The 54,762-nt window shown below is 59.4% G+C and carries 60 protein-coding genes, 1 tRNA gene, 1 pseudogene and 1 riboswitch (2 of these 63 running past the window's edge); of the genes and pseudogenes, 26 read left to right on the top strand and 36 right to left on the bottom strand.

Going from position 1 to position 54,762, the window contains the following annotated elements:
• Window positions 1–1,897: the 5' portion of an alanine--tRNA ligase gene (gene alaS / locus ACZRJ6_RS12520; RefSeq protein WP_463968356.1), read on the bottom strand. The gene continues 722 nt to the left of window position 1, outside the view; 1,897 of the gene's 2,619 nt are visible here — the first part of the coding sequence; it begins with the start codon at window positions 1,895–1,897; the stop codon falls past the left edge of the window.
• 146 nt (window positions 1,898–2,043) lie between these two features.
• The gene (gene ltaE / locus ACZRJ6_RS12515; protein WP_463968355.1) at window positions 2,044–3,048 is read right to left on the bottom strand and encodes a low-specificity L-threonine aldolase; all 1,005 of its coding nucleotides are present in this window, start codon (window positions 3,046–3,048) and stop codon (window positions 2,044–2,046) included.
• Between the two features lie 239 nt (window positions 3,049–3,287).
• Window positions 3,288–3,457: riboswitch (FMN riboswitch) on the top strand.
• A 116-nt stretch (window positions 3,458–3,573) separates the two neighbouring features.
• Between ltaE and ACZRJ6_RS12510 the strand changes: the two genes are divergently transcribed.
• Window positions 3,574–4,083 carry a 6,7-dimethyl-8-ribityllumazine synthase gene (locus ACZRJ6_RS12510; protein WP_463968354.1) on the top strand — a complete coding sequence of 170 codons (510 nt, stop codon included), beginning with the start codon at window positions 3,574–3,576 and terminating at the stop codon, window positions 4,081–4,083.
• 83 nt (window positions 4,084–4,166) lie between these two features.
• On the opposite strand, the gene astE is transcribed toward ACZRJ6_RS12510, so the two are convergent.
• The 17 genes from astE to rpoE form a co-directional block, all read right to left on the bottom strand.
• Window positions 4,167–5,171 carry a succinylglutamate desuccinylase gene (gene astE, locus ACZRJ6_RS12505; protein WP_463968353.1) on the bottom strand — a complete coding sequence of 335 codons (1,005 nt, stop codon included), beginning with the start codon at window positions 5,169–5,171 and terminating at the stop codon, window positions 4,167–4,169.
• Window positions 5,172–5,183: 12 nt separating this feature from the next.
• Window positions 5,184–5,468, bottom strand: coding sequence for a topoisomerase II (locus tag ACZRJ6_RS12500; protein ID WP_463968428.1), 285 nt, complete (start codon window positions 5,466–5,468; stop codon window positions 5,184–5,186).
• A 43-nt stretch (window positions 5,469–5,511) separates the two neighbouring features.
• Window positions 5,512–6,858, bottom strand: coding sequence for an N-succinylarginine dihydrolase (astB, locus tag ACZRJ6_RS12495; protein WP_463968352.1), 1,347 nt, complete (start codon window positions 6,856–6,858; stop codon window positions 5,512–5,514).
• 45 nt (window positions 6,859–6,903) lie between these two features.
• Window positions 6,904–8,373 (bottom strand): succinylglutamate-semialdehyde dehydrogenase, encoded by a 1,470-nt coding sequence (astD, locus tag ACZRJ6_RS12490; protein ID WP_463968427.1) that lies wholly within the window; start codon window positions 8,371–8,373, stop codon window positions 6,904–6,906.
• Window positions 8,370–9,395 carry an arginine N-succinyltransferase gene (gene astA, locus ACZRJ6_RS12485; RefSeq protein WP_463968351.1) on the bottom strand — a complete coding sequence of 342 codons (1,026 nt, stop codon included), beginning with the start codon at window positions 9,393–9,395 and terminating at the stop codon, window positions 8,370–8,372. The genes astD and astA overlap by 4 nt, the downstream gene beginning before the upstream one ends.
• Before the next feature lie 60 nt (window positions 9,396–9,455).
• Window positions 9,456–10,475 (bottom strand): arginine/ornithine succinyltransferase subunit alpha, encoded by a 1,020-nt coding sequence (aruF, locus tag ACZRJ6_RS12480; RefSeq protein ID WP_463968350.1) that lies wholly within the window; start codon window positions 10,473–10,475, stop codon window positions 9,456–9,458.
• Window positions 10,476–10,634: 159 nt separating this feature from the next.
• On the bottom strand, window positions 10,635–11,855 hold the full coding sequence (locus tag ACZRJ6_RS12475) for an aspartate aminotransferase family protein (RefSeq protein WP_463968349.1): 1,221 nt from the start codon (window positions 11,853–11,855) through the stop codon (window positions 10,635–10,637).
• 342 nt (window positions 11,856–12,197) lie between these two features.
• Complete coding sequence (locus ACZRJ6_RS12470) at window positions 12,198–13,178, bottom strand: GlxA family transcriptional regulator (protein WP_463968348.1); 981 nt, start codon at window positions 13,176–13,178, stop codon at window positions 12,198–12,200.
• Between the two features lie 117 nt (window positions 13,179–13,295).
• Window positions 13,296–14,060, bottom strand: a complete 765-nt coding sequence (locus ACZRJ6_RS12465) for an ABC transporter ATP-binding protein (RefSeq protein ID WP_463968347.1) — start codon at window positions 14,058–14,060, stop codon at window positions 13,296–13,298.
• Between the two features lie 27 nt (window positions 14,061–14,087).
• Window positions 14,088–15,200 (bottom strand): succinylglutamate desuccinylase/aspartoacylase family protein, encoded by a 1,113-nt coding sequence (locus ACZRJ6_RS12460; protein ID WP_463968346.1) that lies wholly within the window; start codon window positions 15,198–15,200, stop codon window positions 14,088–14,090.
• A 1-nt stretch (window position 15,201) separates the two neighbouring features.
• On the bottom strand, window positions 15,202–15,900 hold the full coding sequence (locus tag ACZRJ6_RS12455) for an ABC transporter permease (protein WP_463968345.1): 699 nt from the start codon (window positions 15,898–15,900) through the stop codon (window positions 15,202–15,204).
• Window positions 15,897–16,586: an ABC transporter permease gene (locus ACZRJ6_RS12450; RefSeq protein ID WP_463968344.1), complete on the bottom strand. Its 690-nt coding sequence runs from the start codon at window positions 16,584–16,586 to the stop codon at window positions 15,897–15,899. The genes ACZRJ6_RS12455 and ACZRJ6_RS12450 overlap by 4 nt, the downstream gene beginning before the upstream one ends.
• A 91-nt stretch (window positions 16,587–16,677) precedes the next feature.
• Window positions 16,678–17,475, bottom strand: a complete 798-nt coding sequence (locus ACZRJ6_RS12445; RefSeq protein WP_463968343.1) for an ABC transporter substrate-binding protein — start codon at window positions 17,473–17,475, stop codon at window positions 16,678–16,680.
• Window positions 17,476–18,102: 627 nt separating this feature from the next.
• Window positions 18,103–19,539 carry a DegQ family serine endoprotease gene (locus tag ACZRJ6_RS12440; RefSeq protein ID WP_463968342.1) on the bottom strand — a complete coding sequence of 479 codons (1,437 nt, stop codon included), beginning with the start codon at window positions 19,537–19,539 and terminating at the stop codon, window positions 18,103–18,105.
• Between the two features lie 244 nt (window positions 19,540–19,783).
• Window positions 19,784–20,743, bottom strand: coding sequence for a MucB/RseB C-terminal domain-containing protein (locus ACZRJ6_RS12435; RefSeq protein WP_463968341.1), 960 nt, complete (start codon window positions 20,741–20,743; stop codon window positions 19,784–19,786).
• A gap of 16 nt (window positions 20,744–20,759) precedes the next feature.
• On the bottom strand, window positions 20,760–21,347 hold the full coding sequence (locus ACZRJ6_RS12430; RefSeq protein ID WP_149413566.1) for a sigma-E factor negative regulatory protein: 588 nt from the start codon (window positions 21,345–21,347) through the stop codon (window positions 20,760–20,762).
• Window positions 21,348–21,378: 31 nt separating this feature from the next.
• Complete coding sequence (gene rpoE, locus ACZRJ6_RS12425; RefSeq protein ID WP_133099265.1) at window positions 21,379–21,960, bottom strand: RNA polymerase sigma factor RpoE; 582 nt, start codon at window positions 21,958–21,960, stop codon at window positions 21,379–21,381.
• A 470-nt stretch (window positions 21,961–22,430) separates the two neighbouring features.
• Between rpoE and nadB the strand changes: the two genes are divergently transcribed.
• Window positions 22,431–24,047 carry an L-aspartate oxidase gene (gene nadB, locus ACZRJ6_RS12420; protein WP_463968340.1) on the top strand — a complete coding sequence of 539 codons (1,617 nt, stop codon included), beginning with the start codon at window positions 22,431–22,433 and terminating at the stop codon, window positions 24,045–24,047.
• Here nadB and ACZRJ6_RS12415 read toward each other — a convergent pair.
• On the bottom strand, window positions 24,016–24,468 hold the full coding sequence (locus tag ACZRJ6_RS12415; protein ID WP_463968339.1) for a protein YgfX: 453 nt from the start codon (window positions 24,466–24,468) through the stop codon (window positions 24,016–24,018). The two genes, nadB and ACZRJ6_RS12415, sit on opposite strands and share 32 nt — an antisense overlap.
• The gene (locus ACZRJ6_RS12410; RefSeq protein WP_003212000.1) at window positions 24,452–24,706 is read right to left on the bottom strand and encodes an FAD assembly factor SdhE; all 255 of its coding nucleotides are present in this window, start codon (window positions 24,704–24,706) and stop codon (window positions 24,452–24,454) included. The genes ACZRJ6_RS12415 and ACZRJ6_RS12410 overlap by 17 nt, the downstream gene beginning before the upstream one ends.
• 138 nt (window positions 24,707–24,844) lie before the next feature.
• On the opposite strand from ACZRJ6_RS12410, the gene ygfZ reads away from it, so the two are divergent.
• Both ygfZ and ACZRJ6_RS12400 read left to right on the top strand, forming a co-directional pair.
• Window positions 24,845–25,786, top strand: coding sequence for a CAF17-like 4Fe-4S cluster assembly/insertion protein YgfZ (ygfZ, locus tag ACZRJ6_RS12405; protein ID WP_463968338.1), 942 nt, complete (start codon window positions 24,845–24,847; stop codon window positions 25,784–25,786).
• Window positions 25,787–25,822: 36 nt separating this feature from the next.
• Entirely contained in the window at window positions 25,823–26,644 is an 822-nt protein-coding gene (locus tag ACZRJ6_RS12400) for an HDOD domain-containing protein (protein WP_463968337.1), read from the top strand.
• Window positions 26,645–26,708: 64 nt separating this feature from the next.
• Here the strand turns inward: ACZRJ6_RS12400 and ACZRJ6_RS12395 are convergent, their stop codons facing one another.
• Together ACZRJ6_RS12395 and ACZRJ6_RS12390 are read right to left on the bottom strand one after the other, a co-directional pair.
• A complete protein-coding gene (locus tag ACZRJ6_RS12395) occupies window positions 26,709–28,094 on the bottom strand; it encodes a sensor histidine kinase (RefSeq protein ID WP_463968336.1) in 1,386 nt (461 codons plus the stop codon).
• On the bottom strand, window positions 28,087–28,758 hold the full coding sequence (locus ACZRJ6_RS12390) for a response regulator (protein WP_133099271.1): 672 nt from the start codon (window positions 28,756–28,758) through the stop codon (window positions 28,087–28,089). The genes ACZRJ6_RS12395 and ACZRJ6_RS12390 overlap by 8 nt, the downstream gene beginning before the upstream one ends.
• Before the next feature lie 237 nt (window positions 28,759–28,995).
• Here ACZRJ6_RS12390 and ACZRJ6_RS12385 point away from each other — a divergent pair.
• The 5 genes and pseudogenes from ACZRJ6_RS12385 to ACZRJ6_RS12365 form a co-directional block, all read left to right on the top strand.
• Window positions 28,996–29,244, top strand: a pseudogene (locus ACZRJ6_RS12385) (hypothetical protein); the annotation flags it as partial.
• A gap of 49 nt (window positions 29,245–29,293) precedes the next feature.
• Window positions 29,294–30,289: a Bug family tripartite tricarboxylate transporter substrate binding protein gene (locus tag ACZRJ6_RS12380; protein ID WP_371923915.1), complete on the top strand. Its 996-nt coding sequence runs from the start codon at window positions 29,294–29,296 to the stop codon at window positions 30,287–30,289.
• Window positions 30,290–30,349: 60 nt separating this feature from the next.
• Window positions 30,350–30,808: a tripartite tricarboxylate transporter TctB family protein gene (locus ACZRJ6_RS12375; RefSeq protein ID WP_463968335.1), complete on the top strand. Its 459-nt coding sequence runs from the start codon at window positions 30,350–30,352 to the stop codon at window positions 30,806–30,808.
• A 1-nt stretch (window position 30,809) separates the two neighbouring features.
• Complete coding sequence (locus ACZRJ6_RS12370) at window positions 30,810–32,324, top strand: tripartite tricarboxylate transporter permease (RefSeq protein WP_463968334.1); 1,515 nt, start codon at window positions 30,810–30,812, stop codon at window positions 32,322–32,324.
• On the top strand, window positions 32,317–33,354 hold the full coding sequence (locus ACZRJ6_RS12365; protein ID WP_463968333.1) for an AbrB family transcriptional regulator: 1,038 nt from the start codon (window positions 32,317–32,319) through the stop codon (window positions 33,352–33,354). The genes ACZRJ6_RS12370 and ACZRJ6_RS12365 overlap by 8 nt, the downstream gene beginning before the upstream one ends.
• 53 nt (window positions 33,355–33,407) lie before the next feature.
• Here ACZRJ6_RS12365 and ung read toward each other — a convergent pair whose 3' ends face one another.
• On the bottom strand, window positions 33,408–34,100 hold the full coding sequence (gene ung, locus ACZRJ6_RS12360) for a uracil-DNA glycosylase (protein WP_133099277.1): 693 nt from the start codon (window positions 34,098–34,100) through the stop codon (window positions 33,408–33,410).
• A 134-nt stretch (window positions 34,101–34,234) separates the two neighbouring features.
• On the opposite strand from ung, the gene ACZRJ6_RS12355 reads away from it, so the two are divergent.
• Window positions 34,235–35,347: an enoyl-CoA hydratase/isomerase family protein gene (locus ACZRJ6_RS12355; RefSeq protein WP_463968332.1), complete on the top strand. Its 1,113-nt coding sequence runs from the start codon at window positions 34,235–34,237 to the stop codon at window positions 35,345–35,347.
• A 44-nt stretch (window positions 35,348–35,391) separates the two neighbouring features.
• Here ACZRJ6_RS12355 and ACZRJ6_RS12350 read toward each other — a convergent pair whose 3' ends face one another.
• Window positions 35,392–35,826, bottom strand: coding sequence for a DUF3757 domain-containing protein (locus ACZRJ6_RS12350; protein ID WP_463968331.1), 435 nt, complete (start codon window positions 35,824–35,826; stop codon window positions 35,392–35,394).
• Between the two features lie 162 nt (window positions 35,827–35,988).
• Window positions 35,989–36,351: a hypothetical protein gene (locus tag ACZRJ6_RS12345; RefSeq protein WP_463968330.1), complete on the bottom strand. Its 363-nt coding sequence runs from the start codon at window positions 36,349–36,351 to the stop codon at window positions 35,989–35,991.
• A 417-nt stretch (window positions 36,352–36,768) separates the two neighbouring features.
• On the opposite strand from ACZRJ6_RS12345, the gene ACZRJ6_RS12340 reads away from it, so the two are divergent.
• From ACZRJ6_RS12340 to ACZRJ6_RS12320, 5 genes are all read left to right on the top strand, one after another.
• Entirely contained in the window at window positions 36,769–36,981 is a 213-nt protein-coding gene (locus ACZRJ6_RS12340) for a cysteine-rich CWC family protein (protein ID WP_149414311.1), read from the top strand.
• Complete coding sequence (locus tag ACZRJ6_RS12335) at window positions 36,981–37,673, top strand: 16S rRNA pseudouridine(516) synthase (protein WP_463968329.1); 693 nt, start codon at window positions 36,981–36,983, stop codon at window positions 37,671–37,673. Before ACZRJ6_RS12340 ends, ACZRJ6_RS12335 begins: the two co-directional genes overlap by 1 nt.
• Before the next feature lie 306 nt (window positions 37,674–37,979).
• Window positions 37,980–38,864, top strand: a complete 885-nt coding sequence (locus tag ACZRJ6_RS12330) for an alpha/beta fold hydrolase (RefSeq protein ID WP_463968328.1) — start codon at window positions 37,980–37,982, stop codon at window positions 38,862–38,864.
• Window positions 38,848–39,066 carry a hypothetical protein gene (locus ACZRJ6_RS12325; RefSeq protein WP_463968327.1) on the top strand — a complete coding sequence of 73 codons (219 nt, stop codon included), beginning with the start codon at window positions 38,848–38,850 and terminating at the stop codon, window positions 39,064–39,066. The genes ACZRJ6_RS12330 and ACZRJ6_RS12325 overlap by 17 nt, the downstream gene beginning before the upstream one ends.
• Window positions 39,067–39,140, top strand: a tRNA-Gly gene (locus ACZRJ6_RS12320).
• A 179-nt stretch (window positions 39,141–39,319) separates the two neighbouring features.
• Here ACZRJ6_RS12320 and ACZRJ6_RS12315 read toward each other — a convergent pair.
• Window positions 39,320–40,483: an MFS transporter gene (locus ACZRJ6_RS12315; RefSeq protein WP_463968326.1), complete on the bottom strand. Its 1,164-nt coding sequence runs from the start codon at window positions 40,481–40,483 to the stop codon at window positions 39,320–39,322.
• A 95-nt stretch (window positions 40,484–40,578) separates the two neighbouring features.
• Here ACZRJ6_RS12315 and ACZRJ6_RS12310 point away from each other — a divergent pair, with 95 nt between their 5' ends.
• The 5 genes from ACZRJ6_RS12310 to ACZRJ6_RS12290 all read left to right on the top strand — a co-directional run bounded on the left by ACZRJ6_RS12310 (window position 40,579) and on the right by ACZRJ6_RS12290 (window position 43,293).
• Window positions 40,579–41,487, top strand: a complete 909-nt coding sequence (locus tag ACZRJ6_RS12310; protein ID WP_463968325.1) for a LysR family transcriptional regulator — start codon at window positions 40,579–40,581, stop codon at window positions 41,485–41,487.
• 166 nt (window positions 41,488–41,653) lie between these two features.
• Entirely contained in the window at window positions 41,654–41,836 is a 183-nt protein-coding gene (locus ACZRJ6_RS12305; RefSeq protein ID WP_177028570.1) for a type II toxin-antitoxin system HicA family toxin, read from the top strand.
• Between the two features lie 23 nt (window positions 41,837–41,859).
• Window positions 41,860–42,270 (top strand): type II toxin-antitoxin system HicB family antitoxin, encoded by a 411-nt coding sequence (locus tag ACZRJ6_RS12300; RefSeq protein WP_133099288.1) that lies wholly within the window; start codon window positions 41,860–41,862, stop codon window positions 42,268–42,270.
• Between the two features lie 45 nt (window positions 42,271–42,315).
• The gene (locus ACZRJ6_RS12295; RefSeq protein ID WP_463968324.1) at window positions 42,316–42,690 is read left to right on the top strand and encodes a hypothetical protein; all 375 of its coding nucleotides are present in this window, start codon (window positions 42,316–42,318) and stop codon (window positions 42,688–42,690) included.
• Between the two features lie 102 nt (window positions 42,691–42,792).
• Window positions 42,793–43,293, top strand: a complete 501-nt coding sequence (locus tag ACZRJ6_RS12290; RefSeq protein WP_463968323.1) for a methylated-DNA--[protein]-cysteine S-methyltransferase — start codon at window positions 42,793–42,795, stop codon at window positions 43,291–43,293.
• Between the two features lie 17 nt (window positions 43,294–43,310).
• Here ACZRJ6_RS12290 and ACZRJ6_RS12285 read toward each other — a convergent pair whose 3' ends face one another.
• From ACZRJ6_RS12285 to ACZRJ6_RS12260, 6 genes are all read right to left on the bottom strand, one after another.
• Window positions 43,311–44,141 carry a GNAT family N-acetyltransferase gene (locus ACZRJ6_RS12285; RefSeq protein ID WP_463968322.1) on the bottom strand — a complete coding sequence of 277 codons (831 nt, stop codon included), beginning with the start codon at window positions 44,139–44,141 and terminating at the stop codon, window positions 43,311–43,313.
• A 90-nt stretch (window positions 44,142–44,231) separates the two neighbouring features.
• On the bottom strand, window positions 44,232–44,375 hold the full coding sequence (locus ACZRJ6_RS12280; protein ID WP_178114527.1) for a hypothetical protein: 144 nt from the start codon (window positions 44,373–44,375) through the stop codon (window positions 44,232–44,234).
• Between the two features lie 123 nt (window positions 44,376–44,498).
• On the bottom strand, window positions 44,499–45,026 hold the full coding sequence (locus ACZRJ6_RS12275) for a DUF4142 domain-containing protein (RefSeq protein ID WP_463968321.1): 528 nt from the start codon (window positions 45,024–45,026) through the stop codon (window positions 44,499–44,501).
• Between the two features lie 110 nt (window positions 45,027–45,136).
• Entirely contained in the window at window positions 45,137–46,495 is a 1,359-nt protein-coding gene (locus ACZRJ6_RS12270; protein ID WP_463968320.1) for a sensor domain-containing protein, read from the bottom strand.
• Between the two features lie 100 nt (window positions 46,496–46,595).
• Window positions 46,596–47,234 (bottom strand): LysE family translocator, encoded by a 639-nt coding sequence (locus ACZRJ6_RS12265; protein ID WP_463968319.1) that lies wholly within the window; start codon window positions 47,232–47,234, stop codon window positions 46,596–46,598.
• Window positions 47,235–47,300: 66 nt separating this feature from the next.
• Window positions 47,301–48,215, bottom strand: a complete 915-nt coding sequence (locus ACZRJ6_RS12260) for a LysR family transcriptional regulator (RefSeq protein WP_463968318.1) — start codon at window positions 48,213–48,215, stop codon at window positions 47,301–47,303.
• 77 nt (window positions 48,216–48,292) lie between these two features.
• Between ACZRJ6_RS12260 and ACZRJ6_RS12255 the strand changes: the two genes are divergently transcribed.
• Entirely contained in the window at window positions 48,293–48,778 is a 486-nt protein-coding gene (locus ACZRJ6_RS12255; protein WP_133099295.1) for a DMT family transporter, read from the top strand.
• Window positions 48,779–48,829: 51 nt separating this feature from the next.
• On the opposite strand, the gene ACZRJ6_RS12250 is transcribed toward ACZRJ6_RS12255, so the two are convergent.
• A complete protein-coding gene (locus ACZRJ6_RS12250) occupies window positions 48,830–49,504 on the bottom strand; it encodes an NAD-dependent epimerase/dehydratase family protein (protein ID WP_463968317.1) in 675 nt (224 codons plus the stop codon).
• Between the two features lie 221 nt (window positions 49,505–49,725).
• Between ACZRJ6_RS12250 and ACZRJ6_RS12245 the strand changes: the two genes are divergently transcribed.
• Window positions 49,726–49,890 (top strand): hypothetical protein, encoded by a 165-nt coding sequence (locus ACZRJ6_RS12245; RefSeq protein WP_463968316.1) that lies wholly within the window; start codon window positions 49,726–49,728, stop codon window positions 49,888–49,890.
• A 25-nt stretch (window positions 49,891–49,915) separates the two neighbouring features.
• Here ACZRJ6_RS12245 and yiaY read toward each other — a convergent pair whose 3' ends face one another.
• A complete protein-coding gene (yiaY, locus tag ACZRJ6_RS12240) occupies window positions 49,916–51,064 on the bottom strand; it encodes an L-threonine dehydrogenase (RefSeq protein WP_463968315.1) in 1,149 nt (382 codons plus the stop codon).
• A gap of 137 nt (window positions 51,065–51,201) precedes the next feature.
• Between yiaY and ACZRJ6_RS12235 the strand changes: the two genes are divergently transcribed.
• On the top strand, window positions 51,202–52,218 hold the full coding sequence (locus ACZRJ6_RS12235; protein WP_463968314.1) for a DUF4917 family protein: 1,017 nt from the start codon (window positions 51,202–51,204) through the stop codon (window positions 52,216–52,218).
• A 5-nt stretch (window positions 52,219–52,223) separates the two neighbouring features.
• Here the strand turns inward: ACZRJ6_RS12235 and ACZRJ6_RS12230 are convergent, their stop codons facing one another.
• Window positions 52,224–52,766, bottom strand: coding sequence for a helix-turn-helix domain-containing protein (locus tag ACZRJ6_RS12230; RefSeq protein ID WP_463968313.1), 543 nt, complete (start codon window positions 52,764–52,766; stop codon window positions 52,224–52,226).
• Window positions 52,767–52,924: 158 nt separating this feature from the next.
• On the opposite strand from ACZRJ6_RS12230, the gene ACZRJ6_RS12225 reads away from it, so the two are divergent.
• The 3 genes from ACZRJ6_RS12225 to ACZRJ6_RS12215 form a co-directional block, all read left to right on the top strand.
• Window positions 52,925–53,707 (top strand): aldolase, encoded by a 783-nt coding sequence (locus ACZRJ6_RS12225; protein ID WP_463968312.1) that lies wholly within the window; start codon window positions 52,925–52,927, stop codon window positions 53,705–53,707.
• Between the two features lie 25 nt (window positions 53,708–53,732).
• Window positions 53,733–54,620, top strand: a complete 888-nt coding sequence (locus tag ACZRJ6_RS12220) for a dihydrodipicolinate synthase family protein (protein ID WP_463968311.1) — start codon at window positions 53,733–53,735, stop codon at window positions 54,618–54,620.
• Window positions 54,621–54,756: 136 nt separating this feature from the next.
• Window positions 54,757–54,762 carry the beginning of an RNA polymerase sigma factor gene (locus ACZRJ6_RS12215; protein ID WP_463968310.1) on the top strand. The gene runs 534 nt beyond the window's last position, so only the first 6 of its 540 coding nucleotides appear in the window; it begins with the start codon at window positions 54,757–54,759; the stop codon falls past the right edge of the window.

Here is a 54,762-nt window from a genome sequence, read left to right as displayed (position 1 = left end):
TGGCGGTCTCAATGTCGGTTTCTTCGGTTTCAACAGGGGTGTTCTTGCGCACTTCGGCGTTGACGATATCTTCCAGCGTCCTGAGCTGCTCAGGCTTGATCGCTTCAAAGTGGCTGAAGTCAAAACGCAGGCGCTGGCTGTCGACCAACGAGCCTTTCTGCTGTACATGCTCGCCCAGCACTTGGCGCAAGGCCGCGTGCAGCAAGTGAGTGGCCGAGTGGTTCAGCGAGGTGGCGTGACGCACGTCAGCGTCGACCTGAGTCTCCACCGGCGCGCCGACGGTCAGGTTGCCCGAGGCCAACACACCGTGGTGCAGGAACGCGCCGCCGGTCTTGGTGGTGTCGCGCACGTCAAAACGACCGGACGACGCCTTGAGGAAACCGCAGTCGCCAATCTGGCCACCGGACTCGGCGTAGAACGGCGTCTGGTCCAGGACCACCACACCTTCGTCGCCTTCGTTCAGGATGTCGACCGACTGCCCTTCTTTATAGAGGGCAATCACTTTGGCCGAGCCGCCGGTGGCGGTGTAACCGGTGAATTCGGTGGCCACGTCAACCTTGACCAGGGTGTTGTAGTCCAGGCCAAAGGCACTGGCGGAGCGGGCGCGCACGCGCTGGGCTTCCATCTCACGCTCAAAACCGGCTTCATCGACGGTCAGCTCGCGCTCACGGGCAATGTCGGCGGTCAGGTCCATCGGGAAACCGTAGGTGTCGTACAGCTTGAACACCACGTCGCCCGGCACCACGGTGCCTTTGAGCTCAGCCAGGTCCTGTTCCAGGATCTTCAGGCCGTGCTCCAGGGTTTTGGAGAACTGCTCTTCTTCAGCCCTGAGCACGCGCTCGATGTTGGCTTGCTGCTGCTTGAGTTCCGGGAAGGCTTCGCCCATCTCGGCCACCAGCGCGGCAACGATCTTGTAGAAGAAGCTACCGCTGGCGCCCAGCTTGTTACCGTGACGGCAGGCGCGACGGATGATCCGGCGCAGCACATAGCCGCGACCTTCGTTCGACGGCAGCACACCGTCGGCGATCAGGAAGCCGCAAGAACGGATGTGGTCGGACACAACCTTGAGCGAAGACTGGCTGTCGTTGGCGCAACCAATGGCCGCGGCCGAAGCGCTCAGCAGGTTGGTAAACAGGTCGATTTCGTAGTTGGAGTGAACGTGCTGCATCACCGCACTGATCCGCTCCAGGCCCATGCCGGTGTCAACCGACGGAGCTGGCAGCGGATGCAACACGCCATCGGCGGTGCGGTTGAACTGCATGAATACGTTGTTCCAGATTTCGATGTAACGGTCGCCATCTTCTTCCGGCGAGCCGGGTGGGCCGCCCCAGATGTCGGCGCCGTGATCGTAGAAAATCTCGGTGCAAGGACCGCACGGACCGGTATCACCCATGGTCCAGAAGTTGTCGGAGGCGTAAGGCGCGCCCTTGTTGTCGCCGATGCGAATCATGCGCTCGGCCGGCACACCGATTTGCTGGGTCCAGATCTCGTAGGCTTCGTCATCGGTGGCGTAGACAGTGACCCAGAGTTTTTCCTTGGGTAGCTTCAGCACGCCGGTCAGGAAGGTCCAGGCAAAGGTAATGGCGTCACGCTTGAAATAGTCGCCGAAGCTGAAGTTGCCCAGCATCTCGAAAAAAGTGTGATGGCGAGCGGTGTAACCAACGTTCTCCAGGTCACTGTTCTTGCCGCCGGCGCGTACGCACTTCTGGCTGCTGGTGGCGCGGGTGTAGGCGCGCTTTTCCTGGCCCAGGAAGCAGTCCTTGAACTGGTTCATCCCCGCGTTAGTGAACAGCAGGGTGGGGTCATTGCCTGGGATCAAAGAGCTGGAGGCAACACGGGTGTGACCTTGCTCTTCGAAGAAGCGAAGGAAGGCTTCACGGATTTCTGCGCTTTTCATTAGGTTCTTCCACGGAGGCTGCGGCCAAAGGCCAGTGCTAAACGTCATCAGACGGAGCGACGGCAAAGGGCCGCATTATATCGGCCCTTTGCCCGTGGCACAGCGTGTTTATGTGATAGAAACAGTCAATTAGACAGTCTGCACTGTCATTTCCGGGAAAACTCGACAAATGTCGCGACCACCTGCTCGATCTGCGCCCGACTGACGTCCAGGTGCGTGACCATACGCAGGCGAGGAGCGGCGCTCAACTTGATCCCGCGCGTCGCGGCGAAGGCCTTCAACTCCTCGGCCAGGCTACCCACCTGCACGTAGACCATATTGGTCTGCACTGGCTCTACCTCGTACCCGGCCTGGCGCAACCCATCCGCCAGCCATTGGGCGTTGGCATGGTCTTCGGCCAGACGCTGGACTTGATGATCGAGGGCATATAACCCCGCCGCCGCCAACGAACCTGCCTGACGCATGCCGCCACCGACCATTTTTCGCAAACGGCGGGCCTTGGCGATCAGCGCAGTCGAACCACACAACACAGAGCCAATCGGCGCGCCGAGGCCCTTGGACAGGCACACCGACACTGAATCGAAATACTGGGCGATCTCTCGCGCATCGACACCCAGCTTGACCGCCGCGTTGTAGATCCGCGCGCCGTCCAGGTGCAAGGCCAGGCCATGCTCGCGAGTAAACGCCCGCGCGGCAGCCAGGTATTCCATCGGCAATACCTGGCCCTGCATCGTATTTTCCAACGCCAACAGCCGGGTACGCGCGAAGTGGAAGTCATCTGGCTTGATCGCCGCCAACACCTGATCCAGGTCCAGCGAGCCATCGGCCTGGACTTCCAGCGGCTGGGGCTGGATAGAACCCAACACCGCCGCACCGCCGCCTTCGTATTTGTAGGTGTGGGCCTGCTGGCCGACGATATATTCCTCGCCCCGCTCACAATGGGCCATCAACGCCAGCAGGTTGCTCATGGTGCCGGTGGGTACGAACAACGCGGCGGCAAACCCCAGGCGCTTGGCCAGTTCGGCTTCCAGGCGATTGACGGTAGGATCTTCACCGTAGACATCATCACCGCTGACGGCGCTAGCCATCGCGTCGAGCATGCCTGGGGTCGGTTGGGTCACGGTGTCGCTGCGCAGGTCAATCATGGTCATGAAACAAGCCTCGGCGAAGGGACAAAAGTCCCGGCTAACGGGTTGGAATTTGTTTTTTGATTACAGGTTACTGCGGGCATGGAGAGTGAATATCAAGCTAACAGGTCATGAAAAGTGCCAGACAGCCCCAGCTTCCCATTCAATACCAAGCAAAAAAGCCAATAGTGAATATCGAAAATGGAGCCATGCAGTTTCCAGAAATGTATGGTAAAAACTCACCGCCACCAGCGTTCTGGTGGCAACGTTCTCAGGGCGGGGTGTAACTCCCCACCGGCGGTAATTACGCGCAATGCGTATAGCCCGCGAGCGCTTGGCGCCTCGAACTGCCTAGGCAGGACGGCGACAAGGTCAGCAGACCCGGTGTGATCCCGGGGCCGACGGTCATAGTCCGGATGAAGAGAGAACGGGATTGGCGCCTAAGGGCCGTGCGCAGAACGTCCATGCCTTGCATGCTCATTCTGTCCGTACCCTTAAATCCCATTCGATTCATAACGCCCTGTTTTTTTCATAAACAGGAGTCAGAACATGCAACCCACTGCAATTGACAGCAAAAGCAAAAACCACCACGGCGAGCGTGTCGCGTTTATCCAGGCCTGCTGGCACAAGGATATTGTCGATCAGAGCCGTAAAGGTTTCCTCGCCGAAATGATCGCCCAGGGCTACCAGGAATCGGATATCGATTTCTACGAAGTCGGCGGCGCCTTTGAAATGCCCCTGCACGCCAAGCTCCTGGCCAAGTCCGGCCGTTATGCCGGCATTGTCGCGGCGGCCCTGGTGGTGGACGGCGGGATCTATCGTCACGAGTTCGTCGCACAATCGGTGGTCAGCGGCCTGATGCAGGTTCAGTTGGAAACCGAAGTGCCAGTGTTCTCGGTGTCCCTGACCCCGCACCACTTCCACTCGGGTGTTGAACACCACACCTTCTTCTTGGAGCACTTTGTGCACAAGGGCCAGGAAGCGGCGAAGACCTGCGCGGATACGCTGCACAAGATTCGTTCGTTGCGTCGCAATGAACCACGGGCTGTGGCGGTTTAAGGAACACTGTAAACCCCAGTGTCAGAGCTGGGGTTGTGTGGGAGCAAGCCAGCTCCCACATTTGACCGAGTCGACCTCGGGATTTATGCCAGGCCTTTATCCGTCGTCGGCACAATCAATATCCCTGCCCGCAAGCCATTCTTCACCTTCGGGTTGGGGAAGATGATGCGTGCGCCCTCCTCCTCGATCACCCAGCGCGTCTTGGCGATGTCCTCGGCCAGCAGGTAGCCCTTTTTCAGTTCCGAGAAGTTTTCTACATCCGCCGGCAGGTGCAGGATGAAGGCATCGCTGTGCTTGATGATTTCTCGGGCGACACTGAACAGTTGCAGGCCGTCCAGGCTCTCGGTGGTCGGTTCATTGCCTTCGATGATCTGCTTGAGGCGGACTTCCAGGCGGGACACATCCACGCCCTGGTTCTGTCCGAACGGCCGGGCCTTGCCCAGTTCCAGGGTGAAGGACTCGGCGCCCAACTGCTCGTAGGTAAAGGCTGTGAAGGTGATCGACGCCTTGTTCTGCAATAGCACCGCTTGCATGCCGGCGGCACGCAGCCGCGCCAGTTCGCGGCGCGAATGCTGGCGGCCGTCTTTCCACGGGTACAGGGCGAACTGTTCAATCTTCGACCCACGAATGGCGGTGTGCAGGTCGTAATGCAGCCGGCTGCGTCCGGGCTGGCTGAAGAAGTTTCTAGCCAGTTGCTCCAACTCGCCTGCCCGCAGGGCTTCGGGCCCGCTGCTGTGTTCGTGACGACCGTTGAACAGCCGGTTGACGTCTTGTTCGAGGTAACGCTCCCCCCGACGCATGGCTTCGGGGTTGCCGAACAGGAACAAAATTCGCGCCCGAGGCTTCAAGTCACCCCGGGCAATGTCGTTCAGCAACCGGTCGAGCAATTCGATCGGTGCGGTTTCGTTGCCGTGGATGCCGGATGACAGCAACACATCGCTGCCATTGTCCCGGCCTTCGGGCGGCCGCACTTCCAGCGCGCCCTCACTGAGCCAGCGCAATCGCACGCCGTCGACAGTCGTTTGAGTAATCGAAGCCGGTTCACGTCCGGCGAGGGTCAGTTCAAGCAGTTTGCCGAGGGCGAGCATAGAGCGGCGTCCTTAGTGGTTGCAGCCAGGACCATGGACGTGGTCTTCGTCGTCGCCGACGTCGGCTGGTTCCATTTCCAGTTGCAGGCTCATCAGGTTGGTGGCCAGTGGGCGCATCAGCAGGTTGGCGTATTCAACATCGCCTTCCTCCACGTCAACGCCGATCAGCAGTTGGCCACGGCCGTCGTGCTGAATCCAGACTTCCTTGCCCTGCCAGATTACGGCGACACGGGTGCAGGAAGTTTCCAGTTGAGTGCCGTCGGTGTCTTCAAGGATCAGCTTGAGGGTGTCGTTCAGGTTGTCGCTTTTGTCGCTCATGGCTTCGTTCTCATCTGGAGTCTTAATTGATCTGGAAAGGATAAACCGAGCCCAGTTTAAGGATTTGCGTCAGTTCGTCCAATGCCGTGCGGCACTCAAACAGCAATTGCGGATCAGCCAGGTCGGTTTCCCGCAAGGCATCGCGATAGTGCTTGTCGACCCACAGGGTCAGCGTGTCGTACAACGGCGCCGTCATGATAACCCCTGGGTTGACCGCCGCCAGTTCGGTTTCATTCAAGGCCACCCGCAAACGCAGGCACGCCGGGCCACCGCCGTTCTGCATACTCTGCTTGAGGTCGAAGACTTTCACTTCGCGGATCAGGCCTCCGGAGCTGGTCAGGCCTTGCAGATACTGCCAGACACGTTCGTTGCTGCGGCATTCTTCCGGCACGATCAGCAGCATCGAGCCGTCAGCACGAGTCAGCAACTGGCTGTTGAACAGGTAGGAACGCACCGCGTCTTCGACGCTGACCTGGGCGCGGGGCACGCAAATGGACTGGAAGTTGCCGCCACATTTGCCGAGCTTGCCATGCAACTCCGCAAGCATCTGTTCAGTATTGAGGAACGCATCCTCGTGATAGAACAGCACCTCGCCGTTACCCACCGCGATCACGTCATTATGGAACACCCCTGCATCAATCACCGCTGGGTTCTGCTGGGCGAAGACCACGCCGTCATCCCGCAGGCCGTGCAAGCGGGCGACCGCCTGGGAGGCTTCCAGGGTCTGGCGCGCCGGGTACTTTTGCGGCGCCAGGTAGCGGGTGTCGAAGGCACTGCGACCGAACACGAAAAACTCCACGCCGGCCTGGCCATAGTCACGACAGAAACGGGTGTGGTTAGCCGCGCCCTCGTCTCCGAACTGCGCCACGGCCGGCAACGCGGCGTGGTGGGCAAAGTGCTTCTGGTCAGCGAACATTGCCCCAAGCACTCGGCTGGTGGTCGGGTGTTCGATGCTGCGGTGGTATTTGCAGTTAAGGTTGGCAGCGGTGAAATGCACGCGGCCGTCGGCGGTGTCGGCACTTGGGCTGACGGTTGCGGCGTTGGCCACCCACATGCTCGATGCCGAGCAGCTTGCCACCAACAATGGCATGGCTTTCTTGGCCGCTTGCTGGATCACTTGCGCGTCGGTGCCGGCAAAACCGAGGTTGCGCAAGGCGGCCACATCAGGGCGTTCCTGAGGAGCCAGTACGCCTTGGACAAAACCCATCTCCATCAGCGCTTTCATTTTCGCCAGGCCTTGCAGCGCCGCTTCCTTGGGGTTGGAAGACTGCTGGCTATTGCTCTGGGACGCGACGTTGCCGTAGGACAAACCGCCGTAGTTATGGGTCGGCCCCACTAGACCGTCAAAATTGACTTCATAGGATTTCATCGGCGAGGCTCCACGAATATCTGTTTTTATAGGTATCAATATCGATTACGACAACCGCACACCGGGCGTCAGCGTGGCCGGTAACACCAGGCTCGGGGTCTCAAGCGAGGCCACCGGGTACGCGCAATAATCCGCAGCGTAATACGCACTGGCGCGATGGTTGCCCGACGCCCCTACCCCACCAAACGGCGCGCTGCTCGCAGCGCCGGTCAGTTGCTTGTTCCAGTTGACGATCCCGGCACGGCTTTCCAGCCAGAACTGCTGGTAGCGCGCTTCGGAATCCGACAGCAAACCTGCCGCCAACCCATATTGGGTATTGTTGGCCTCGACAATCGCCGCTTCGAAATCAGCGTAGCGGATCACCTGCAACAGCGGACCGAACAGTTCTTCGTCAGCACGCTCGGCCACTTGCGTGACATCAATAATGCCCGGCGTCAGCAATGCGGCCTGACCCTCTGGCTGAGTCATTTCCAGCAGTGCCACTGCGCCATTAGCCAGCAACAGTTCCTGAGCCTCCATCAAGGCCTTGGCCGCGCCCAGGGAAATCACCGAACCCATGAAAGGCGCAGGCTGCTGGTCGAACGCGCCGACTTCGATGGTCGCGCTTACCGACACCAGGCGCGCCAGCAACGCATCGCCCCAGGCACCTTGCGGCACCAACAGGCGACGGGCACAGGTGCAACGCTGGCCGGCAGAGATAAACGCCGACTGGATGATGGTATAGACCGCCGCATCCACGTCAGCCACTTCATCCACCACCAGCGGGTTGTTGCCGCCCATCTCCAGGGCGAGGATCTTGTCCGGGCGCCCGGAGAATTGCTGGTGCAGGTGATTGCCGGTACGGCTGGAACCGGTGAAGAACAAACCGTCGATGCCCGGATTCGCCGCCAGGGCGATCCCGGTTTCCCGCGCGCCTTGCAGCAGGTTCAAGACGCCAGCCGGCAGGCCAGCCTCAATCCAGCACTGCACCGTCAGTTCGGCGACTTTCGGCGTCAGTTCGCTGGGTTTGAACAGCACGGTATTGCCCGCCAGCAAGGCTGGCACGATATGACCGTTAGGCAGGTGACCGGGGAAGTTGTAAGGGCCAAACACCGCCACCACGCCGTGGGGCTTGTGGCGCAACACAGCAGTGGCATCGCCCAATGGGCCGCTCTTCTCGCCGGTACGCTCACGGTAACTCTGCACCGAGATCGCGATTTTGTTGACCATACTGGTGACTTCTGTCGCCGACTCCCACAGCGGCTTGCCGGTTTCCTCACCGATGCAGCGGGCGAGCTCGTCGGCACGATTTTTCAGGCTTGCGGCGAAGGCTTCGAGCACACCGAGGCGCTCGTCCAGGGATCGCTTGGCCCATGCCGGGAACGCCTGGCGCGCGGCCTGCACGGCGGACTCGACCTGCTCGGCGGTGGCGCCATTGCCAGCCCATAGCACTTGCTGGGTCACCGGGTTCAGCGACTCAACGCGCTCACCCTGACCGGCCAGCCAAACACCAGCGATGTATAGCGAATTCATTATTTCGGCTCCCGGGCAGCAGACAACGGTACGGCACGTACTTGATCACCGGCTGTCAGTTGCAGACGCTTGGCGGTCTTTGGATCGACCACCAGGGTGCCCGCCGCCAGCCGTGCCGGTGCAGCGGTGATGCGGCACTCTTCACGTTTGCGGTTATGGATCAGGAACGGCGTGGCGTCGTCACCCGGCGTACCGATGGCCAGCACCAGTGCCTCGCTGTCGCGCACCGCACGGATCTTGCTGGTTTCACATTCCACAGCAGGACCTGCATCGAAGATGTCGACGTAGCCCTGATAGCTGAAACCTTCGCTCTTGAGCATGCTCAGCGCAGGCTCGGTGTCGGTGTGAACCTTGCCGATCACGTTGCGCGCGTCCTCAGAGAGGAAGCAGGTATATACCGGGAACTTGGGCATCAACTCAGCGATAAACGCCTTGTTGCCCACGCCCGTCAGGTAATCGGCCTGGCTGAATTCCATCTTGAAGAAGTGCCGGCCCAGGCTTTCCCAGAACGGCGAACGCCCAGCTTCGTCGGACATGCCGCGCATCTCTGCGATGATCTTGTTGCCAAACAGTTGCGGGAATTCGGCGATAAACAGCATCCGCGCCTTGGCCAACATGCGACCGTTAAGGCCAGTGCGGTAATCGGCCTGGAGGAACAGCGAGCACAACTCAGAGTTGCCGGTCAGGTCGTTGGCCAGGAACAGCGTCGGAATCTCGCGGTAGATGCTCAATTCCTGGGAAGCGCTGACGGTCAGGCCTACACGGAAGTTGTACCAAGGCTCACGCAGGCCAACGGCGCCAGCGATGGCGGAAATCCCCACCACCTGGCCTTCGTCGTTTTCGAGAACGAACAGGTAGTCGGCATCACCGCGCCCGGCTTCGCCGCGAAAGGTCTTTTCAGCCCAGCCAACCCGGTGGGCCAGGCGCTCTTCGTTGGCCGGCAAAGTGGTGAGGCCGGTGCCGGTGCTGCGCGCCAGATCAATCAGGGCCGGTAAATCGCTGCTGCGTACGGGACGAACGATCATGCTATCTCCTCAAACGGGCCGCTGATTCCAGCCACCCGCGAAACTCGCTGCTGTAAGACTTTAAACCGCAACCAGGCGCACGCTGGCACCTTCGCCGACGCCCAGGGCCTCGGCCGTTTCCAGGTCCAGGGTCACTGGTTTTCCTGGCGCGTAGTCCAGTTCCAGCAACACTGCGCGGTAATCCTGCAATTGCGCATTGCTGACCAGGTACTGACGGCCAACACCCTTGACCATCTCAGCGATTTTCACCGGCACCACGCGGCTCTGGGCAATCGAGCGAATGCTCGAGACGCGCGCATGCAGGGTCGGCCCGCCGTCGAAGATGTCGATGTAGTGATCGGTTTCAAAACCTTCGCGCATCAAGATGTCGAAGGTGACCTGCGCCCGTGGGTGCACCTGGCCCATGGCTTCCTGGGCTTCGTCCGGCAGCAGCGGTACGTAGATCGGATAGTGCGGCATCAGTTCGGCGAGGAAGGTGCGGCTTTTCAGCCCGCACAGGCGCTCGGCGGTGGCGTAGTTGAGGCCGAAGAAATTGCGACCTATGGCATCCCAGAACGGCGATTCACCGTTCTCATCGCTATAGCCGACAATTTCGGTCACCACCGAATCGGCGAACCGCTCGGGATGGCTGGCGACGAACAACAGGCGACCACGGGAATTGAGTTCCGACCAGGCCGAACCCACCAATTCCGGCACCACGTAGAAACTGGTCAGCAGGCTGTTGCCAGTCAGGTCGTGGCACTGCGATAGCACGTGGATCTTGTTGTGAATCTTCAGCTCGCGGGAGGCGTGAACGAAGGTTTCATTGCGAAAACTGTAGAACGGTTCCGAGTAGCCGGCCGAGGCGACGATGGCGGAGCAGCCCACCAGCTTGCCGGCGACGGTGTCTTCGAGGACGAAGAAGTAGCTTTCCTCGCCGTTGAAACTGACTTCGGCAGCGAAGGACGCTTCGCTTGCGGCGATCTTGTCGCTCAGGCGTTCGACATCATCCGGCAAGGAGGTGACACCAATCGGGCTGTCCGCAGCCAGACGCTGTACCTCGCCCAGATCAGCCATTTGCGCGGGGCGCATCACCAGCATGGTGTCACTCCTTAATTCCAGAAAATACAAAATAGGGGGCTCAAAACCTCTGCAGGAGCGAGCTTGCTCGCGATGGTCTCAAAAACACCACAGGGCATCAGGTACCCCGCGTTATCGTTAACGACCATCGTGAGCAAGCTCGCTCCTACAGGGGATGAATCAGGCTTGCGTCAGGTTCTTCACAGCACGTTCGAAACGGTCCAGGCCTTCCTGGATATCGGCATCTTCCACCACCAGGCTCGGGGCGAAACGCACCACGTCGGGACCGGCTTGCAGAATCATCAGGCCTTCACGCTCGGCGGCATTGAAGATGTCCTTGGCACGGCCTTTCCAGGCATCGCTCAGCACACAACCGAGCAACAGGCCCAGGCCGCGCACTTGGGTGAAGATGCCGTATTGCTGGCCGATCTGCTCCAGGCGGGAAACGAACAAGTCGTGCTTGGCGTTAACACCGGCCAGCACTTCAGGAGTATTGATCACATCGATCACTGCTTCCGCCACTGCGCACGCCAGCGGGTTACCGCCGTAAGTGGTGCCGTGGGTGCCAACCACCAGGTGCTTGGCCAAGTCTTCGCGAGTCAGCATGGCAGCGATCGGGAAACCGCCGCCCAGGCTCTTGGCGCTGGTAAGAATGTCCGGGGTCACGCCGTAATGCTGGTAGGCGAACAGCTCACCGCTGCGGCCCATGCCAGTCTGCACTTCGTCGAACACCAGCAACGCGTTGTTGGCGTCGCACAGGTCGCGGGCGCCTTGCAGGTAAGCCAGTTCAGCCGGCAATACGCCGCCTTCGCCCTGGATCGGCTCCAGCACCACGGCGCAGGTCTTGTCCGAAACGGCGGCTTTCAGGGCCTCCAGATCGTTGAACGGAACGTGGGTGATACCGATGATTTTCGGACCGAAGCCGTCGGAATACTTCGACTGGCCGCCGACGTTGACGGTGAACAGGGTACGACCGTGAAAGCTGTTCAGGGCCGCGATGATTTCGTATTTTTCGGTACCGAAACGGTCGAACGCCACGCGACGGGCCAGCTTGAAGGCGGCCTCGTTGGCTTCGGCGCCGGAGTTGCAGAAGAACACACGCTCGGCAAAGGTGGCGTCGATCAGCTTGCGGGCCAGGCGCAGGGCCGGCTCATTAGTGAAGACGTTGGACACGTGCCACAGCTTGTTGGCCTGTTCGGTCAATGCACCGACCAGCGCCGGGTGGGCATGGCCCAATACGTTGACCGCGATGCCGCCGGCAAAGTCGATCAGCTCTCGGCCCGCCTGGTCCCACACACGGGAACCTGCGCCACGCACGGGGATAAAAGCGGCAGGTGCGTAGTTGGGAACCATGACCTGGTCGAAATCGGCACGTTGCACCGGGGCTTGCTCAACGGACATCGGAGTCTCCTGAAGAGGAACGCCTGCCTGAAACTGGCGGGCGATGCAGGGATTGTAAGGACAGTTTTCAGCGCGGCCTTGCCGCCAAGCGACAACTTCTTATAGCGCCAACCCGCGATTTACACGGGTTTACGCCAATGCGACAAATAGCGTCGCAATGGCGCAGTTTAAACCGTGTGTGGGTCTAGTGGGCAGCAACAACGATATTGAGCCCCTGCCCCGCGAGTTGCTGGAAATAGCCACTCAATGACGACTCCAACGTGAGCGGCAATCCACTGTCAGCACAAAGCCTTGAGCTGTTGCGCGCCTACTACCGGCAAACAGGAACCAATGGAGGAGTGATCAAGCGCGTTCGGACGGTACCGACGACAACTCGAACGGGCTGCTACTGCGCCGATGGTTGCGGTCTTCGCGAGGGGTGGCGCCAAAGAAGTTGCGGTAGGCGCTGGAGAAGTGCGGCCCCGAGGAGAAGCCGCAGGACAAGCCAATCTGGATGATCGACTTGCTGGTTTGCATCAACATTTGCCGGGCCTTGTTCAGGCGCAGTTCCAGGTAGTACTGGCTGGGGACGCGGTTGAGATATTGCTTGAAGATCCGCTCCAGCTGTCGTCGCGACACGCATACGTGCTGGGCGATTTCGTCGGTGGTCAGCGGCTCTTCGATGTTGGCTTCCATCAACAACACTGCCTGGGTCAGCTTTGGATGGCTGGAACCCAGGCGGTTTTGCAGGGGAATACGTTGGCGCTCGCCGCCTTCGCGGATGCGCTCCACCACCAATTCTTCCGAGACGGCACCGGCCAGTTCGGCCCCGTGGTCACGGGCCAATACAGCCAACAACAGATCGAGTACCGACATGCCACCACAGGCGGTCAGGCGATCACGGTCCCAGTCAAACAGATGGCTGGTGGCGATAACCTTGGGGAAACGTTCGGCAAAATCGTCCTGCCAGCGCCAATGCACGGCGGCGCGATAACCATCAAGAAGACCAAGCTGGGCCAACGGATAGACGCCCGCTGACAAGCCACCAATCACACACCCGGCGCGAACCAGTTGCTTGAGGGCGCTACTCAGCTGTGAAGCGATAACAGTCGGCGGTTCATCGGCCAGCAGGAACAGCTTTTGAAAGCCTTCCAGCTTGCCGGCCCAAGGTTCACCCGGCAATTGCCAGGCGCCGTCGACCGGCGGCTCGGCCTGCAGGAACGACAGCTCGTAAACCACGTCCGGATGCACCCGCTGAGCAACGCGCAAGGCCTCCTCAGCCAGCGCAAGCGTCAGTGCTTTAGTGCTGGGCCAAATCAGGAAACCAATGCGATGGGCGGTCATGGAGTGCTATCCGAAACGAAAAACAGTGTTAAAGGCCGAAAGCGGCAACCACCAACATAGTGCATGTGGCGCAAAGCGCGAAGCATGCCCTAAATGGGTGCACAACGGCAGTCTTGATTACTTCAAGCTACCGGAAAGAAACTGTTGCAGACGCTCCGATTGCGGATTGACCAGCACTTCGCGCGGGTCGCCACGTTCTTCGACGATGCCTTTGTGCAAGAACACCAACTGGTTGGAGACTTCGCGGGCAAAGCCCATTTCGTGGGTCACCACCACCATGGTCCGACCTTCCTGGGCCAGGTCCTTCATCACCTTGAGCACTTCGCCTACCAATTCAGGGTCGAGGGCCGAGGTTGGTTCGTCGAACAGCATCACTTCGGGCTCCATCGCCAGGGCGCGGGCAATCGCCACGCGTTGCTGCTCGCCGCCGGACATATGGCCGGGGAAAGCATCCTTGCGATGGCTCACGCCAACCTTGGCCAGGTAATGCTCAGCCTTTTCCCGAGCGTCTTTTTTCGACATGCCAAGAACGTGGACCGGCGCTTCCATGACGTTTTCCATCGCCGTCATGTGGGACCACAGATTGAAGTGCTGGAACACCATCGACAGTCGCGAACGCATGCGTTGCAGCTGTTTGGGGTCTGCGGCCTTCATCGCGCCGTCCTTATTGGCCACCAGCTTGAGCTCTTCGTTGTTGAGCAGAATCCGGCCAGCGTGGGGTTGCTCCAGCAGGTTGATGCAGCGCAAAAAGGTACTTTTACCCGAGCCACTAGAGCCGATGATGCTGATCACATCACCTGCCGAGGCGGCCAGGGACACACCTTTGAGCACTTCATGACTGCCATAGCGTTTATGCAGGTCTTGGACTTCAAGTTTGTACATGCGGTCGGTTCTCACAAAAACAGTGGGTCAGTCGTTCAGCAAGGGCCCATGACGCAGCGCTTCGCGCCCCGCCACCTTGGCCAGCCAAAAACCTGCTTGGGCATAACGTAGCCGTTCAACGGCAAACAGCACTCCGGACGTGCCAGCGCAAACAATGCTGACCTGATCGGACAAGGGATCAATCACTTCAAACAGCGGCTCACCCGCCTCCACCCAAGTACCCGGCGCAAGCAGGAAGCTGATAACGCCAGCGTGGGGCGCGAAGAGCATTTCGGTGCCTTCAAACGGCACGCCTTCACACGGTTCGTGCTGCGGCGCTGGCCAGTCGCCTTTGATCAAGCCTTGCTCAGCGAGAAACGCGAGGATGCCTTCAGCATGGAAGATCGCCTCGTCTCGACCGGTGTCGGACTGGCCGCCCAGCTCCAGGGTCGTGGACATGCACGCCAGGGGAATCTGCGCCTCGGGGAACTGCCGAGATAAACGCAACCACGGCACCGAGCAGGCTTCGTCAAAGGAGTTGCCACCGGAGTCTTCCGCCAGCAATCCGACCTTCACATTCAAATGCGCCGACAACGAACGCCACTGCGGCCAATGCTGCGGCAGCGCGTACATGTGCAACGCGGCTTCGCAATCGCAATGCAGGTCGAGGACCACATCGGCGGTGCAGGCATGACTGAGCAGCAGCCGCTGCATGCCCTGTAACTGGCTGGCAGCCGGCGGCAAAGCGTTGAGCACATCGGTCATGGCCTGGCGGATCAGCCGAACATTCGCGTGTGGGTCATCACCCAGACGACCCTCCAGCAACCGCCCGACCGGCTCACTCAACTCGACGAAATCACGGTTGAAATTCTTGCCGGTGCCCGCCTCGAAACGCCCCTGATGACCGCCCTGCAGCAACTGGCCCAACCCCATCGGGTTAGCCACTGGAACCAACTCAATCACCCCGTTAAGAGCGCCTTGCTGTTCCAGTTCGGTCAGGCGCTTTTTCAGCTCCCAGGCGGCACGCATGCCAGGTAATTCATCGGCGTGCAGGCTGGCCTGGATGTAGGCCTTGCGCTCGCCGCTGCCGAAACGGAACACCGTCAGTTGGCGCTCACAACCTAGGTGACCCCAGGGCAACAGATGATCGATACGCTCCATATCAATGCTTCCGTGGAGCCAGGTAGCTGAGCCAGCGGCGCTCGGCCAACTTGAACAGGCGCACCAGGATGAAGGTCAGGCACAGATAGAACACACCGGCGGTAATGTAGGCTTCAAACGGCAAGTAATACTGGGCGTTCACCGTGCGCGCAGCACCGGTGATATCGATCAACGTGACGATGGAGGCCAGGCTGGTGGTCTGCAGCATCATGATCACTTCGTTGCTGTACTGCGGCAGCGCCCGGCGCAAGGCCGACGGCAACAGGATGCGGCGATACAGCTTGTAGCGCGACATGCCCATGGCCTTGGCCGCTTCGATCTCGCCATTGGGCGTGGACTTGAGGCTGCCGGCGATGATCTCGGCGGTGTAGGCGCTGGTGTTGATGGCAAAGGCCAGGCAGGCGCAGAAGGTCGCACTGGACAGCAACGGCCAGAGGAAACTTTCGCGCACCGCTTCAAACTGGGCCAGACCGTAGTAGATCAAGAACAGCTGCACCAACATCGGCGTGCCGCGGATCACGTAGGTGTAGAGCCAGGCGGCGCCGTTGATGATCGGCTGCCTGGACACACGCATCAGGCCCAGGGGCAAGGCAGCGAGCAAACCGAAGAACAGCGAGATGGCCAGCAATTTCAGGGTGGTCAGCAAACCGCCGAGGTACAGCGGCATAGCCTCCCAGATGACGTTGTAGTCGAAGATCATAGATCAGCCGCCCTTATGCCTACCGAGTAGCGCTTCTCAAGATAACGCAGGGCCAGCAACGAGACGCTGGTGATCACCAGGTACATCGCCGCCACTGCGAGGAAGAAGGTAAAAGGTTCGCGGGTGGCATCGGCCGCCTGCTTGGCCTTGAACATCATGTCTTGCAGGCCCACCACGGAAATCAGCGCGGTGGCCTTGGTCAGTACCAGCCAGTTGTTGGTGAACCCGGGGATCGCCAGACGAATCATCTGCGGCACCATCACCCGGAAAAACACCTGAAAACTGCTCATGCCGTAGGCGAGACCGGCTTCGGCCTGGCCCTTGGGGATTGCCATAAAGGCGCCACGGAAAGTCTCCGAGAGGTAGGCGCCAAAGATGAAACCCAGGGTGCCAATACCGGCGACCAAGGGGTTCAAGTCAATATAGTCGTCGTAGCCCAGCAGCGGCGCGACGCGGTTCAACAGGTCCTGACCGCCGTAGAAAATCAGCAGGATCAGCACCAGGTCGGGAATCCCACGGATCACCGTCGAATACAAATCGCCCAGCCAGGCCAACCAACGCACCGGCGACAGGCGTAACGCGACCCCGATCAGACCCAGAACAATGGCCAAGGCCATGGACGACAAGGCGAGCTGAAGCGTCAACCATGCGCCATCGAGGATGACAGCCCCGTAGCCTTTCAACATGATTCAGGTCCTCGAAAAGGGGGATGAAAAAATGGCGCAAACTTCAGAGACCCTGTTGCTTGCGCCATTTAAGACAGACCGCTGCGATAAGTTAGTTGGCGGCTTTGGTGTCAGCGCCGTAAATATCGAAGTTGAAGTACTTGTCCTGGATAAGCTTGTATTTGCCGTTGGCACGGATCGCATCAATGGCAGCATTGATCCGGTCCAGATTGGCCTTGTCGCCCTTGCGTACTGCGATGCCAATACCGTCGCCGAAGTATTTGGCGTCGGTGAAGGCTGGGCCGACAAACGCATAGCCTTTACCGGCTGGCGTATCGAGGAAACCTTCCTGCAACAGAGTGGCGTCTGCCACGGTACCGTCAAGGCGACCAGCTTCCACGTCCAGGTAGATTTCGTTCTGCGAGCTGTAAGGAACCACGGTGGCGCCTTTAGGTGCCAAGACTTCCTTGGCGAAACGGTCGTGGATCGAACCGCGCTGCACGCCGATTTTCTTGCCTTTCAACTCATCCAGGCTGTCGCTGACAACGGTACCTTCCTTCAACGCCAGACGCGCTGGGGTCAGGTAGTAGCGGTTAGTGAAGTCCACAGACTTCTTGCGGTCGTCAGTGATGGACATGGACGACAGGATCGCGTCGATCTTGCGCACTTTAAGCGCAGGGATCAGGCCGTCGAACTCTTGCTCGACCCACGTGCACTTGACCTTCATCTCTTCGCACAGGGCGTTGCCGATGTCGTAGTCAAAACCAACGATGCTGCCGTCCGGTGCCTTCGAGGCAAACGGAGGGTAAGCCGCTTCGATACCAATCTTCAGGGGTTTTTCATCGGCGGCGAAGGCCTGCATCGACAGGACGGACAGCGCCAGGGCGCCCAACAGCACGAGTTTCTTCATCTTGGGACTCCATCGGTATAGGGCAAAAACAGCAGTATGAGCCATGGCTCACGATGCGACTGAGTGAAACCGAATAGCGGCGCTTCGTCCTACGCAAATTCAACAGCAGCGACGGCGAGCGAGTGATCGGCATTCTAACGACAGGGCGGAAGCCGATATTTCCTCAATGCGACAACAATTTACAGAAGCACCGAGAAAGCGGCTCAAGCGCATTGACAGCCCCTTGATTTTGTGCAGAGGCTAAAGATATTAAACCTGTTAACACTGCAAGTTACGGGCCCATTATTCGCAAACCCTTCTAGTCCGGCAAGTCTGACGTTTAATCTTATTTTCGGGTGTATCTAAAATGGGCGTTTAAGGGGTGCCGGAGTAGCACTTTGCCTCATGCTTGGGCAGCAGGTTACACATTTAGATGGCTGGGTAACATTCAGAAACTTCCCACCATAAAAACCGATATTTATTTACCTCGCGGCTAGAGTGGTCTGTCAGACAGTCATTGCAGGACCGGCTTTAGCGGTGTTGCTGATGACCAGCCCCGCACCCTAGCCCTCTCCTCCACCCAATAAAAAGCCCCGCTCTCTTGCATCGAGAGCAGGGCTTTTTACTGGGTGGGTTTACTGGGCGGGCTTACTCAGCCAGCTTGAAGGTAATGAAGCTGGCACGACCCTGACGCAGGACGCGCATCGACACCGAGCGATTTTTCGGCAATGCCTTGGCGATGTCGGTGAACTCCTTGGCGGAGTTGATCGCCTGATTGTTCAGGTGAGTAATGACATCCCCCGGCTGCAGGCCGATCAACGCCGCAGGGCCATCCTGAACTTCCTTGATGACCACACCACTTTTCAAGTCGAAGCTTTTTTTCTGCTCATCGGTCAGCTCGACCACGGCAATGCCCAGGCGATTGCTACTACGTTCGGCGCCAGACTTGCTGCCCAGGGCATCAAGCGCCTGGCCTTCCTCCGGGATGGCACCTACGGTCAGCTCGACGTTCTGGCGCTTGCCTTCGCGAATCACTTCCAGCTTGGCCTTGCTACCGGCCTTGAGCGCACCTACCAGGTGCGGCAAGTCAGCAGACATTACGATCGGCTGGCCGTTCATGCTCAAAATCACGTCACCCACTTGCAGGCCACCTTTGGCAGCCGGCCCATCATCCTGGATCTGCGCGACCAAGGCACCGGCCGGCTTGTCCAGGCCGAAGGACTCAGCCAGGTCCTTGTTCACTTCCTGAATCACCACGCCCAACCAGCCGCGACTGACCTTGCCACCGTCTTTCAACTGGTTGGAAACATCCATGGCCACGTCGATTGGAATCGCGAACGACACGCCCATGAAACCACCGGAACGGGTGTAGATCTGCGAGTTGATACCTACCACTTCGCCCGCCAGGTTGAACAACGGACCGCCGGAGTTGCCCGGGTTGATCGGCACGTCGGTCTGGATGAACGGCACGTAGTTTTCGTTCGGCAGGCTGCGACCGATGGCGCTGATGATGCCCTGGGTCACGGTGTGGTCGAAGCCAAACGGCGAACCGATGGCGACCACCCATTGCCCTGCTTTCAAGTCTTGGGATTTACCCAGTTTCAGGACCGGCAGGTCCTTGCCTTCAATCTTCAGCAAAGCCACGTCGGAACGTGGATCAGTGCCGACAAGCTTGGCCTTGAGTTCACTGCGATCAGCCAGGCGCACGAGAATTTCGTCGGCATCAGCGATCACGTGATTGTTAGTGAGAATATAGCCATCGGGCGAAATGATGAAGCCAGAACCCAGGGATTGGGCTTCGCGCTGACCGCCACCACCGCCACGGGGTGACCGTGGCTGGGGCATGCCACGCTCGAAAAACTCCCGCAGCATCGGCGGCAGACCTTCAAGGTCTGGCATCTGCTGATTGGATACTTTGCGATCCGGTAGCTTCTGGGTGGTACTGATGTTCACAACGGCAGGCGACGCCTGCTCCACCAGTTGGGTGAAGTCAGGCAGCTCGGCCGCTTGCGCGGTAACGGCCTGACCCAGCACCAGCACCGTGGCGACTATGGATAGGTAAGACTTCAAACGTGGTATCGACATACAGCTCCCGTTACGACGAGCAGGGTTGAGCGACAGGGTTCAAGAAACGCCGGAGACTGCCACCGGCATTTTTGTTCCGCGAACAAAACAAGGCCAGAGCCGAGAAACTCTGACCTATAAAAAACATAGTAGGATTTTGCAAGTGAAAATACTGTCCAGACATTTCATGTTCTCAACCGCAAGGCAGGCATCGACTGGCTCCTGCACAACAGTGAAACGTCAGGATGAACATAGTATTAACAGCTCATTGCTTGGAGGGTGTCGCGCCACTACGAACCGACAACGCAATCCTTTCAGCGGTGCCAATCGGAATTTCGCCAACAACCGTCGCCATCATCGGGCCTTCGGGCGTATCCAAGCGTCGCGACACCGCCACCGTCGGCCCTAACTGAACGCGGGTCTCACTCACTGTTGCGTCATCAAGCGGCTCAAGAAACACCGAAAAGCGTGCGAGCCCGTCCTCGTACATCAGGCTGTTGACCACAACGTGGGTCTGCGCGTCTTTGCGGACGCTGCTGCGACTTAGCTGGAAGCCCGGCGGCAGCCAATCCAGATGCCAAGCCTGAGCGTCCCCGACTTGCTGCACCTTATTACTCGCGAGCACTACGGGCTTGCAGTCATTACTGGGCTGCAATTGGCGCTCACCGGGTACATCTGAGGTGTTCAACTGAGTGAATTGGAATCGCTCCAACAACTGGCCCTTGTCATTAAGCAGCAATGACTTCAATGGCAGCGCGGTTTCACGATCCAGATGCAACTCGAAGCCATAACGGTATGGGTCACGGGGCGTCAGCGTCACAATCACCGCATTACGGCCAGCCACACGCGACTTGCCAATAACGGCAAGGTCGTAGAAAGCTTCGAGTTTTTGGGGGTCAAAAGCACGGGAAGGAGAGCCCGAAGAGTCACCGAGACCGGCAACCAGAGTGCCGCTGACGCACTGGGTACGCCCATCGACACGAACAACTTCCTGGGCGGAGCCGTCAAGCTGCAACAGCCGCTCGCGAACCTGACCATTCTGAACACGATGCCAGATGTCATGGGTAGAAAAACTACCGTTACGCTCGTAGATGAAGGTGCCCTGGAAGCTTTGCTGCTGCTCGGCACGCCCAAGACGAATCAGCCAATCTTGGGCTTCCTCGGCATGGGCGGGTACTGCAGACCAGCCACTGAGCAAAAGCGCAAGGAGCGGTATGGCGCGCATAAGGCTCCTTAACGGTTTAGCGGTTTTCCAGGCTTGCAGCGCGAGCGTATGGCAGTGCACTTTCAGTGCCTTTCAAGGCCGACTCCTGTGCGTGTTGGCGCAGGTAGCCTGGAAGGCGCTGATCCTGCCAGCCGGACTGCCCCTGAAGCACGCCGTTGGCCATTGGGCCAGTAGCGTCGGAGCTTTCCTTGTAGCCGGCCAGTACGGCTGGACCCTTGACCTGCGGACCGGCCATGATCGGTTGCTGGGTTTGCTGGGCCAACTCGGCACCAGCGATCTCGTCCTGATTGTACAGGCGCACACCGGCCAATACGGCCACAGTCACCGAAGCAGCAACTGCCAGACGACCCAGGCTACGCCAAGGACCGCGAACAGCTTTTGCCGGAACGGCTTCATCAGCCAGCGCAGCAGAAACGGCCGCAGCAATATCCAGACGAGGGATTAGTAGATCCTTGTGCATCACCGCCCGAGCGACTTGGTAACGAGACCAGGTATCACGGGTTTCGGCGTCATCAAATGCGTTAAGCACTCGACGAAGCTCCAGTTCATCCGCTTCGTTATCCATCACTGCGGACAGCGATTCCTGCAGGGCATCACGACTCATGGCGGTTCCTCTCTTGGCTGTCGCCGCTGTCTCAGTTTTCCTGCAACAACGGCTGCAGGGCTTTATCGATGGCTTCCCGAGCCCGGAAGATCCGGGAGCGTACGGTCCCCACCGGACACTGCATGACGCTCGCAATGTCTTCGTAACTCAGACCATCGAATTCACGTAAAGTTAACGCCGTACGTAAATCTTCTGGCAGTTGCTGAATGGTGCGATGAACGGTTCCTTCGATCTCGTCGCGCAGCAATGCACGCTCCGGCGACTCGAGATCCTTGAGGCCGTGATCACCATCGTAAAATTCTGCATCTTCCGAACTCACATCACTATCTGGCGGGCGGCGACCGCGAGAAACCAGATGGTTCTTCGCCGTGTTAATGGCGATGCGGTAAAGCCACGTGTAAAACGCACTATCACCGCGAAAATTACCGAGTGCACGATATGCCTTGATAAAGGCTTCCTGCGCTACGTCCTGCGCTTCATGGGTGTCGTGCACAAACCGCACGATCAACCCGAGAATCTTATGCTGGTATTTCAGCACTAGCAGATCAAATGCTCGCTTGTCGCCGCGTTGAACGCGCTCGACCAGCTGCTGATCCTCTTCCTGGGTTAGCATGAACACTCCTCGTTGTACTTGGAGGAGACTTGCATAACTGAACGTTCAGGCTTGCAAACATAGACTCGGACTTTTCGCAAAAGTTCTCCCCCTCCAAGCAAGTTTCCGGCGCGCACTGATTTGGCACACACGAAAAACGCAGCGCGGGCAACGCCGGCTGCGCGAATAATCTTGTCGCCGGATTTCTGACGCGCCTCATGTTAGAGGCCGATCAATAATTCCAACGCTTTCCCAGCTTTCGGGCAACCTGCTATTGAGTCGGAGCTTATGCAAAAAGTTCCCACACCAATACCTGCAGGCTTGTGAAAGCCGTGCACTTCGTTGACCGCAATCTCACAATGCCACGAATGCCTGGCTATTGTGCCGATCCCCCCCTCTATATACTAGTGGGCCGTGTGACCCTTTGATTCGCCGATCCAGGCGTCCTGTTTGCGCCAACCCTTCGGATCGCTTTTTGCGGAATCCTTCAAATGAGCCAACAGTTTCAACACGATGTCCTGGTGATTGGCAGCGGCGCCGCAGGCTTGAGCCTTGCATTGACCCTGCCGCGCCATCTGCGCATAGCCGTACTGAGCAAGGGCGACCTGGCCAACGGCTCGACGTTCTGGGCCCAGGGAGGTGTCGCCGCGGTGCTGGATGACACCGATACGGTGCAATCCCATGTCGAAGACACTCTTAACGCCGGCGGCGGCCTGTGCAACGAAGACGCAGTGCGCTTCACCGTCGAGCACAGTCGCGAAGCCATCCAGTGGCTGATCGACCAGGGCGTGCCGTTCACCCGCGATGAACAATCCGGCACTGAAGACAGCGGCTTCGAGTTCCACCTGACCCGTGAAGGCGGCCACAGCCATCGGCGCATCATCCACGCTGCCGATGCCACCGGCGCCGCCATTTTCAAGACCTTGCTCGCCCAGGCCCGGCAACGACCGAATATCGAACTGCTGGAGCAACGGGTCGCCGTCGACCTGATCACCGAGAAACGCCTGGGCCTGCCCGGCGAACGCTGTCTCGGCGCCTACGTGCTCAACCGTGGCAGCGGCGAAGTCGATACCTACGGCGCTCGCTTCACCATCCTGGCCTCGGGCGGTGCGGCCAAGGTGTACCTCTATACCAGTAACCCCGACGGCGCCTGCGGTGATGGCATTGCCATGGCCTGGCGTTCGGGCTGCCGGGTAGCGAACCTGGAGTTCAACCAGTTCCACCCCACCTGCCTGTATCACCCACAAGCCAAGAGTTTCCTGATCACCGAAGCCCTGCGGGGCGAGGGCGCGCACCTGAAACTGCCCAACGGCGAACGTTTCATGCAGCGCTTCGACCCACGAGCCGAACTGGCGCCCCGGGATATCGTGGCCCGCGCCATCGACCACGAAATGAAGCGCCTGGGCATCGACTGCGTCTACCTGGACATCAGCCACAAGCCCGAAGACTTTATCAAGACCCACTTCCCGACGGTCTACGAGCGCTGCCTGCAATTCAACATCGACATCACCAAAGGCCCGATCCCGGTGGTCCCAGCCGCGCACTACACCTGTGGCGGCGTCATGGTCGACCAACAGGGCCGCACCGACGTACCCGGCCTGTACGCCATCGGCGAAACCAGCTTCACCGGCCTGCACGGCGCCAACCGCATGGCCAGCAACTCGCTGCTGGAATGTTTTGTCTACGCACGCTCCGCCGCCGCTGACATCCTCGAACAGTTGCCGCGCATCCCGGTGCCGGCCGCCCTGCCCCGCTGGGACGCCAGCCAGGTCACCGATTCCGACGAAGACGTGATCATCGCTCACAACTGGGACGAGTTGCGGCGCTTCATGTGGGACTACGTGGGTATCGTGCGTACCAACAAGCGCCTGCAGCGGGCGCAGCATCGGGTGCGATTGTTGCTGGATGAGATCGACGAGTTCTACAGTAACTATAAAGTCAGCCGCGACCTGATCGAGTTGCGCAACCTGGCCCAGGTGGCTGAACTGATGATCCGCTCGGCCATGGAACGCAAGGAAAGCCGAGGCCTGCATTACACCCTCGACTACCCGAACATGCTGCCCGTGGCCCTCGATACTATTCTGGTGCCAACCACCTACGGCGGCTGAACTTCAAGCGTACCCGCAGGCGCCGATGCACATCGCCAGCCTGCGAATCCTGCGGTACGCAGATCGAATGCACCCGCCAGTCGCCCGGCAAACGAAAGCGCAGTACTACAATAAGCGGTAATGCCAGGCTGTCGGGGCGCAGTTGCACGCTGTGCCAGCCGCGCACTTCGCTCCACAACTGCCAACCGTCGGCGTCACGACGCAAGCCACGGATCGACGAACGGTGAGTCAACAGGATATGGCGCGGCAGGACCCAGCCGGCATGGGCCAGGCACAAGACTGCACCGAGACCGGTAACCCACAAGGGAACAGCGAGAAACAACAGCGCACCCAGCGCGAACGCCTGGGCAAGGAGATAGGCCGCCAGCAATTGCCCGGAGGCCTGCCAGCGGCACTCAAAGGCATTATTTGGGCTGGACACGATCCAGAATCATCCGAACCATGCGCTGCAGCTCCGGATCTTCAGACTCGGCACGTTCCATGAACCAGCCAAACATGTCCTGGTCTTCGCATTCCAGCAGCTTTCGGTAGCAGTCGCGGTCGACATCGTTGAGGTGCGGGTAGACCTCCCTGACGAACGGCACCAGCAATACATCCAGCTCAAGCATGCCGCGACGGCTGTGCCAGTAGAGGCGGTTGAGTTCTACATCTTCGACCATGGAGCGCTCCTCAAATAGAGCGCGAGTATACAGACCGACGTCGCCTGGAACAGCCGGCTTTGGTCGAGCACATGGAAACTACCCATTTACCGGGCGCCCCTCTATGATGCACCCATGACTTTCAACCTGCGATGACCCATGGCTGACTCTGCTTTCTTTTGCCCCCTATCCCACGAAGGCGTCCTGGCTGTACGCGGCGCTGACGCTGCCAAGTTCCTCCAGGGACAACTGACCTGCAACCTCAATTACCTCAGTGACACCCAGGCCAGCCTGGGTGCCCGCTGCACCCAAAAAGGGCGCATGCAGTCCAGCTTTCGCATTCTGTTGCAAGGTGATGGTGTGCTGCTGGCGATGGCCAGCGAACTGCTGGAAGCGCAACTGGCAGACCTGAAGAAATACGCTGTTTTCTCCAAATCCAAACTGACCGACGAAAGCGCCGCCTGGGTGCGTTTCGGCCTGGCGGATGCCGACCAGGCACTTGTCAGCCTCGGCCTTGAACTGCCGCCCGAGACCGATAGTGTTGCGCGCACAGACGAGTTGATCGCCATTCGCGTCTCCCCTGGCCGCGCCGAACTCTGGGCGCCAGCGGCAAACGCTGAAACCCTGCACAACCAACTGGCCGCCCTACTGGCCGAAGGCGACCTGAACCAGTGGTTGCTGGGGCAGATCCGCGCCGGTATCGGCCAGGTCATGCCACAGACCCGCGAACTATTCATCCCGCAGATGCTCAACCTGCAGGCCGTCGGCGGCGTCAGTTTCAAGAAAGGCTGCTACACCGGCCAGGAAATCGTCGCCCGCATGCAATACCTGGGCAAACTCAAGCGCCGCCTGTACCGCCTGAGCCTGGACGCCAGCGAATTGCCCGAGCCCGGTACACCGCTGTTTGCCCCGACGCACAACAGCGCCATTGGCGAAGTGGTGATCGCTGCCCGAGTTGACCAAGTGATTGAACTTCTAGCGGTGCTGCAAGCCGAAGCAGCAGATAGTGGCGATGTGCATTTAGGTACCCTGGAAGGGCCGGGGCTGCACCTGCTCGACCTTCCTTACCAACTGGACCGAGATCGCGAGATCCAGCGTTAATCGCCGTACCCTTTTGCAACGCCCTAGAGAGTAGAAATGAACCAACTGGCGGAAAAAGTCCAACAGGCTTTGGTTAAGGCCATCGGTAACGATGACCTGGTTCTGCCAACGTTACCGGAAGTGGCCCTGGAAATTCGTCAGGCCGCCGAAGACCCGGACATCAGCATCAGCCGTTTGAGCAAAGTGATCGGCCGCGATACCGCCCTGTCGGCGCGGCTGATCAAAGTGGTCAATAGCCCGTTGTTGCGGGCGAGCCAGGAAGTCACCGACCTGCACACCGCCATCACGCGCCTGGGCACCAACTACAGCAGCAACCTGGCCATTGGCCTGGTGATGGAGCAAATTTTTCACGCCCGCTCCGAAGTGATCGCGCAAAAAATGCGCGACGTATGGCGCCGTAGCCTGGAAGTGGCAGGTGTCAGCTATGCGCTGTGTCGTAGCCACAGCCAACTCAAGCCTGATCAGGCGGCGCTGGGTGGCCTGGTGCATCAGATTGGCGTGCTGCCGATCCTCACCTATGCCGAAGATCACTATCAACTGCTGTCTGACCCGGTCAGCCTTAATCATGTGATCGAAAGTATTCACCCGCTGCTGGGGGACAAACTGCTACGGGTCTGGGAGTTTCCGGAAATGCTGGTCAAGCTGCCGGGGCAGTACCTGGACCTAGGGCGTGACTCCGAACGCCTGGACTATGTCGACGTGGTGCAAGTGGCAGCGCTGTACTGCCACAAAGGCACCGATCACCCGTTGGCCGCGGTACCGTTGTCGAACTTGCCGGCATTCAAGAAACTTAAGATCAATCCGGACAATCGCACCTTGAATGCCGACCTAGATGACGCGCGGTCGATGTTTTACTGAGAGCGAGCTTGCTCGCGAAGCACTCAAGGGCACCGCGAGCAAGAACCAGGCGCCCCCCTCGCTCCTACAAGGAGTTGAAGCTCACCCGAACCTTCAGTCCCGCCAACTCACCATCATGCAGGCTGATCTGCGCCAGATGGGCCCGGCAGATTTCCCCGACAATCGCCAACCCCAGCCCTGAACCTGCGCCCTGCTGATTGCGCCGGTAAAACCGCTCAAACACCCGATCCCGCTCATCCAGCGGGATACCCGGCCCGTCATCTTCCACTTCCAACACCGCCGGCGCCGTGACCCGTAGGATTACATTGCCGCCCGGTGGTGTGTGAGCCAGGGCGTTGTCCACCAGATTGCTCAGCAACTCATTTAACAAGGTTGGCTCGCCCCGCAACCACACCGGTTCGTCCGCCTCCAATGCCAGGGCAACGCCACGGGCGTGGGCCAGCGGCGCCATGGCCATACCCAACTCACGAGCCAACTGGCTCAAGTCCAGCAACTGCGCGCCACCTTCGGCAATGGCCCGAGCGCCGTTTTCGATACGGGCCAAGGACAACAATTGATTAGCCAGAAGGGTCAGGCGATCAGTGCCTTGAGCGGCGGCTTCCAGGGTAGTACGCCAAGTGGCCGGGTCTTCGGCGCGCAAACCCAGTTCAAGGCGGGCCTTGAGCGCCGCCAACGGGGTGCGCAATTCATGAGCGGCATCGGCAATAAACTGCGCCTGGCGCTCGAACTGCCCGCGCAGGCGTTCGGTGAAATGGTTCAAGGCCCGCACCAGCGGACCCAGTTCGTGCTGTACTTCCACCAGCGGCAGGGGCCGCAAATCATCTGGCTGGCGTTCCTCCACTGCCGTGCGCAACCGCTCCAGCGGACGCAGCGCCGCACTCACCGCAAACCACACCAGCAGCAAGGCACCGATGGCCAGCATCCCCAGGCGCAGCAAGGTGTCGGCCATCAGGCTGCGGGCCATACTGACCCGTGCTTCGTCGGTTTCGGCCACGCGAATTTCCGCCATGCCGTTCATGTTCGGCTCCGACACCGCCTTGAGCAGGCTCACCACCCGCACGTTCTGCCCCTGATAGCGGGCGTTGTAAAAGCGCGCCAGGGCCGGGTAATCATCCGTGCGCAATGTGCCCGGTGGCGGGCCTGGCAGGTTTTCGTAGCCGGAAATCAGCTTCTGATGAATGTCGTTGACCTGGTAGTAAATCCGCCCGGCGCTGTCGTAGGCGAACGTGTCCAGCGCCACATAGGGCACGTCGGCGCTGAGGGTGCCGTCGCGTTGGGACAGCCCGGCAGAAATGGTTCGCGCCGACGCCAGCAAGGTGCGGTCATACGCCGTGTCGGCCGCTTCGCGACCATTCCAGTAAGCGCTCAAGCCGCTGGCCAGCATCAACACCACCAGCAACAACGCCAGGTTCCACAGCAAGCGCCAGCGCAGGCTGCTGGGCTTATGCATCGCGCGCTTCCAGCAAGTACCCCAAGCCACGGAAGGTGACGATAGCCACCGGTTGGCCATCGAGTTTCTTGCGCAGGCGGTGGACGTAGATTTCGATGGCGTCCGGGCTGGCCTCTTCATCCAGGCCAAACACCTGGGACGCCAACTGCTCCTTGCTCATGACCCGGCCTGGACGGGCGATCAACGCTTCCAGCACCGCCTGTTCGCGGGAAGTCAGGGTCAGCAGTTCGCCGCCCAAGGTAAAGCGCCGGGTGTCGAGGTCGTAGACCAGCACGCCACAGGCCTGCTGGCGCTCGCCGCCCAATACGCTGCGGCGCAGCAATGCCTTGACACGCGCTTCCAGTTCCGTCAGCTCGAACGGCTTGGCCAGATAATCATCCGCGCCAAGGTTCAAACCATGCACTCGGTCCTTCACGTCACTGCGGGCGGTCAACATCAATACCGGAAGATTCTTTCCACGGGCCCGCAAGCGCGCCAACACCTCAAAACCGTCCATGCGCGGCAGGCCCACATCAAGGATTGCCACCGCGTATTCCTCGCTGCTCAAGGCCAGGTCTGCCGCCACGCCATCGTGCAGTACATCCACCGTCAAACCCGTGCTCTTGAGCGCCTGGGCGACACTTTCAGCTAGCTGCAAATGGTCTTCGACCAGAAGGACACGCATGGATTTTTACCTCATTCAGGGATGGCCGGCGCCACACTTTGCGGAGGAGTTTACAGGCGTCCCCCACGCTGTGAAGCCCGAAAACATTGAAAGGCAGCTGAAAGGTTAGTGAAAGCTTCGCCCATTAGCATCCAGTTACGGTGGGTTACGACTTGCCGAGCTATTTCACCGATAGCGCCCGAAAAACGCCTCGAAGCGTTTTCGCCAAAATAAGAACAATAACGGAGTGCACCAACGATGCTGTCGACACAGCCCCAGGCTTGCCTGCCTGCTCGTTCTTCTCGCCTGCCCCAGACTGTCCTTGCCGGCTTTTCGCCGCTTGCCCAGGCTGCCTTCTTCGAAAACAACAACAGCCGTTTCCTGAGTGGTGCCACCGGCAAGCACTTCGACTTCGATGGCGTGGGCTACGAGCTCACCGCCAGCTACCACTTCCCCCAACTCGACGACGTGTATCGCAAACATTGCCTCAGCCTAGTGGCCTCGCGCGCTGGGTAGTGCCTGGTAATAGACACACCCAATAACAACAATGAAGGAAATCCACATGACCTTATCACTGCACAAATTTGTTTTGGCGGCTGGCTGCATGCTGTTCGCCGGCCAGTTGCTTGCCGCATCTACCGCCGAGCCCAGGCGCCCGGAATGTATTGCTCCGGCGTCCCCAGGCGGTGGCTTTGACCTGACCTGCAAACTGGTGCAAAGCGCGCTGGTCAACGAAAAGCTGCTGAGCAAGCCGATGCGCGTGACCTACATGCCCGGCGGCGTCGGCGCGGTGGCCTACAACGCGGTAGTGGCCCAGCGTCCGGCAGACGCCGGCACCCTGGTGGCCTGGTCCAGCGGTTCGCTGTTGAACCTGGCCCAGGGCAAGTTCGGTCGCTTCGATGAAACCAACGTGCGTTGGCTGGCGGCGGTCGGCACCAGCTACGGCGCCATTGCAGTGAAAAACGATTCGCCCTACAAAAACCTCGACGATCTGGTCCAGGCGCTGAAGAAAGACCCGAGCAAAGTCGTCATCGGTTCCGGCGGCACCGTCGGCAGCCAGGACTGGATGCAAACCGCGCTGATCGCCAAGGCCGCCGGGATCAACCCACGCGACCTGCGTTACGTGGCACTGGAAGGCGGCGGTGAAATTGCCACTGCCCTGCTCGGCGGCCACATTCAGGTGGGCAGCACCGACATCTCCGACTCCATGCCCCACATCTTGAGCGGTGACATGCGCCTGCTGGCGGTGTTCTCCGAGGAGCGTCTGGACGAGCCGGAAATGAAGAACATCCCGACTGCCAAGGAGCAAGGCTACGACATCGTCTGGCCAGTGGTCCGTGGTTTCTACCTCGGGCCAAAAGTCAGCGACGAAGACTACGCCTGGTGGAAAGACGCCTTCGACAAACTGCTGGCTTCCGAAGATTTCGCCAAGCTGCGTGATCAGCGCGAGCTGTTCCCGTTTGCCATGACCGGCCCGGAGCTGGACACCTACGTGAAGAAACAGGTGGCTGACTACAAAGTGCTGGCCAAAGAGTTTGGCCTTATCCAGTAATCGCCCCTTGTTCGCGCGGCCACGCCCTTGTGCATCAAAGGCGTGGCCCAGGAGTTTTCAATGCTCTTACAACGCATTTTTGCTGCAGTGCTATTGCTGGCCTGTGCTGGCCTGGCACTGATGGCTTGGCCATATCAAGCGTCTTTTTCCTACGAACCCGTAGGGCCACGTGCGTTCCCGCTGCTGATGCTCGGGCTGATGAGCCTGGCCCTGATCTACATGCTGATTCGCCCGCAGCCGACCAAACACAGCGACGAAGAACCACCGTTGGATCAAGAAACGCTGATCAAGATCGGAATCTGCGTGGTGCTGTTGCTGGTATTCGCTGGCACCTTCGAATCCTTGGGTTTCATTCTCAGCAGCATATTGATCGGCATTCCGATGGCACGGCTGTATGGCGGTCGCTGGCTGCCCAGCGTGGTGATCATCACCTTGATGAGCGTCGGCCTTTATCTGCTGTTCGATAAAGCCATGGATGTGCCGCTGCCCCTCGGTCTGCTTGACGTTTTGGAGAACTGATATGGATACGCTAGGCTATTTGGGCCAGGGCTTCGGCGTCGCGCTGACCCCCTACAACCTGATAACCGCACTATGCGGTACCTTGATCGGCACCGTGGTCGGCCTGCTGCCGGGCCTGGGCCCGATCAACGGCGTGGCACTGTTGATCCCAATCGCTTTCGCTTTGGGCCTGCCGCCAGAGTCGGCCTTGATCCTGCTGGCAGCCGTGTACCTGGGCTGCGAATACGGCGGCCGGATCAGCTCGATCCTGCTGAACATTCCGGGCGAGGCGTCCACCGTGATGACCACTCTCGACGGCTACCCGATGGCCCGCAAAGGCCTGGCGGGCGTGGCGTTGTCGCTGTCGGCGTGGAGTTCGTTCATCGGTGCGTTTATTGCCACCTGCGGCATGGTGCTGTTCGCCCCATTGCTGGCCAAATGGGCGATCGCCTTCGGCCCGGCGGAATATTTCGTACTGATGGTATTCGCCATTGTCTGCCTGGGCGGCATGGCCGGTGACAAACCGCTGAAAACCTTTGTCGCGGCGCTGATCGGCCTGTTTCTGTCAGCCGTCGGTATCGACGCCAACAGCGGCGTGTACCGTTTTACCGGTGACAACATTCACCTGACTGACGGCATCCAATTCGTGGTGCTGGTGCTGGGCCTGTTCTCCATCAGTGAGATCCTGTTGCTGTTGGAAAAAACCCATCGTGGCCAGGAAGCTGTGAAAGCCACCGGCCGGATGATGTTCAACTTCAAGGAAGCGTCGGCGGTGTTCATGGTGAACATTCGTTGCGGCCTGTTGGGCTTCATCATGGGCGTATTGCCGGGTGCCGGTGCGACATTGGCGTCCGCCGTTGCCTACATGACCGAGAAACGTATCGCTGGTGACAGCGGTACATTCGGCCAGGGTGACAAGCGCGGCCTCGCGGCCCCGGAAACCGCCATCGGTGCGGCGGCGTGCGGCGCCCTGGTACCGATGCTGACCCTTGGCGTCCCCGGTTCCGGTACCACCGCGGTAATGATCGGCGCCCTGTCGCTGTACAACATCACCCCTGGCCCGCTGCTGTTCCAACAGCAACCGGACATCGTCTGGGGCCTGATCGCGTCGTTGTTTATCGCCAACCTCATGCTGGTGATCCTCAACATTCCGATGATCCGCATCTTCACCCGCATCCTTGCAGTACCGAACTGGGCGCTGGTGCCGATAATCGCCATCATCACCGCGATTGGCGTCTACGCCGTTCACGCCACTACCTTCGACCTGTTCCTGATGATCGGTATCGGCATCTTCGGTTACATCCTGCGCAAGCTGGACTTCCCGCTGTCGCCGGTGTTGCTGGGCTTTATTCTCGGCGGCCTGATGGAGCAGAACCTGCGCCGTGCACTGTCGATCTCCAACGGTGAACTGCAAATCCTCTGGTCGAGCCCGATCACCTTTGGCGTCTGGGTGCTGACTGCATTGATGCTGTTGTTCCCGCTGATCCGCATCTGGCGCAAGCGTTCCCTGCAGCGTCGTGCCGTAGCCGATGCCTGAGGCCACCTTTAGACACTGGTGGGGAACACCATTGGTCGGCCTGGCAGGCGGTTACCTTGCCAGCCAGATCGGCTGGCCGCTGCCATGGATGGTCGGCTCGTTGCTGGCGATCATCCTGGTGCGCTGCCTGACGCCGTGGCAATTGGCAGAAATCCCCGGCGGGCGCAAATGCGGCCAATGGGTGGTAGGCATCGGCATCGGCCTGCACTTCACCCCCGTGGTGATCGAGCAGGTGATGAGCCACTTCGGCCTGATCTTCTTTGGCGCGCTGGTCACCAGCCTGTCGAGCATTGTCGGTGTGTGGTTGATGCGCCGTAGCGGTGAAGATCGCGCCACCGCGTTTTTCTCCAGCATGCCCGGCGGCTCCGGTGAGATGGTCAACCTCGGTGCACGCAATGGTGCGGTGCTCAGCCGGGTGGCTGCGGGGCAAAGCTTGCGGGTGTTGGTGGTGGTGCTGTGCGTGCCAGCGGCCTTCAAGTATTTGCTGGGCGAAGGCACCCCACAATTTCATCCGGCAGCCGTCAACTGGGCCTGGCTGGCGCTGCTGTTTCCCTTGGGTGCATTGGTGGCCTGGGGGTGGCAGCGTTTGCGTCAGCCCAATCCGTGGTTGTTCGGGCCGTTGCTGGTCAGTGCCATCGTCAGTATTACCTGGGACCTGCACATCGGCCTGCCCGATGGCGGTAGCCAGATCGGCCAGTGGCTGATCGGCAGTGGCCTGGGCTGCCACTTCAACCGGCAGTTCTTCCGACGTGCACCGGCGTTCATGGGCCGTACCTTGATCGGCACGGCGTTGACCATGGCGATCGCGACCCTGGCGGCGGTGGGTTTAAGTGCCCTGACCCAGTTGGATCTACGCTCGCTGACCCTGGGCATGATGCCCGGCGGTATTGCCGAGATGAGCCTGACAGCAGAAACCCTGCAACTATCGGTACCGTTGGTGACGGCAATGCAGGTAATGCGCCTGTTGTTTGTGTTGTTTCTGGCAGAGCCGTTGTTTCGGCATTGGAACCGGCAGCCGGAAAAAACCTAGAATTTTCCCTTTTTGGCGAGTGGCACTTGTGCCCTCGCCACTTTTTTACCCCCTCACACTGGCGGCAACCGCCACTCAATCGGCGTCTCGCCGTTCTGCTCAAGGAACTTGTTGGTGCGGCTGAAATGCCCGCAGCCAATAAATCCCCGATACGCCGACAACGGCGACGGATGCACCGAGGTCAGCACCAGATGCTTGGTGGCGTCGATCAGCTTCTGCTTGCCTTGGGCATGGGCGCCCCACAACAAAAACACCAGGTGCGGCTGATGCTCGCTGACAATCTCGATCACCCGGTCAGTAAAGAACTGCCAGCCCTTGCCCGCGTGGGCGTTGGCATTGGCCCGTTCAACGGTCATGGTCGTGTTGATCATCAGCACGCCCTGGTCGGCCCAGCTTTGCAAATGGCCGTGGCTGGGGATGTCGATGTTCAGGTCGCGCTTGAGCTCTTTATAGATGTTGACCAGGGACGGTGGCGCCGGCACACCAGGCTGCACCGAGAAGCACAGGCCATGGGCCTGGCCCGGGCCGTGATACGGGTCCTGGCCGAGGATCACCACCTTGACCTTGTCCAGCGGCGTGGAATTGAGCGCGTTGAAAATCATCGGTCCCGGCGGGTAGATTTCCTTGCCAGCAGCGTGTTCCTGGCGCAGGAATTCGCGCAACTGTGTCATGTACGGCTGGTCGAACTCATCGCGCAGGGCCTGTTTCCAGCTCGGTTCGAGTTTGATACGGTCGTCGGAGGTCATGGTTACATCCAGAGAAAACACAATGGGGCGAACCCTAGGAAAGCCCACTCCGCTTGTCAATTGATCTGATGCAGAAGCGGCACTTTCCCATGAAGGGATCATACTCAACGTTCAATTGATGGATTGAGGTCACGATGAACCTGCACTTCGAAGAGCTGACCGGCACCGACGGCGCCCGCATCGCCATCGCCAGCCTGGATGCTGAAAAGTCCCTCAACGCCCTCTCCTTACCCATGATCCTGGCCCTCGGCGAACGTCTGGACACTTGGGCCAAGGACCCGCAAATTGTCTGTGTGCTGCTGCGCGGTAACGGACCCAAGGCGTTTTGCGCAGGTGGCGAAGTGCGAAGCCTGGTGCAGGCATGCCGTGAACATCCCGGTGAAGTACCGCCTCTGGCCGCGCAGTTCTTTGCGGCCGAATACCGCCTCGACTATCGCCTGCATACCTACCCAAAACCGCTGATCTGCTGGGGCCATGGCTATGTGCTCGGCGGTGGCATGGGCCTGCTGCAAAGCGCGTCCGTGCGCATCGTCACCCCGAGCAGCCGCCTGGCGATGCCGGAAATCAGCATCGGTCTGTACCCGGATGTCGGCGCCAGTTGGTTCCTCTCGCGTCTGCCCGGCAAGCTGGGACTGTTCCTGGGCTTGACCGGTGCCCATATGAACGGCCGCGATGCCCTGGACTTGGGTCTCGCCGACCGCTTCCTGCTCGATGAGCAACAGGACGAATTGCTCGACGGCCTGCTGCAACTGAACTGGCAGGAGCAGACGGCGATGCAACTCAACAGCCTGCTCAAGGCCATGGCCCAGGAAGCCGCAAGCCAACTACCCGAGGCGCAATGGTTGCCGCGTCGGTCGCAGATCGACGAATGGCTGGATGTGGGTGACGTGCGCTGCGCATGGCGTGCCCTGAGTCAACTGCGCGAGCACGCAGACCCGCTGTTCAGCCGCGCCGGCAAGACCCTGAGCGACGGCTGCCCGCTGACTGCGCACCTGGTGTGGGAGCAGATCCTGCGCGCCCGGCATCTTTCCCTGGCCCAGGTGTTCCAGATGGAATACACCATGAGCCTCAATTGCTGCCGGCACCCTGAATTCAGCGAAGGGGTGCGGGCCCGGTTGATCGACAAGGATCAGCAGCCGCGCTGGCATTGGCCAGATATCAACGCCATTCCCGAAGCGGTGGTGGAGGCGCACTTTCACAAGGTGTGGGAAGGACGGCATCCGCTGGCGGATTTATCTGACTACTGACAGGTTTACATCGACACAGCGAATCGAGGATTTGCCGTGGGTTGTCAGTGTTTGGGGTTATCGATGATGAACGAACAATTGTCCGGCTGGCTGTCATCGCACAGATAGACCTCTTGATCAAAAGGGCCGGTGGCAAGGCGCCAGTGACTGGTATCGGTCAGCGACATGCTCAAAGGGCCATCAGGTGCCCAGTATCTCAAGGCAACTGAGCGACCACTTCCCGCCGTGTAGATACATTTCTCCAGATAGCCCTGTTTGCGCTCGTGCCCCTCGCTGGGGATAAAGACAGCGCCGGAAAACGTGTCCAGGAAATCCCCGGCCTTCACGCTTGAACCTCTCCAGGGGCTGTCGGTGCCCGTTCCTTGAAAGTAGCCATCACGGTATTTGACCGAAGACGGATAAGGGCAACCTCGCTCCGCAGCCGCGTGGGTAATGGAGGAAAACCCTAGAAAGAGCAAAAAGAGTACGCGGATAGTCATATGCCGTTCCGTTAACCCACGTTGAGTGCGGCAAGACGCAGTGCCTTGGTCCTCAGTGGAGTACAAGCGAGGCATATAAGGTAGCTGTGAAATATGACAGTGGCGACAGGCGGTCACCCACAAAAAAACGGCGCATTACGCGCCGTTTTAAGGAAAGTCTGATTAACGGTGCCCGCCGCGCCCCCCGCCATGATTCGAACCACGACCGTCTCCCCGGCCACGGCCGCCGTTGCCCCAGTGATCCCCACCGCCCCGATTGGGGTACGGCCGGTAGCCAGCCCTCGGCCCTGCCGGGTAGTAATGGGGCGCAGGCTGGTAATAACGCGGCGCCGGGTAGTAACGCGGCGGCGGTGCAGAGTAGTCGCGCCGGTACTGATAGGACGGGCCGCCGCCGTAGTAATAGACGGGCGCCGGCGAGGTATAAACTTCCGAGCGGTAGTAACTGCGACCTCCTCCATCGTAATAGGGCGCGCAAGCAGAAAGGGTCAAACCGAGCAAAGCGATAAGGAGCAGTCGACGATACATGGCGGCCTCCTGGACCGCGGAAGAGCACACACCAGCGACGCTGGGGAGCGACAATCAGCTTTCACCGAATGACGAAATATCTGACATCAAAAAGCGAATCTGGTGCGATCCGGACATAGATTGATACATCTAACGATCACTTCATTGCAGTGCAACCTCACGCCCTGCCTCTTGCGTGCAGGAGTCATCACAGGTTCGCGGCACCGCTAGGCGAAGACACACCCTAGCAGGCTAACCAACACAGCATCGACAGCTATATCGCCGGCAATCTCTGGTAGGTGCAATTGGCGGCGGGCAACGGGTAGTGGTACTGGAGCGTGACTGACCAGCCTGGGTAGCTTGCAAAGGTTCGGCGCTGTATCGTGCAAGGTACACCGGATTCCGCCGGGACTTATCCGCTACAGCCTGAACCGACCGATGACCATTCCAATACTTTGCCCGGCCTGCGGCGCCCGCAACGATTGCGCCCTGGCCGACCCGCGTACCGCCGACCAAGCGTGCTGGTGCTACAGCGTCAGTATCGACCCAGCGGTGCTTGAAGCGCTGCCCGATGAGCTGCGCAACAAGGCCTGCCTCTGCCCGCGTTGTGCCCAGGTCGACGAACAGTTGCGTGAGGCCGAGCAGCCGTAATGCGTGTCGACCGTTTCCTCAGCAGCCTGCCCCGCTTCAATCGCCAACAGGTGCGCCTGCTGCTGGTAGAACGGCGGATTAAAGTCGATGGACAAGTAGTCAGCGATCCCCATCACGACGTGCGCGAGTTCAGCCGCGTGGAGTGCGACGATGACATCCTCCAGGCGGGTAAACCGGCGCGCTACTTCATGTTGCACAAACCGCCGGGCTGCGTCAGCGCCACGTCGGACCCGCAACACTCCACCGTGCTCGACTTGCTGGATGAACCGGACATAGGCGAGTTGCACATCGCCGGTCGCCTGGACTTCAACACCACAGGCCTCCTGCTGATCACCAACGATGGCCAGTGGTCGCGGCGCCTCACCCAGCCGCAAACCAAACTGCCCAAGGTCTACTACGTCGAGACCGAACAGGAGATTGGCCCGCAATATGCGACAACCTTTAGGGCCGGCCTGTACTTCGCCTTCGAAGACCTCACCACCCAACCGGCGGATTTGGTGATATTGAGCCCCAGAAGTGCGCGCCTGAGCATCATTGAGGGGCGTTATCACCAGGTCAAGCGCATGTTCGGGCACTTCGACAACAAGGTGACGCGCCTGCACCGCGAATGCATGGGGCCGCTGGTATTGGATGAAAACCTCGCCCCAGGCCAGTATCGGCCGCTGACGGACGACGAAATAAAGCAGGTCTGATGACCGTTCAGCCGCTGATGGCAAAAACCCATGCCCTCAACTTGCGACATGGCCCCTATCCTGCTTGAATCAAAACGCCAGCCGCAATCTGACTGGCTAGTCACCCAAACCTCCAAGAAACACTTTGCCCGCCCGCACGGCTTGATCTGCGGGCATCTTCGGCAAATTGCCCGCCATAACAATACCCGTCGGCCAGCATCAGCGGATCGACATGGGCCCTCACTTTTTTCAGGCGTATGCCTACCTGTCACAAAGCTCGTGCAGAGTTATCTGTGCGCACTACCCGCTTGCCAGGAGTCTTACGACATGAGGCCAGAAATCGCTGTGCTGGATATACAGGGTCAGTATCGGGTTTACACGGAGTTCTATCGCGCGGATGCTGCTGAAAAGACCATCATCCTGGTCAACGGCTCCATGGCCACCACCGCATCTTTCGCCCAAACCGTGAAAAGCCTACACCCGCAATTCAACGTGGTTCTGTACGACCAGCCCTACGCCGGTCGCTCCAAAGCCCACAACCGCCACGAGCAAATGCTGACGAAAGAAGTCGAAGGCCAGATCCTCCTGGAACTCATCGACCATTTCGCCGCAGAGCATGTGTTGTCCTTCTCCTGGGGCGGAGCCGCCACCCTCGTCGCCCTCGCCCAGCGCCCCCGCCGGGTAGAAAAGGCCGTGATCAGCTCGTTCTCCCCAGTGATCAACACTCCCATGCACGACTACCTGGAACGCGGCGTCGGCTACCTCGGCAACCTCGACCGCCACAGCGTCGGCAACCTCGTCAACAGCACCATCGGCAAACACCTGCCCAGCCTGTTCAAACGCTTCAACTACCGCCACGTCAGCACCCTGGCCGAACACGAATACGGGCAAATGCACTACCACATGAGCCACGTCCTCAACAGCGACCGCCTGTGCTACCTCAAGTCCGCCAAACAGATCAACATTCCGGTGTTGTTCCTCAATGGGGAATGGGACGAGTACACCAGCGCGCAGGATGCGAAGTTGTTCTCGCAGCACATTGCCAACAGCAGCTTCGGCACCATCCAGGCCACCGGGCATTTTCTGGATATGGAGCACAAGGCGGCGTGCAATGACAGTCGCCTGGCGTTGATGAGCTTCCTCAAACCGGAGCAGCAACCGAGTCGACTTCGGTATCACCAGGGCCAGACACACCATGCGTTTGCCATTTGAACGTGGAGCGAACTGGCTCGCGATGATCACCAACGATACCGCGCGCTTGCTGAATAAGCGCAGCGATATTGGGTGCATCGTGAGCAAGCTCGCCCCTACAAACGGCCTGCCCGACGGCCCTGCGACAAATCGTAAACTGCACATTCCCCAAAGAAAAACTTCAAATCCACGCGCACATCTGGTACAAAGTCAGCCGCTCTGAGCGGGTGTCGTATAATGGTATTACTCCAGCTTCCCAAGCTGATCACGCGGGTTCGATTCCCGCCACCCGCTCCACTTAGTTTTTTGGTCTCGCGTCAGGATGATTTTGACGAGAGATGTATATACATAAAAAAACCGGCTCTTGGTGGCCGGTTTTTTTATGGGTGGAATTTGGAAGCTTGAGTTTTTGACGTTGTCAGTGACGGGTAAATAAATCCGTCCCCTTTTCCAACTATATCGGGGGGCACTTAAGGTCATTTCACTTTGATCGCTTGGAGTCTGACGGGCTTCCAGCCGACCCGGGCGATCGACAATGACAGCAGTTGGAAACCGATGATCAGCACCACGCAGCCGGTCCAGCCCCAATGTCCCCAGATGATCGCCGGAGCAATGGCGCCGAAGCTGCCGCCCAGGTAATAGCAGGTCAGGTAAACCCCCACAGCGCCAGCCTTGTTCTGTCGTGCGGTAGCAGTGGTGAATGCGCTGGCGGCGGCCTGGGCGAGGAACACCCCGGTGGAACTCAGGGCCAGGCCCAATACGATGCTCCACAGGGAAGGCAACAAGGTGAGGACCGAGCCGCTGATGCCGAGCACTGCAGCAACCGTCAGCAATTCGGATTGCGGGCGAGATTTGCTCAGGCGGCCAGCGATGGGGATCACCACCAGTGCCAGCAGGAACACCATGTAAATGGTGCCCAGCGCCGCAGGGCCCAGGTTGAACGGCGGTTGGCTGAGGTACAGGCCGGCGTAGGTAAACGTCGCCACTTGGGAGAACAGCACGCAAAAGCCTACGGCGTAGGCGGCCAATAGCGGCTTGGTGAAGATGCCTACACGGGTGGCCGCAACTCGCACGGCTCGGGTCGGATTGGCCGGTAACAGGAACTGGATAAAGCCGCCCACCACCAGGCTCAGCACCGCCAGCAGTTCGAAGGCTTCGCGCCAGCCTACATACTCGGTCATCACCCCGGTCACGAAGCGCCCGGCAAAACCACCCAGCACGGTCCCGGCCACGTAGAGGCTGGTGACTTCGGTAACGGTGCCGCCGCTCCAGCGGTCGCCGATGTAGGCGACGCTGGTGGCGAATACCACCGGGATCAACATCCCCTCGATAAACCGCCACACCAGCAATTCGGCAAAGCTATCGACATAGGCCGTCATCAGCGACGGCACCGCCAACAGCAACGCTGCGACGACGATCACTGTACGTTGCTCAAACCTACCGGTGAAGCGGCTGACAAACGGTGCGGTAATTGCCACGGCCAAGGTGGTAACGGTAATGCTCCAGCCAGCCTCTTTGGCGCTCACCTGAAAATCCAATGCAAAGCTCTGGAGAATGCTCTGGGTTGCATAGAGGTTGAGAAAAGCCGCGCAGCCACACAGGAACAAGGCAAGACGGGCACAATGCAGGCGCGGTTTCATGAAACCTCTCGTATTATTTTGAGAAGACTTTATAAAATGCGCGACGCGATGAAGACCAATACCGATTTCAGACCGATCAATACCCAGGGGCCAGGATGCTCGACCTACGCAAGCTGCGTTACTTTCTGACCGTCGCCGAAGAATTGCACTTCGGTCGCGCCGCCCTGCGCCTGCACCTGGCCCAGCCGCCGTTGACCCGACAGATTTCGGCACTGGAGACTGAACTGGGTTTTCGTCTATTTGATCGCACCAGCCGCACGGTTTCCCTTACCGCTCAGGGTCGCTCCTTCTTGCCTTATGCCCGCGCTGTCCTGGAGCAGGTCGACCTGGCCGAAGTCATCGCCGGCAAGCTGGCCGCAGGTTCCGCCGGGCAATTGGCGCTGGGTTACGTCAGTTCGATCGCCCTCTCGGACTTGTTCAGCCAGACCATCCAGGCCTTTGCCCTACGCTTTCCCGATGTACAGTTGACGCTGGTGGAGTGCGCGTCCGGTAGCATGGGCTCGCAAATAACCGACGGTCGTCTGGATATCGGCCTGAGCCGGTTATTGCCGCAAAGCGGGCAAACCGAGGTACAGGCGCTGTCTCTTGGTGAGGAGTCGCTGGTTGCCGCCGTCTCCAGCGACAACCCGCTGGCCAGCCAGGCACAGATCAGCCTGACGCAACTCAGCACGTACCCGTTGATTCTGTTCCCCGACGATTACGGCTCGGGGCTTAACCAGTCCATCGAACAACTCTACCGACGCAATGGTTTGCCGCTGCGCCCAGGCCCGTCTGGGCGGCAAATCACCTCTATCATTGCCTTGGTGGCCGCCGGACAAGGGGTCGCGCTGGTGCCTGAGTGCACCCAAAGCTTGATGAACAAAGGTGTGACCTATCGGCCACTGACAGATCCTGATGCTTGCGCGCAACTGCTAGTGCTTACGCGCATGCAAGGGCGCAGCCTGTTGGTCGAGGCGTTCATGACGGTGATTGATGAAGTGTTACTGGCGCGCCAACACGTCTGAGCCGCCTGCAAAAACTCGCAATAACTCTCTCCAGCGGCGTCCCCGCACACTCTTACACCGCATACACCGCCCACGGAAACATCGGTTATCGACCGTTGGTAGGTAGAGTGTTGATAATTCATTAATAGTGGTTATAGTCACCACTAACACACCACAAGGAGGTGATGTGGACAGCCGATATTTGATAGGTCATATCGTCGCGGACGGCTGGCACCTGGTGCGAATCAGAGGTAGTCATCACCATTTCAAGCATCCAACGAAGCCTGGACTGGTAACGATTCCTCATCCCAAGAAAGACCTGCTGGACAAGACCGCGAAGAGCATTTTGAAACAAGCTCTGCTCAGTTAAACCGTCCCTGGAGAACAACGAATATGCTGTACCCGATTGCAATTTCAACCGGTGACCAAGACCACGCCTGGGGCGTTGAAGTCCCGGACATCCCTGGCTGCTTCTCCGCCGGCGATGATCTGGACGACGCCATGGCCATGGCCCGGGAAGCCATCGAAGGCCACTTCGAGATCCTCGCGGAGGACGGCTCGCCGATTCCCAATGCACAGAAGGTGACCCTGCACGCAGCCAACCCGCAGTACGCCGGCTGCACCTGGGCGGTGGTGGACATTGATGTCACCAAGTACCTGGGCAAGGCGCAGAAGCTCAACATCACCCTGCCCGGTTATCTGCTGAACCGTATTGATGAATACGTGCTGCACCACCCCGAAGAAAAAAGCCGCTCGGGCTTTCTCGCTTCAGCGGCACTCAAAGTGTTGCAACAAGACCGGTGAATGCAGTTAAGCAAACTCTAAATGCAGCGGCGGGCTCAGGCCGCAATGATCGTCAGTCGTTCAAACGCTGAATCAGGAACAACCGCAATGCTCTCTCCAAACCAACGTAGTTCAGGACCTGTAATCAGGAAGGTAGTGGGCTTGGTGGTGCTGCTCCCACTGTTGCTGACGTTGGTAAAACTGCCGTTTTTCCTGGCTATAGCCATGAGCCTGACTGCTATCGCATCGTCCTTTTATGGCTGCTGGTTTGCCGTACGTAATGCTGGCCGGTGGCTGGCGGCTTTCGCTGGGGCAATGGCCTTACTCAACCTTATCTCGTTGATTGCCATGGGCACGCCCTCGGTACTCAAAGGTCTCTATTACATTGCCTGGCTCTACTGGTACCCCATTTACTCCAACTGGGTTTACTGGAACTTTTAAACCTTTCGCGAATTTAACCGCAAGAAACGTAGTTTCCCCATGGGCTCGCAAATCTACAGTGGCGTCGTACCCTTTCACACCTGCCCAGTAAGGAGTCAGCCCATGTCCTATGAATACACACTCATGCCTTCTCCCGTCGGCCAACTGACCCTTGTCGCCCGCAGCGGGAAACTCGCCGCCATCCTGTGGGAAAACGAACGTGCCAATCGCGTACGCCTGGGCCCGTTACAGGAGGCCAACGACAGCCCGGTGTTGCTGGAAGCGCAGCGGCAGTTGAAGGAATACTTCGCCGGTACCCGTAACCATTTCGAGCTGGAACTGGACTTCGCCGGCACTGACTTTCAGAAAAAAGTCTGGCAGGCCTTGCTGACCATCCCCTTCGGCGAAACCCGCAGCTACAGCCAGATCGCCTTGCAGATCGGCAATCCAAAAGCCGTGCGTGCAGTGGGCGCGGCCAATGGCCGAAATCCAATCTCGATTGTTGCGCCGTGCCATCGTGTGATTGGCGCATCCGGGGGGCTGACAGGATTTGCCGGTGGGCTTGAAGCCAAGCAATATTTGCTGAGCCTTGAGGGGGAAGATCAAACGGAAATCGCCGTCTGATCCCAACCTGATAGGCGTCAGCCCACAGCAGTTTCGCCAGGGTGCCCAGTGCTAGCGGATGTAGTCGGCGCAAGCAAAGGCCCGCGTACAAAAGCCTGATAGTCGAACAGCGGCGAGAAGCCGAGCTTGCGGTAGAGCGGCAGGCCTTGAGTCGACGCTTCGAGGAAACACCAGCGCGCACCCAGGATCGCAGCATGTGCCAGCGCAGCGTTGATCAACTGCGTCGCGTAGCCTTTGCCACGACAATCGACCTCAGTGCCAATATCGTTCAGTCGGGCCAGCTCATCGCACATCGACAGGGTCAGTGAGCAGACGGTCCTTCCCTGCACAGACAGGATGAAGTGGTAGAGAAACTTGCCACTGTCGATGGCAACCTGATGCCGGGCCTGATAATGGGCCATGCCTTCGGCTGGCATCCCGAACGCGCTGGCCACTGGGCCGGACCAGTCATTGAGGTTGTGGGTCTGGTTGATGTGCAGATGGCTGTCCATGGTTGATGTCGATGTAAACACCGATAAATCCAGAACCATGGCCGTGCTGCTTTCGGCAGCAATAAAGTCCAGCCCCGCTAGGGTGCTGTGCAGCGCCTGGACCTTGTCCTGATGAATCACCATCCGTATTGGCAACGCAGTCGTGCGGATCAGTTCCAGAGAAGCGGCCACGGCATCACCGGGATGGGAACTGCCTACCCGGATAAACAACAGGTTCCATTCATTGATGTATTCGTCGGAAAAATAGACGCTCACACAGGCATTGAGGCGCCGGTGCAACGGGCAGGTCGAGGTGAAATAATAGTCTTCGGTCTGGTGGTAGAGCGCGATGACGGTGGAGTCGACTGTCGTATCCATGGGCAAGTCCGGCAAAAGCCCAGTCTTGCGGCCACGCCGTCACTGCACCGTAAGCACTCTCCGAAAATTCCTGGAGAAAAACGCCAAGGTCTACTTATCCGCCTTCGAGTCCTGCATTTTTACCGATGATTTGCTGCCACTGGTGTTGTCCTGGGTTTCGTTGTTCGAACTGTCAAAACAACCTTGCAGGGCAAACACACAGCAGGCCAGACACACGCTACGGATGATGTTCATGATTGCGCTTCCTGTAGAGGGATTGAAGCAGTAGTGACCATCGACGAAAGCAACACTGTCAGCCTCGACAGTAGCTGCACACCGCCGTTTTTCATTTCAGCGTCAATAACGATGCCGCAGCAATCAACCTGCGCCTCGGCGGCTCTTGCCATAGGTCGAAGCCAGCGCCCGGGCTTTTTCCAGGCGAGTTTCCAGCGTGGGCAGGGTCTCATCGACCAGGGCCTTTATTTCCGGAACATCGGACGCCGCGCCTTCCTGCTTGAACAGAGCGATGGCGTCTTCATTGGCCTTGACCTGCTGGGCGGTGTAGGCAGCGTCGAAGGAGTCGCCATCCTTGAGTTCGGGCATCAGGGTTTCGGCCTTGTCGACGATCTTGTCCCGAGGCGCCACCGGCAAGTCGAGCTTCTTGGCGATTGCCGCCAGGTGCTGATTGGCCAGGGTACGTTCGTTGATGACCTCGATGGTGTAATCCTTGATTTCCTTGGACGAGGTCTTGGCGTGGGCCATGCGACTGGTTTCGATATCGGCCATACCCTTGGCCGAAGCCTGCTCGATGAAATCGGCAGGCGACTGGGCGAAAGCATTGCTGGCGCCGAGGCCCAGCAGCATCGCGAAACTGGCGGTGCGTAACCGGATAGCCATGCGGCTCATGATGAGTTCCTCCAGGTAATAATAAGTGCCGGGGAACGAGCCCCGCCTTGAATCTGAATTTTCAGGGCGGCAAAGGTTTAGAAAAAACTTTTCGGTGCGACGAACGGTCATCAAACCTGTGGCGTCATCACCTCGCTTCGACGCGCCCTCTTGACGCCGTACATGGCCTCATCGGCATGTTTGAACAACGGTTTTTCCTCGGTGCCGTGCTCCGGGTACAGGGCAACGCCGATGCTCGCTTGAATGGTCAGGCAGTGGCCTTCCAGGTTCAACGCAGGTAGCAACGAACGCTCCACATTGGCTGCGACGACAGCCGCGTCTTCAGGTCGTTGGACGCTGTCCAGCAGGATCACAAATTCATCGCCGCCGATCCGCGCCACGGTGTCGGTTTCCCGGACACAAGCCGTTAGGCGATGAGCGACTTCCTGCAGCAACAAGTCACCAATGCCGTGGCCAAACGTGTCATTGACCTGTTTGAAGTGATCAAGGTCGACATACAACAGCGCCAGGCGGCCGCCTTCCCGGCGGGCACGGGCCAGAGCGCTGTGCAGGCGTTCATGGAGCAAGGCGCGATTGGGCAGGAGGGTCAGTTGGTCGTATTGCGCCATGTGTTGCAAGCGAGCCAACAACAACTTGCGCTCGATGGCCGCCGTGACCTGAGCGCAGACGTATTGCAGCAGTTCCTGGTCCTGTTTAGTGTAGCGGGCATCCCCTGGCGCGCTTTTGACGAGCAACACGCCGACGGTCCCGGTCAGGGCGTTAAGGGGCACACCCAGCCAGCATGTCGTCTCATGACCGCTGAACGCCTTCAGGACGTCCTTCAGAGCCCCATGGTTGCCGGGTGTCAGCAACAGCGGCTGGCCACTGCGGATCACTTCGGCGCAGATACTGCCCGTAGCGGTGCCAGGCAGTTGTGGCTGCGGTTCACGGTCATCGACGTGATAGGGAAAGCTCAACTCATCCTCAACCTCGTTGTACAAGGCCACGGAAAAATTCGAGGCGGGCAACCATTCACCGAGAATCTGGTGGATGCGCTTGAACAGGGTCAGCAAGTCCTCGGCACCATGGGCCGCTTCGGAAATGGCATACAGCGCCGCCTGTTTGGATTGCGCCAGCTTGCGCTCAGTGACGTCACGGGCGACGGCGATGCGCAGTTGATCAACTTCGGACCAACGCGCCGACCACATGATGTACACCACTGAACCGTCCTTGCGCACATAGCGGTTCTCGAAGCTGGGCTTGGCCTGGCCGGCCATGATCTCGCGCGCAGCCTCCAGGGTGCGCGCCCGATCGGCGGGATACACCAGTTCGATCATCGACCGTCCCACAAGCTCTTCGGGGGTATAGCCGAAAATGCGCTCACAGGCCGCACTGACAAATACGAAGCGACCGTCCACATCGACCGCACAAACGGCGTCCAGCAGCAGGTCGATGTAACTGGCTAGCGGTGCAGCGTTTCTGGTTTCCATCAAGATAGGGGAACCGTGCGATGCCAGCGTTGAAAAAATCCATGGGCCGGTCAGGCGTCTGCGGTGCCGACCCGTGAAGCGGTTGTTCCGTGCAACGCCCTTACGTCTTGTTGCCCAACAGGCCCGGCAACGCGTGAGCCAGGGCGTTGACGGCAAAACCGATAAACATCACGCCGCACAAACGGGTGATCATCACCTCATGGCGCTGGTACACCGCGCGTACCTGGCGGGCACCGACAATGCCAATGAGGATAGCGTAAGCGACGAGGCCGCCGACAAAACTCAGCAAGATCAGCCACGGCAGCATCGACCAGGTGAGCAACTCTGCGCGGCTGGAGAGCAGCGCGGTAAAAGTCGCCACGGCCACCGGGTAGGCCTTGGGGTTAGTCAGGCCGAACAGAATGCCGTGCCAGAACGGTTGCCGCGCCGCGCCTTGGGGCGTTTCCTCGCTGCTGCGACGGGTGCGGATGGCGCGCACACCCAGCCAGAACAGATAGAGAGCGCTAAGCACGCCCAACACATCAAAGGCGCTGCTGCCGATTTCCCGCGCACCAACGATGGCGATCAACGCGGTGCTGCACCACACCACGTCACCCAGCAAGTGCCCACATAAAAACCCGGCACCGGCGCGACGGCCACGGGCCGCACCAATGCCGAACACTGCCAGCACGCCGGGGCCTGGGGTGATGCCATAAATAAAGCCCGAGGCGATAACAGCAAACAGCAACGATGGGGTCATGGGTAACATGCTCTGACAAAAAAAGGTGGCCGGTTGATTCTGCACAATCTGCAAGGCACTGCAATGTTAGTCAGGGTAAAACTTCATTCCCCGTACCTGCTCATTCAACCACTGCAACGCCGTATCCCCGCCCCGCCGCTTGTGCCAGGCCAGCACAAACTCGAAGGATGGTATGTGGAACGGCGGCGGCACCACCAGAAGCTTTTGCTGATCGATAGTAAGCAAGCCACGAGACGACACGGTGAGAATCAGGTCCGTACCCTCGATCAACTGCGGCGCAACACTCCAGTGAGGCAAGCTGATGGCGACATGCCGACGTTCGCGGATGGCGGTCAGTGCCCGTTCAATTTCCGGGGTACCGCTGCCGCGCATTTCCAGCAGCACATGGGGGCGTGCCAGGTAGGTGGGCAAGTCGAGCACGCCGTCTTCCGGCAGGCTATTGCGGTCCACCAGACAGGCGTAATGCTCTTCGAACAAAGGCGTGCTGCGCAGTTCAGCAGGCAAGTCGGGAAAGACCCCGGCCGCCAGGTCGATCTCTCCGTTGAGCACGCCGTCCAACATACCTTCGCGGCTGGCATGGATGATCAACAGGTCGATGCCGGGCGCTGCCCGACGCAAGGTGCGCACCAACCCCGGCAGCAGGATCGCTGCGCCGTAGTCCGACATGGCCAGACGAAAGGTGCGCTTAGCCGAGGCCGGGTCAAAAAGGTTCGGTGCCAGCAGCGATTGCACCTGGGCCAGCGCTTCGGCCAAAGGCGCGGCCAACTCAAGGGCGCGGGCGGTGGGCACCAGGCCGCCACCCTGACGCACCAGTAGCGGGTCTCCCAGCACTTCGCGCAACCGCGCCAGCGCGTGGCTTACCGCTGGCTGGCTCAGGTGCAGGCGTTCGGCGGCACGGGTCACGTGTTGCTCGCTGAGCAAGGCGTCGAGGATCACCAGCAGGTTGAGGTCGATGCGACGAAGACTATTCATTACGTGCATGATCTGCATAAGAACTTGGAATTTAAATTTGCGCGACGAATAGTTTAGAGTCCAGTGAAACCTTTGGGAGAATCTTCATGACGACGTTGCATTGGCTGGGTTTGTTGCTGTTGGCGGTGATTGCCGGGGCGGTGGTGCCGTTTCAAAGCGCGATCAATGCCAACCTGGGACGTGGGCTGGGGCATCCATTATGGGCGACGCTGGCATCGCTGCTGGTCAGCATCGCCGTGCTGCTGCCGGTGATCCTGGCCCTGCGCTTGCCGTTGCCCAGCCTGGGCTTCATCACCAAGGCACCGCTGTGGATGTGGACCGGTGGCGCGTTCGGCGTATGTTTTATTTCCCTGGCGCTGATGCTGTTGCCCAAGCTGGGCGCATCTGGATTTATCGCCCTGGCAATGGCCGGGCAAATCCTCGCCTCGTTGCTGCTGGATCACTTTGGCCTGTTCGGTTTGGTGGAGCGGCAACTGACAGCGCCCCGGTTAATCGGGGTGCTGATGTTGCTGGGTGGGGTGGCGTTGATTCAGTTCAGCGCAGTGCCGGTTAAAGCGTTGGCAGCCGCTTGATGAGGCATCTGCCGACCATGGTGCAGCAAGGTTTCACCGGCATTTGCAGCATCAGGCGCGCTCAGCGGCCAGGCGATTGATGTCCTTGGGTTCGATCACCGCTTGTGGCGCGCCATGGCGAACAACCGACAACATCGCCCGACCCACGGTCTCGGTGCTCACCACCCAGGCCGGGCGCACGCGGCGAATCAGCGACAGCAATGGGCCAATCACGTTGTAGACCGATTGGTAGAGCGGGGTTTTCGAACGCACGCCATGCAACGGCTGAATGATCCCCGGACGAAACAGATACACCGCCTTGAACGGCAGGCGCAGCAAGGCATTCTCGGTCTTGCCCTTGATCCGCCCCCACATCACCTTGCCTGTCTCGCTGCTATCGGTGCCGGCACCGGACACGTAGACAAAGGTCATGTGTGGATTGAGCCGGGCCAGGGTGCTGGCAGCTACCAGGGTCAGATCATAGGTCTGGCGCGTGTAGGTGGCTTCGTCCATACCCACGGAAGACACCCCCAGGCAAAACAGACAAGCATCAAAGCCTTGCAGCAGATGCTCAAGGGGCTGGAAGTCGAACATATCGGCATGCAGCACTTGATGCAGCTTGCCGTGTTCCTGGATCAGCGACGTACGGCCGACCGCCACCACTTCCTGCACGTCGCTGGCCAACAAGCATTCACGCAATACGCCCTGGCCGACCATACCGGTGGCACCGAATAACAGAACTCTCATAAGGGTGGTTCCTTAGCGACAAGCGGTAAGCTTCAAGCTGCAAGTTAGAAGCAGTAAGAGACAAAAAACCGATCAACTTGTAGCGTGCGATTTGAAGCTTACCGCCAAAAGGAATTTTTGCCCCTTGAAAAGCACCACTACCCTGGCAATCGCTCGCAGCGCGGCCTTCCTGTCTTTATGGTTGGTTCAGCACTTGGGGCGTGTCGGTGATGGCACGGGGGATGGCGTTGGTGATGTGCGGCAGCACGATGATGTTGCTGGACAGTCTGTTCGCCAGCCTGCTGGCGAGTCAGCAGGCTTGGCCGTTGGCGGTACTTTACGTAGTGCTGGCCGCAGGCGCAGCGGTAAACCACACGCGTCAAGCCTCAAGTAAAGCAACCACTTGAAGCTTGCAGCTTGAAACTGCCTCTATCAAAACGCGCTACGGAAAATCTCTTCAATCTGGCGCTGATCCGCACGCCGTGGGTTGGTCAGGCCGCAGGCGTCCTTGAGGGCATTGGTGGCCAACAGCGGGATGTCCTGCAACTTGGCCCCTAGCTCGCGCAGGCCAGCGGGAATATCCACGTCCCGGGACAAGCTGCGAATGGCGGCAATAGCGGCCTGGGCGCCCTCTTCCGGGGTGGTGCCCTTGAGGTCGGCACCGAGGGCGCGACCGACATCGCTCAAGCGCTGGGCACTGACGCTGGCGTTGAAGACTTGCACATGGGGCAGCAGCACCGCATTGCACACGCCGTGAGGCAAGTCGTACAGACCGCCCAACTGGTGGGCCATGGCGTGGACGAAGCCAAGGGATGCGTTGTTGAAGGCCATGCCCGCGAGGAACTGCGCATAGGCCATGTTTTCCCGCGCGGCCATGTCGCTGCCATCACGTACGGCCAGCCGCAGGTTGGCGCTGATCAGTTCGATGGCCTTGATCGCGCAGGCGTCGGTGATCGGCGTTGCGGCAGTGGAGACGTAGGCTTCAATGGCGTGGGTCAGCGCGTCCATGCCGGTGGCGGCAGTCAAGTCCTTGGGCATGGCGACCATCAGCGCCGGGTCGTTGACCGACAGCAGCGGTGTGACGTTGCGGTCAACGATGGCCATTTTTATGTGGCGGGTTTCGTCGGTGATGATGCAAAAACGGGTCATTTCGCTGGCGGTGCCGGCAGTGGTGTTGATGGCTACCAGTGGCAGTTGCGGCTTGCTCGACTGATCGACGCCTTCGTAATCGCCGATGTGCCCGCCGTTGGTGGCGCACAGGGCAATACCCTTGGCGCAGTCATGGGGCGAGCCACCGCCCAGCGAAACCACAAAATCACACTTGCTCAGTTGCAGCAGCGCCAGGCCTTTTTCAACATTGTCGACATTAGGGTTGGGCTTGGCGCCGTCGTAGATCACCGAGTCGATGTCCTGCATCGCCAGCTTCTCGGCGATCATGATGGCCACGCCCGCCTTGGCAAGGCCGGCGTCGGTGACGATCAGCGCTTTGCGAAAACCGTAGTTACGGATGGCGGCCATGGCTTCGTCGAGGCAGTCGATGCCCATGATGTTGACGGCGGGGATGAAGAAAGTACTGCTCATGGCGAATCCTCTTGAGGCGGTGACGAGGGTGTCAATACCTACAGCATCAACCGCGCCCACCTGCGACATCTTGACCGGGATCAACGCCTGCCCGTGATAAAGTCACCGTCCAGCCGTTTTTGAGTAGACCCGCCGCAATGAAGGATTCCCAGGATTTTGACGTCCAGCTTGAAGACTGGAACGCCCTGCGCAGCACCACCGCCTTCACCGGGATTCTGATCGGCAACGGCGCCAGTCGCGCGGTGTGGGAAGATTTCGCCTACGACTCGCTGTTCGAAAACGCCCGCACAGTGGAAGAAAAGCCCCTAAGCCAGTCCGAACTGAGCGTGTTCGACGCAATGCAGACCCGTAGTTTCGAGCAGGTGCTGGGCGCGCTGAAAACCACCAGCCGGGTCAACAAGGCCCTGGCGGTCAGCTCCGCCGCGCCGCGCAATCGTTACTATGCGATCAAGGAAGCGTTGATCAACACCATCCATGGCGTACACATTCCGTGGCGCCTGGTGCAGCCGTCGACGCTGGCGAAAATCAACCAGGAACTGGCCAGTTATCAAACGGTGTTTGCCAGCAATTACGATTTGCTCAACTACTGGGCAATCCTGCAAACCCCGGGCATCGACGACCTGTTTCGCAGCGCAGATGCCAGCTTCGACCTGCGCAATACCGCCACCGACGCTACACGCATTCTGTACCTGCACGGCGGCCTGCATCTGGTGCGCAACCTCGATGGCACGGCACGCAAATTGCCGTCCACCGACAGCACCTTGCTCAGCAGTTTTGCTATCAACAATACGATCAAGACCCTGGACGATGTGCCGCTGTTTGTCAGCGAGGGCAAGGTTGAGGACAAGCTCAAGACCATCCGCAGTTCGGATTACCTGTCGTTTTGCTACGAGCAGTTGTTGAGCCATACCGGCGCGCTGTGCATCTTCGGTCATCACCTGGGCCAGCAGGACTCACATCTGGTGCAGGCGATCCGACAGTCGAAGGTCAAGACCCTGGCGATTTCGGTGTTTGGCCGCAGCGCAGGGTTTATCCAGCAGCAGAAGCGGCGTTATGCAGAGCTGTTTGAGGGGATGGCGGTGGAGCTGCGGTTTTTTGATGCGCGCACGCATGCGCTTGGCGATCCGGCACTGTCGGTGCCGGTCGAGCGCTGATCGGATCATTCTTCGATACTGTGAACCACCACCAACAACTGCGCCTGAACGTCCCCCACCGACCTGATTCGGTGGGGCTTTTGCGCATTGAAATGCAGCGCATCGCCACGTTCCAGAATCACTCGTTCAGTCATGAAGTCCACTTCAACCCGGCCTTCATGAACAAACAGAAACTCCTCCCCCAGATGCTCCTTGAAGGTCTTGTCGGAAAACTCCGCCGGCGGATAAATGATGAACGGCAACAGGCTACGCTCGCTGACCTGATGGGCCAACACCGCGTAACCGGGGGACGCCTCGGTGCCGGACAGCGGCTGACGTTCGTGGCTGCGCACCAGGCTGTAGCTGTCGAGGCTGACGTTGTCTTCGCTGAACAGCTCCTCGACCTTCACGTTCAAGGCCTTGGCCAGTTTCAGGGCAGCGGCAATCGACGGGGTGTTGAGGCCGCGCTCGACTTTGGACAGGTAACTTTTGGTCATCCCCGTTTTTTCGGCCAGGGTCTCCAGGGTTACACCCAGTTTTTTTCTAAGTAATTTCAAACGGATAGACATGCGCAGCGATTAATCCAGCCAGGAGACGATGATTATTACTTGTCTATGACACAATGTGTCATGTAGCATCTTTAGTGTCATTTGCACAAACCCAACGACCTTGCGAGCAGCGGGAACCAGCAAATCGACGTCCATTGAACCACCCAAAGGACACCGATATGGCCAAGACATTAGCACTCCCCAAAGAGCAACTGGTCAAGCAAGCGCTGAGTCAGATGCAAAATACCCTGGCGGATAATACGTGGACCGACCGGCAAAAGCTGGCCCTGACCTGCCGTATTCTCTTCGAGAACGGCCACGATTCGGGACTGGCCGGGCAGATTACTGCCCGTGGTCCGCAACCCCGCACCTACTACACCCAGCAACTGGGCTTGGGCTTTGATGAAATCACCGCCAGCAACCTGCTGCTGGTCAACGAAGACCTTGAAGTCCTCGAAGGCCACGGCATGCCCAACCCGGCCAACCGCTTTCACAGTTGGGTTTACCGTGGCCGGCCGGATGTGAACTGCATCATCCACACCCACCCGACCCACATCGCCGCACTATCGATGATGGAAGTACCGCTGCAGGTTTCCCACATGGACCTCTGCCCGCTGTACGAAGATTGCGCGTTTCTTGAAGCCTGGCCCGGCGTGCCGGTGGGCAACGAAGAAGGCGAAATCATCACCACGGCGCTGGGGGACAAGCGCGCCATCCTGCTGTCCCATCACGGCCAATTGTCCACCGGTACAACCATCGAAGAGGCCTGCGTCATTGCGCAGTTGATCGAACGGGCGGCCAAGTTGCAGTTGCTGGCCATGGCCGCCGGCACCGTTAAGCCGATCCTGCCGGAACTGGGACGCGAAGCCCATGACTGGATCTCCAAGCCAAAGCGCCACGGTGCTGCGTTCAACTACTACGCTCGACAGAATCTGCGTCAACACGCCGACTGCCTGAACTGAAGCCCTTTTCGACCGGAGATTTTCCATGTCCAGCCCAACTATTCACGGCATCATCGGCTACACCATCACCCCGTTCAGCGCAGGCGGCGAGCGCATTGACCTCGACGCCCTGGGCCGCTCCATCGACCGCTTGATTGACAGCGGCGTGCATGCCATCGCGCCGTTGGGTAGCACTGGCGAAGGCGCCTACTTGAGCGATGCAGAGTGGGATGAAGTCAGCGCCTACAGCATTCAAAAGGTCGCCAAACGGGTACCGACCATCGTCAGCGTCTCCGACCTGACCACCGCCAAGGCTGTGCGTCGTGCGCGTTTTGCCGAAAGTCATGGCGCCGATGTGGTGATGGTGTTGCCCGCCTCTTACTGGAAGCTCAGCGAAGCGGAAATCCTCGCCCACTACCGCGCCATCGGCGACAGCATCGGCGTGCCGATCATGCTCTACAACAACCCGGCCACCAGCGGCACCGATATGTCGGTGGAGTTGATCCTGCGCATCGTCAAGGCTGTCGACAATGTGACCATGGTCAAGGAAAGCACCGGTGATATTCAGCGCATGCACCAGTTGCAACGCCTCGGTAACGGCCAGGTGCCGTTCTACAACGGCTGCAATCCACTGGCACTGGAAGCCTTTGCGGCGGGTGCCAAAGGTTGGTGCACCGCGGCACCGAACCTGATCCCACAACTCAATCTCGATTTGTACCAAGCGGTACTGGCCAATGACCTGAGCAAGGCGCGGGAACTGTTTTATCGGCAGTTGCCATTGCTGGACTTCATCCTCAAAGGTGGATTGCCGGCAACGATCAAGGCGGGGCTGCGGCTGACCGGGTTGGAAGCGGGTGACCCAAGGTTGCCGGTATTTGCGTTGGGTGAAGCAGGTGTCGATCAGTTGCAGGGGTTGTTGGCAACGCTCAAATAAACCAACGATCGCTCCTACGCTCTGCATGGGAGCGATCTTCTCAGGTGAGGCTGTGTATTTTCCTGGAGACAAATAACAATAATTCTCGATATCATTCGCGACCTTGCTGCACTGCGCTTCGTCAAGAAGGATATCCATGCCT

The organism is Pseudomonas sp. C321, assembly GCF_055407105.1.
This window is presented reverse-complemented; position numbering and strand designations above follow the sequence as displayed.

Coding starts and splice junctions, on each gene's coding strand:
- astA (WP_463968351.1), bottom strand. CDS start 9,395: ATGATCGTTCGTCCCGTACGCAGCAGCGATTTACCGGCCCTGATTGAT.
- ACZRJ6_RS12390 (WP_133099271.1), bottom strand. CDS start 28,758: ATGCGTGTCCTTCTGGTCGAAGACCATTTGCAGCTAGCTGAAAGTGTC.
- nadB (WP_463968340.1), top strand. CDS start 22,431: ATGAGCCAACAGTTTCAACACGATGTCCTGGTGATTGGCAGCGGCGCC.
- ACZRJ6_RS12445 (WP_463968343.1), bottom strand. CDS start 17,475: ATGAAGAAACTCGTGCTGTTGGGCGCCCTGGCGCTGTCCGTCCTGTCG.
- ACZRJ6_RS12450 (WP_463968344.1), bottom strand. CDS start 16,586: ATGTTGAAAGGCTACGGGGCTGTCATCCTCGATGGCGCATGGTTGACG.
- ACZRJ6_RS12225 (WP_463968312.1), top strand. CDS start 52,925: ATGGCCAAGACATTAGCACTCCCCAAAGAGCAACTGGTCAAGCAAGCG.
- ACZRJ6_RS12365 (WP_463968333.1), top strand. CDS start 32,317: ATGCCTGAGGCCACCTTTAGACACTGGTGGGGAACACCATTGGTCGGC.
- ACZRJ6_RS12280 (WP_178114527.1), bottom strand. CDS start 44,375: ATGAACATCATCCGTAGCGTGTGTCTGGCCTGCTGTGTGTTTGCCCTG.
- ACZRJ6_RS12355 (WP_463968332.1), top strand. CDS start 34,235: ATGAACCTGCACTTCGAAGAGCTGACCGGCACCGACGGCGCCCGCATC.
- ACZRJ6_RS12410 (WP_003212000.1), bottom strand. CDS start 24,706: ATGGTCGAAGATGTAGAACTCAACCGCCTCTACTGGCACAGCCGTCGC.
- ACZRJ6_RS12270 (WP_463968320.1), bottom strand. CDS start 46,495: ATGGAAACCAGAAACGCTGCACCGCTAGCCAGTTACATCGACCTGCTG.
- ACZRJ6_RS12310 (WP_463968325.1), top strand. CDS start 40,579: ATGCTCGACCTACGCAAGCTGCGTTACTTTCTGACCGTCGCCGAAGAA.
- ACZRJ6_RS12255 (WP_133099295.1), top strand. CDS start 48,293: ATGACGACGTTGCATTGGCTGGGTTTGTTGCTGTTGGCGGTGATTGCC.
- ACZRJ6_RS12325 (WP_463968327.1), top strand. CDS start 38,848: ATGCGTTTGCCATTTGAACGTGGAGCGAACTGGCTCGCGATGATCACC.
- ACZRJ6_RS12345 (WP_463968330.1), bottom strand. CDS start 36,351: ATGTATCGTCGACTGCTCCTTATCGCTTTGCTCGGTTTGACCCTTTCT.
- ACZRJ6_RS12465 (WP_463968347.1), bottom strand. CDS start 14,060: ATGTACAAACTTGAAGTCCAAGACCTGCATAAACGCTATGGCAGTCAT.
- ACZRJ6_RS12235 (WP_463968314.1), top strand. CDS start 51,202: ATGAAGGATTCCCAGGATTTTGACGTCCAGCTTGAAGACTGGAACGCC.
- ACZRJ6_RS12375 (WP_463968335.1), top strand. CDS start 30,350: ATGCTCTTACAACGCATTTTTGCTGCAGTGCTATTGCTGGCCTGTGCT.
- yiaY (WP_463968315.1), bottom strand. CDS start 51,064: ATGAGCAGTACTTTCTTCATCCCCGCCGTCAACATCATGGGCATCGAC.
- ung (WP_133099277.1), bottom strand. CDS start 34,100: ATGACCTCCGACGACCGTATCAAACTCGAACCGAGCTGGAAACAGGCC.
- ACZRJ6_RS12230 (WP_463968313.1), bottom strand. CDS start 52,766: ATGTCTATCCGTTTGAAATTACTTAGAAAAAAACTGGGTGTAACCCTG.
- ACZRJ6_RS12330 (WP_463968328.1), top strand. CDS start 37,980: ATGAGGCCAGAAATCGCTGTGCTGGATATACAGGGTCAGTATCGGGTT.
- ACZRJ6_RS12400 (WP_463968337.1), top strand. CDS start 25,823: ATGAACCAACTGGCGGAAAAAGTCCAACAGGCTTTGGTTAAGGCCATC.
- ACZRJ6_RS12460 (WP_463968346.1), bottom strand. CDS start 15,200: ATGGAGCGTATCGATCATCTGTTGCCCTGGGGTCACCTAGGTTGTGAG.
- ACZRJ6_RS12245 (WP_463968316.1), top strand. CDS start 49,726: ATGGCGTTGGTGATGTGCGGCAGCACGATGATGTTGCTGGACAGTCTG.
- ACZRJ6_RS12285 (WP_463968322.1), bottom strand. CDS start 44,141: ATGGATACGACAGTCGACTCCACCGTCATCGCGCTCTACCACCAGACC.
- rpoE (WP_133099265.1), bottom strand. CDS start 21,960: ATGCTAACCCAGGAAGAGGATCAGCAGCTGGTCGAGCGCGTTCAACGC.
- ACZRJ6_RS12455 (WP_463968345.1), bottom strand. CDS start 15,900: ATGATCTTCGACTACAACGTCATCTGGGAGGCTATGCCGCTGTACCTC.
- ACZRJ6_RS12265 (WP_463968319.1), bottom strand. CDS start 47,234: ATGACCCCATCGTTGCTGTTTGCTGTTATCGCCTCGGGCTTTATTTAT.
- ltaE (WP_463968355.1), bottom strand. CDS start 3,048: ATGACCATGATTGACCTGCGCAGCGACACCGTGACCCAACCGACCCCA.
- ACZRJ6_RS12435 (WP_463968341.1), bottom strand. CDS start 20,743: ATGCGCGCCATACCGCTCCTTGCGCTTTTGCTCAGTGGCTGGTCTGCA.
- ACZRJ6_RS12290 (WP_463968323.1), top strand. CDS start 42,793: ATGTCCTATGAATACACACTCATGCCTTCTCCCGTCGGCCAACTGACC.
- ACZRJ6_RS12470 (WP_463968348.1), bottom strand. CDS start 13,178: ATGACCGCCCATCGCATTGGTTTCCTGATTTGGCCCAGCACTAAAGCA.
- ACZRJ6_RS12220 (WP_463968311.1), top strand. CDS start 53,733: ATGTCCAGCCCAACTATTCACGGCATCATCGGCTACACCATCACCCCG.
- ACZRJ6_RS12350 (WP_463968331.1), bottom strand. CDS start 35,826: ATGACTATCCGCGTACTCTTTTTGCTCTTTCTAGGGTTTTCCTCCATT.
- astB (WP_463968352.1), bottom strand. CDS start 6,858: ATGAAATCCTATGAAGTCAATTTTGACGGTCTAGTGGGGCCGACCCAT.
- ACZRJ6_RS12300 (WP_133099288.1), top strand. CDS start 41,860: ATGCTGTACCCGATTGCAATTTCAACCGGTGACCAAGACCACGCCTGG.
- ACZRJ6_RS12340 (WP_149414311.1), top strand. CDS start 36,769: ATGACCATTCCAATACTTTGCCCGGCCTGCGGCGCCCGCAACGATTGC.
- ACZRJ6_RS12315 (WP_463968326.1), bottom strand. CDS start 40,483: ATGAAACCGCGCCTGCATTGTGCCCGTCTTGCCTTGTTCCTGTGTGGC.
- ACZRJ6_RS12275 (WP_463968321.1), bottom strand. CDS start 45,026: ATGAGCCGCATGGCTATCCGGTTACGCACCGCCAGTTTCGCGATGCTG.
- ACZRJ6_RS12395 (WP_463968336.1), bottom strand. CDS start 28,094: ATGCATAAGCCCAGCAGCCTGCGCTGGCGCTTGCTGTGGAACCTGGCG.
- ACZRJ6_RS12430 (WP_149413566.1), bottom strand. CDS start 21,347: ATGAGTCGTGATGCCCTGCAGGAATCGCTGTCCGCAGTGATGGATAAC.
- astE (WP_463968353.1), bottom strand. CDS start 5,171: ATGCTCGCCCTCGGCAAACTGCTTGAACTGACCCTCGCCGGACGTGAA.
- ACZRJ6_RS12295 (WP_463968324.1), top strand. CDS start 42,316: ATGATCGTCAGTCGTTCAAACGCTGAATCAGGAACAACCGCAATGCTC.
- ACZRJ6_RS12260 (WP_463968318.1), bottom strand. CDS start 48,215: ATGCACGTAATGAATAGTCTTCGTCGCATCGACCTCAACCTGCTGGTG.
- ACZRJ6_RS12510 (WP_463968354.1), top strand. CDS start 3,574: ATGCAACCCACTGCAATTGACAGCAAAAGCAAAAACCACCACGGCGAG.
- aruF (WP_463968350.1), bottom strand. CDS start 10,475: ATGCTGGTGATGCGCCCCGCGCAAATGGCTGATCTGGGCGAGGTACAG.
- ACZRJ6_RS12440 (WP_463968342.1), bottom strand. CDS start 19,539: ATGTCGATACCACGTTTGAAGTCTTACCTATCCATAGTCGCCACGGTG.
- ACZRJ6_RS12250 (WP_463968317.1), bottom strand. CDS start 49,504: ATGAGAGTTCTGTTATTCGGTGCCACCGGTATGGTCGGCCAGGGCGTA.
- ygfZ (WP_463968338.1), top strand. CDS start 24,845: ATGGCTGACTCTGCTTTCTTTTGCCCCCTATCCCACGAAGGCGTCCTG.
- ACZRJ6_RS12475 (WP_463968349.1), bottom strand. CDS start 11,855: ATGTCCGTTGAGCAAGCCCCGGTGCAACGTGCCGATTTCGACCAGGTC.
- ACZRJ6_RS12370 (WP_463968334.1), top strand. CDS start 30,810: ATGGATACGCTAGGCTATTTGGGCCAGGGCTTCGGCGTCGCGCTGACC.
- ACZRJ6_RS12335 (WP_463968329.1), top strand. CDS start 36,981: ATGCGTGTCGACCGTTTCCTCAGCAGCCTGCCCCGCTTCAATCGCCAA.